Genomic DNA, 55192 nt, shown 5'->3' with positions numbered 1-55192 from the left:
CGTACACCGCGCGGCTGATCGACGCCTCGCTGGACGGGGCCCCGTACTGGCTGGCGACCGAGTACGTCGCCGGGCCCACCCTCGCGCACGCGGTGGGCGGCGGGGGCCCGTTGCCCGCGGACACCTGCCGGGCGCTGGGGGCGGCGCTGGCGGAGGGGCTGGCCGAGGTGCACGCGCAGGGGGTGACGCACCGGGACGTGAAGCCGCAGAACGTGATCCTGGGGGCGCAGGGACCGCAGCTGATCGACTTCGGGATAGCGCGCGGGGTCGGGGTGACCGCGCTGACCCAGGAGGGGCAGGCGCCGGGGACGCCGGGGTTCACGGCGCCCGAGGTGCTGCTGGGAGCGCCGGGCGAGGCGGCGGCCGACGTCTTCGCGCTGGGCGCGACGCTGGCGTACGCGGCGACGGGGCGGCCGCCGTTCGGGTCCGGGGAGGCGGCGGGCGTCTGGTACCGGACGGTGCACGAGCCGGTGGACGCGGCCGGGGTGGAGCCGCGGCTCGCGGCGCTGATCGAGGCGTGCGTGGCCAAGGACCCGGCGGCGCGGCCGACCCCGGCGGAGGTGATCCGGCGGTGCGGGGTGGCGCGGGCGGTGGTGGACGACCCGGTGTACGCGCGGCTGTCGGCCCTGCGCGACGAGATCCCGGGCGCGGTACGGGACGACGTCCCGGGCGGGGGACGGGACGCGGTACCGGCCGCGGAGCGCGAGGAGGTGCCGGGCGCGGGAACGGGCCCGCTCCCGGGCCCGGCCCCCGCGGCGCCCGACGCCGTCCCGGGCGCGGTGGAGCCCGTACGGACCCGGGTGCTGCCGGAGAAGGACACCGCGGAGTACGTCGCTCCCGCGTCCTCCCGGCGCGGCGGGCGGGCCGGGGTCCGGGTGGGCGTCGCGCTCGCGCTGGTGGTGGCGGGGTCGGTGGCCTCCTGGCAGTTCTCCCCGGACGGCGGGGGCGGGTCCGGCGGGTCCGGCGCGGCGGGGGCGGCGGGCGGCGGGGGCACGACCGGCAGTGCGCCGCCGTCCGGGAGCCGGACGGGCGCCGCGGCTCCGGGCAAGGGTGGTCCGCCGGCCGGTCACATCGAGCAGAGCCGGACCTCGCGGGAGCGCTGGTCGCTCGACAAGGACCCGGCGATGGCGCAGTACGGCAGCGGGATGTGCAACGAGCTCGTGGGCGAGGAGTCGGCTCCGGGCAGCGGAATGGAGAGTTCCACGGTCTCCACGAACACCGACGGCGTGCCCGGCACGACCATGACGGTGAAGATGCGGGCCAAGGGCGCGGGCGACCCGGACCGGGGCCCCCGCCCGGCTCCCTACTACGTGTCGGTGGCCGTCAAACCGCCCGGGCAGGTGGCGGCCGGCGGGCTCGGGGCCACGAGCGTGCCCGTGGACCTCTACGGCACCTGGGACTCCGGCGAGTACCTGGACCTGAGCTATCCGGCGCAGTTCCGCACCTACCGGGACGGCAAGGGAACCGGGGCCCCGGCGCTGGGGTCGGACCGGGGGGACTGGACGGTGGTCTTCTACCACGTCAAGGATGACCCGAAGAAGTACGCGCGTATCGCCTGTTCGGGCTTCCGGGTGGGATAACGGCCCGCGACACGGGGGAAACAGACGGAAACCGCCCCTGGAGGGGACCTGCATGGGGGAGGGTTGACGGGTGCGCAGATTCTGGATGGTGGGCGGGATCGGGGTCGGGGTGTGCCTGACCTTCGTCATGCTGCTCGTCGTGGGGACGTACTCCGCGGCCGCGGGACTGGGCGGGCTCGGGGGCGCGGGCGGCCGGGGGGTCGGGCTCGCGCCGGGCGCCGTGCCGGCGAAGTACCAGGAGCTGGTGCAGAAGTGGGGGAACCTGTGCGCGGCGATCAGTCCGCCGCTGCTGGCCGCCCAGCTGTACTCCGAGAGCGGCTGGAACCCGCAGGCGGTCAGTCCGGCGGACGCGCGGGGGATCGCGCAGTTCATCCCGGGGACCTGGGCGGGGCACGGGGTCGACGGGGACGGCGACGGGGACCGGGACATCTGGGACCCCAACGACGCCATTCCGTCGGCCGCTTCGTACGACTGCGAGCTGGCGAAGGACGTGGCGGGGGTGCCGGGCGACCCGGCGTCGAACATGCTGGCCGCCTACAACGCGGGGGCGTACGCGGTCATCAAGTACCAGGGCGTGCCGCCGTACAAGGAGACGCAGGGGTACGTGAAGACGATCACGACCCTGGCGCTGAGCTTCGCGAAGCCGGTGGGGCGGGTGGCGCCCTCGCAACAGGCCGCCGGGGCCATCTACTTCGCGCAGAAGCAGCTGGGCACGCCGTACCTGTGGGGCGGCAACGGCACGCCGGACCAGGACGGGCGGTTCGACTGCTCGGGGCTGACGGTGGCGGCGTACAAGACGGTGGGGATCGATCTGCCGCGCGTGGCGAACGACCAGTACAACGCGGGTCCGCACCCCTCGCGCGCGGAACTGCTCCCCGGTGACCTGGTCTTCTTCTCCAACGACCTGACGAACTCGCGGGAGATCCACCACGTCGGGCTGTACGTCGGCGGCGGGTACATGATCAACGCGCCGTACACCGGGGCCGTGATCCGCTTCGACAAGATCGACAGTCCGGACTACTTCGGCGCGACCCGCGTCACCAGGGACGGAGCGGCGGCGCTGCCGGTGCGGGACGCGGGCGCGAAGACCTCGTGAGGCGGGGCCCGGTGTGGGGCTCGACAAGTGGGAGTGGTGGGGCCCGGTCGCCGCTCTGTTGACGCTGCGTTAGGCCAAGGCCCTGAGCTGCGACGACGAGTCACTCTTGGGTAACGTTGGAGTGATCATTCGGTGGAGAGTGGAACGTAGCCGCCAGAACGGGCGTTCCATGGACACGGGGGGTTGACCGCGGGGGGTCGCGGGGCGCGCGCAGGGGTGCGTCCGGCGTTCTCAGGGAAACCGACGCAAGGGGCCGCATCGCCATGGCTGGACTCACGACCGGTGGGCCGAATGTGGATGTCAGCCTGCTCTACGACATCAACGGCCTGGCCCGGCGGGCCCCCGAGCCGGTCGACCGGCTCGTCGGTCTCGTCGGCGAGTACGGGCTGCCGATCGCCATGGTGCTGCTCGTGCTGTGGTGCTGGCGCGGGGCCCGCAGGCAGGACGGGCCGGGCGCGGCCGAGGCGTTCACCGCGCTGGTGTGGGCGCCGCTCGCGGCCGGGATCGCGCTGCTCGTGAACGTGCCGCTGCGTGAATTCGTCGGCCGGCCGCGGCCGTTCCGCCAGCACGAGGGGCTGGAGGTGCTCGTCTCCGGCAAGGGCGACTTCTCCTTCGTCAGCGATCACGCCACCCTGACGATGGCGCTCGCCGTCGGGGTCTTCATCGCCCACCGCCGGCTCGGGCTGGCCGGCATCGGGCTCGCCCTGGCCGAGGGCTTCTGCCGCGTGTACATGGGCGTCCACTACCCCACCGACGTCATCGGCGGCTTCGCGCTCGGCACGGCGGTGGTCCTGCTGCTCGCGCCGTTGGCGATGGCGCTGCTCGGGCCCGTGGTGCGGGCGGTGGCCGGGTCGGCGCGCGTCGGCTGGATCGTCCGGGCGAAGGGGTACGGCGTGCCGCGGCCGCTGGACCTGCCGCACGCGCAGACGCCGCCGGGTGGGCCGCGCGAGAGTGATCTGGCGGCCTGAGTACGGGCTGTCCGGGGTACGGGCCTGTGGGCCGGTGTGTGTGCGTGCTCGGCGGGGTGGGTGGGGTCAGCCCGGGGCGTACGAGTCCCAGAGCGTGAGCAGGACCGCCGAGAGCAGGCACAGGGCCGCCCCGGCGAAGCAGAGGCGGACCGCGGCGGGGCGTGAGCGGGGGCGGGGTCGGGGGCGTGAGCGGGTCACGGGGTGCCGCCGTCTCGGATCCGGGGGGCCGGGTCTGTCGTGTCCTCGGTGGCCCCGGGGGCTTCGGCTTCCGCGTTTCTGCGGCGGTGGCGTGAGCGGAGCCACAGGGCGGTGGCCGCGGCCGCCGTGGAGGTCGTTCCGATGGCCAGGGCCACGTCGCCGGGGCCGTCCGCCGTGCCGGTGGGCTTCGCGTGGGCCTGGGTGGGGGCCGAGGCGAGCAGGAGGGCCGCCGCCCAGGTTAGGGCCAGGGCGCGGGGGATCGTACGGCCGCGGGGTCGTCTGACCGGGGGGCTTCCGCGCACGGGGGCTCCGCTCTGGAGGGGGTTTCCCTCCAGGGCATCCGGTTGCGGGCCGGTCGGCCAGTGGGGGCGTCCGAACGGGGGACGCGGTGGGGGTTGCGGGTGGGGTGGGGGTGCCCTTGGGCTCCGCCCCGGGCCCCGGGCCCCGCGCCTCAAACGCCGGCGGGGCTGGACTTGGCCCCGGGCGGGCTGGATTTGGCGCCGTGTCGGGGTGGGTGCGGGTTCGTGATTCGGGGCTCCGCCCCGGGCCCCGCGCCTCAAGCGCCGGCGGGGCTTTGGTTGGCTCGGCGGGGCTGGATTTGGCTCGGCGCAGCTGGGTTGGCTCGGCGGGGCTGGGTTTGGTCCCGCGTGGGATGGGTTCGGCTTGGGGCGGGGGCTATGTCTTCAGGTGGGCGGTGGCGTCCTTGCGGGCCAGGTCGCGGGAGCGGCGGGCGGGGCCGCGCCAGCCGCAGGTGCATGCGGCCAGGCAGAACGAGCCGCGTTCGGATGTGGTGATGGTGTGCTCCGCGGGGGTGCGCGGGGCCGGGGGCGCCAAGGGGTGCGGGTCCACGGGACCACGGTACCCGGGCCGGGTGCCGGTGCGGGAGGGGCCGGGGCCGTGACGGGGGGCCCGGGATCTCGTTAAGCGGAGCGGGTGGGGGCCTCGGGCAAGCAGCGGTCATGCGTTGGGGGTTGGCAGGCGATGGTGGTGCACCAGCACAGGCGGCGCGGGGCGGCGGCCGCGGCCGTGGTGGCCGTGGTGACGCTCGCCGGGTGCGGCGGCCCGGAAGGGGCCTCCGCCGCGGCCGACGCGCGACCACCCGGCGATCCGGCGGCGGCCGTGCGCGGCGCCGCCGACGTACTGGCCCGCAGCGGCAGCGCCCAGGCCCGGACGGCGATGGAGATGGCCACCGGCGGCACCCGGGTCACGATCCGGGGCGAGGGCGGGGTCGATTTCGCGCAGCGGATGGGCCAGCTGCTGGTGATGCTCCCGGTCGACGTCACCGGCAAACCCGGCCACCGCCCGATCACCGAGCTGCTCACCCCCGGCGCGCTGTACATGAAGAACCGGGGCGCGGGCGTGCCCGTCGACAAGTGGGTCCGGGTCGATACGACGACCCTCGCGGACGGGAACCTCGTCACCGGCGGGGCCACCGATCCGATCGTCGCCGCCGAGCTGCTGCGCGGGGCGCAGGGGGTCACGTACGTCGGCGAGACGGACCTGTCGGGGACGAAGGTGCGGCACTACCGGGGCACCACCGACATCGGGCGGGCCGCGCGGAGCGCGTCGCCGGACGTGCGCAAGGCGCTGGAGGCGGCGGCGAAAGGGTTCAGCAACGACGCCGTTCCGTTCGACGCGTACCTGGACCACGAGGGGCGGCTGCGCAAGGTCCGGCACCGCTTCAGCTACGTCAACAATGGCGTGATCGATGTCTCCTCGACCACGCTGTTCTACGGCTTCGGGACGCCGGTGACGGTCGTTCTCCCCGCAAGCGGGGACATTTTCGCCGGGAAGATCGCCGACTAGCCGGTGCGGGGGAGACGCACCGCGCGATCGGGTCATGGGCGGGTATCCGGAAATGGTCCATCCGTGTCATGCGCGCAGCGAGTCGCGCTCCCTACGCTGAGAGCGGAGCAGTCCGATGCCCGGTGACGGCAGACAGAGGTGACGCGCGTGACTCCCGCAGGCGGTACGACGGTGCAGGACCTCGTGGCGCTCGCCGAGATCGAGCTGTGCGGTGAGCTGATCATCGCGGCGTCCGCCGCCGCCGAGGAGCGGCTCAGCCAGGACCGGATCGACGAGGTGCTCGGCGCGATCTGCTGCCCGTAGGTCCGGGCGGCGGTGTCAGGTCCGCAGCAGGCGGGCGATGGCCTTAGTCGCTTCCTCCACTTTGGCGTCGATCTCGGTGCCGCCCTTGACGGCCGCGTCGGCGACGCAGTGGCGCAGGTGCTCTTCGAGCAGCTGGAGCGCGAAGGACTGGAGGGCCTTCGTGCTGGCCGAGACCTGGGTGAGTATGTCGATGCAGTAGACGTCCTCGTCGACGAGCCGTTGCAGGCCGCGGATCTGGCCCTCGATCCGGCGCAGGCGCTTGAGGTGCTCGTCCTTCTGGTGGTGGTAGCCGTGCACGGGGCCGGCGTCGGGGGCGTCGCCCCGCGCGGGGCCGGCCGCCGCTGCCTCGGTGGTCGTCATGCGTCCTCCCGTGGTCCGTGGTGGGGCTGCCGGTGTCTGCGCACCTGTCTGCATACCCCTCATGGGTATAGGATACCGGCCGCCGCGCGCGGTGGCAGGGGTCCGTCGCGCCTCACTCTGCCTGATGGAGCACACTGGGGAACCGCCGGTTAGCCGTGGCTGGAGGATGCGCCTAGCATCAGCCTGACCGAATCCAATGCACCCCGAGGACCTCACGTGCGATTTCGTCTGACCCCCAGGGAGACGAGCTTCTACGACATGTTCGCCGCCTCCGCGGACAACATCGTCACGGGCTCGAAGCTCCTGATGGAACTGCTCGGGGCGGATTCGTCCGCGCGGGCCGAGATCGCGGAGCGGATGCGGGCGGCCGAACACGCGGGGGACGATGCCACCCACGCGATCTTCCACCAGCTGAACTCCTCCTTCATCACGCCGTTCGACCGCGAGGACATCTACAACCTCGCGTCCTGCCTCGACGACATCATGGACTTCATGGAAGAGGCGGTCGACCTGGTCGTCCTCTACCAGGTCGAGGAGCTTCCCAAGGGCGTCGAGCAGCAGATCGAGGTCCTGGCGCGGGCGGCCGAGCTGACCGCCGAGGCCATGCCCCACCTGCGGACGATGGAGAACCTCACCGAGTACTGGATCGAGGTCAACCGGCTGGAGAACCAGGCCGACCAGATCCACCGCAAGCTGCTCGCCCACCTCTTCAACGGCAAGTACGACGCCATGGAGGTGCTCAAGCTCAAGCAGATCGTCGACGTGCTCGAAGAGGCCGCCGACGCGTTCGAGCACGTCGCGAACACGGTGGAGACCATCGCGGTCAAGGAGTCCTGAACCTCGTGGACACCTTTGCGCTGATCGTGACCATCGGTGTCGCGCTCGGCTTCACGTATACGAACGGTTTCCACGACTCCGCGAACGCGATCGCGACCTCGGTCTCGACCCGGGCGCTGACGCCGCGCGCCGCGCTCGCGATGGCCGCGGTGATGAACCTCGCCGGTGCGTTCCTCGGCAGCGGGGTCGCCAAGACGGTCAGCAAGGGGCTCATCGAGACCCCGCACGGCGACAAGGGGATGTGGATCCTCTTCTCCGCGCTGGTCGGTGCGATCGTCTGGAACCTGGTCACCTGGTACTTCGGCCTGCCCTCGTCCTCCTCGCACGCGCTGTTCGGCGGCATGGTGGGCGCGGCGCTGGCGGGCGGGATCGGCGTCATCTGGCACGGGGTGCTGGAGAAGGTCGTCATCCCGATGTTCCTCTCGCCGGTCGTCGGCCTGGTCGTGGGCTACCTGGTGATGGTCGCGATCATGTGGATGTTCCGCAGGTCCAACCCGCACAAGGCCAAGCGCGGTTTCCGGATCGCCCAGACCGTCTCGGCGGCCGCCATGGCCCTCGGCCACGGTCTGCAGGACGCGCAGAAGACGATGGGCATCGTGGTGATGGCCCTGGTGATCGCCGATGTCCAGAGCGACGGTGACCCGATCCCGGTCTGGGTCAAGATCGCCTGTGCGGTGATGCTCTCGCTCGGTACGTACGCCGGCGGCTGGCGCATCATGCGCACCCTGGGCCGCAAGATCATCGAGCTCGACCCGCCGCAGGGCTTCGCGGCGGAGACGACGGGCGCGTCGATCATGTACACCGCGTCGTACCTGTACCAGGCGCCGATCTCCACCACCCACGTGATCACCTCGGCGATCATGGGCGTGGGCGCGACCAAGCGGGTCAACGCGGTCCGCTGGGGCGTCGCCAAGAACATCATCCTGGGCTGGTTCATCACCATGCCGGCCGCGGCCCTGGTCGCCGCGGTCAGCTTCTTCCTCGTGAACCTGGCCGTCGGCTAGCACGCGCGCGTACGAAAACGGGCCGGCTCCCCCCACCCAGGGGGAGCCGGCCCTTTCGCCGTGCGGTGGCACCGCCATGCAGCACCGCAGGACGCAGTGACATCCAGGGGGCTGCGGCTCAGCCGAAGCGGCCCGAGATGTAGTCCTCGGTGGCCTGGACGGACGGGTTGGAGAAGATCCGGTCCGTGTCGTCGATCTCGACGAGCTTGCCGGGCTGGCCGACCGCCGAGAGGTTGAAGAACGCGGTGCGGTCCGAGACGCGGGCCGCCTGCTGCATGTTGTGCGTCACGATGACGATCGTGAAGCGCTCCTTCAGCTCGCCGACCAGGTCCTCGATGGCGAGGGTGGAGATCGGGTCGAGGGCCGAGCAGGGCTCGTCCATCAGCAGGACCTCGGGCTCGACCGCGATGGCGCGGGCGATGCACAGGCGCTGCTGCTGGCCGCCGGAGAGGCCGGAGCCGGGCTTGTTCAGGCGGTCCTTGACCTCGTTCCAGAGGTTGGCGCCCTGGAGGGACTTCTCGACGATCTCGTTCAGCTCGGACTTCTTGAAGCTGCCGTTGAGCCGCAGGCCCGCCGCCACGTTGTCGAAGATCGACATGGTGGGGAAGGGGTTCGGGCGCTGGAAGACCATGCCGACCGTGCGGCGGACCGCGACCGGGTCGACGCCGGGGCCGTACAGGTTCTCGTCGTCCAGCAGCACCTTGCCCTCGACGCGGCCGCCGGGGGTGACCTCGTGCATGCGGTTCAGGGTCCGCAGGAAGGTGGACTTGCCGCAGCCGGAGGGGCCGATGAAGGCCGTCACGGAGCGGGGCTCGACGGTCATGGAGATGTCGTCGATGGCCTTGTGACCGCCGTAGAAGGCGGAGAGGCCGCTGACATCGATGCGCTTGGCCATGAGGGGTCACTTCGCTTTCATGAGTCGCGTCAGCGACCGGTCTTCGGGGCCTTCCAGCGGGCGATGCCGCGGGCCACCAGATTGAGGATCATGACGAAGGCGATCAGGACGAGGGCAGCGGCCCAGGCCCGGTCGTAGGAGGCTTCACTGCCGACCTTGTACTGCTCCCAGATGTAGAGGGGGAGCGAGGACTGCGCGCCTTCGAAGGGGTTGCCGTTGATCAGCTGCGAACCGAAGACCAGCAGCATGATCGGGGCGGTCTCGCCGGCGATGCGGGCCACGGCCAGCATGACACCGGTGGAGATGCCGCCGATGGCGGTGGGGAGGACCACCTTGAGGATCATGCGCCACTTCGGCACGCCGAGGGCCAGGGCGGCTTCGCGCAGCTCGTTCGGGACGAGCTTGAGCATCTCCTCGGTGGAGCGGACCACGACCGGCATCATCAGGATCGACAGGGCCATCGAACCGGCGAAGCCGGAGGGGCCGAAGCCGAGCATCAGGTTCCAGGTCGTCAGGATGAACAGGCCCGCGACGATGGAGGGGATGCCGGTCATGACGTCGACGAAGAAGGTCACGATCTTGGCGAGCGGGCCGCGGCCGTACTCGACCAGGTAGACCGCGGTCAGCAGGCCGACGGGGGCCGAGATCGCGGTGGCCAGGCCGACCTGCTCCATGGTGCCGAGCAGCGCGTGGTAGACGCCGCCGCCCTGCTCGAAGCTGGTCACGCCGTTCATCGAGTGGTTCAGGAAGTCCGCGTCGAGGGCCTTCATGCCGCGGGCGATCGTCGTCCACAGCAGGGAGACCAGCGGGACGACGGCGAGGACGAAGCAGACCCAGACGACGGAGGTCGCGATGCGGTCCTTGGCCTGGCGGCGGTTCTCGACGATCGCGCTGGCGGTGTACGTGATCACCACGAACAGCAGGGCCGCGAGCAGGCCCCACTGGGTCTTGCTGGTGAGGCCGAAGACGGCGCCGGCGGCGCAGCCGAGGACGACCGAGAGGAGCGCGATGCCGGCCGGGGCCCAGCGGGGCAGACCACCGCGGGTGAGGCCGGCGGGGGCGGCGGACTTGGCGGCCCGGGCGGGGCGCTGGTCCTGGAGTACGTGGCTCATCAGGCGTTCGCCCCCGAGAAGTCCTTGCGGCGGGCGATGATCAGCCGGGCCGCGCCGTTGACCAGCAGGGTCAGGAGGAAGAGCACGAGTCCAGAGGCGATCAGCGCGTCCCGGCCGAACTCGTTGGCCTCGCCGAACTTCGCGGCGATGTTCTGTGCGAACGTTCCGCCGCCGGGGTTCAGCAGGTGCCCGGAGATGAGGAAGCTCGGGGACAGTACGGTCGCCACGGCCATGGTCTCGCCGAGCGCGCGGCCGAGGCCCAGCATCGAGGCGGAGATGATGCCGGAGCGGCCGAAGGGCAGCACGGACATCCGGATGACCTCCCAGCGGGTCGCGCCGAGGGCCAGGGCGGCCTCCTCGTTCATGCGCGGGACCTGGAGGAAGACCTCGCGGCTGACGCTGGTCACGATCGGCAGGATCATGATCGCGAGCAGGATGCCGACGGTGAAGATCGAGCGGGCGACGCCGACCTGGGTCTTCTCGAAGACGTAGGTCCAGCCGAAGTACTCGTCGAGCCAGAGGTTCAGTCCGCCGAGGTAGGGGACCAGGACGAGGGCGCCCCAGATGCCGTAGATGATCGACGGCACGGCGGCCAGCAGGTCGACCACGTAGGCGAGCGGCCCGGCCAGCTTGCGCGGCGCGTAGTGCGAGATGAAGAGGGCGATGCCGACGGCGATCGGGACCGCGATGGCCATCGCGATGACCGAGCTGACGACGGTGCCGAAGAGCAGGACGGCGATGCCGAAGACGGGGGGCGTGGCCGAGGGGTCCCAGTCGAAGGTGGTGAGGAAGTTGCCCTCGTTGTCCGACAGGGCGATCGACGCGCGGTAGGTGAGGAAGGCGGCTATCGACGCCATGATCACCAGGAGCAGGATGCCGGAGCCCTGGGAGAGCCCCGCGAAGATCTTGTCACCGGCGCGGCCGGTGGACCTCGCGCTCCTCGTGACCGGCGGAGCCGGTTCGTGCTGGACGGGTGTGGTGGAAGCCATGGTCTTTCCGGTCTGTGTGGGGGGCGGGCCCCCTGGCGGCGGTGCACCGGATTCCCCTGGGTGGAGGGGAGGGGCCCCGCGGCGCCGGCCGCCCCGGACGGGGGGAGGCCGGCGCCGCGGGGCGCGGCATCAGGCGAGCGACTTGATGACTTCGCGGACCTTGGTGTTGATCTCGGCCGGGATCGGGGCGTAGCCGTTGTCCGTGAGCAGCTTCTGGCCCGCGTCGGAGGCGGTGTAGTTCAGGAAGGACTGCACGGTCTTCAGCGTCGCGGGCTTGTTGCCCTTGTCGCAGACGATCTCGTAGGTGACCAGGACGATCGGGTAGGCACCCTCGGCCTTGGTCGCGTAGTCGAGCTTCAGCGACAGGTCGGCGCCGGTGCCGACGACCTTGGCGGCGGCGATGGCCTTGGAGGCGTTCTCGCCGGTGGCCTTGACCGGGGCCGCGGCGCCCGTGTTCACGTCGACGGTCTTGATGCTCTGCGAGCTGGCGTAGGAGAGCTCGAAGTAGCCGATCGCGCCGTCGGCGGCCTTCACCTGGGCGGCGACGTCGGAGGAGCTGCCCGCGGCCTGGCCGCCGGGGGCGGCCCACTTCTTGGCGGGCTCGTAGCTCCAGGCGTCGGGCGCGGCGGTCTTCAGGTACTTGGTGAAGTTCTCGGTGGTGCCCGAGTCGTCGGAGCGGTGGAAGGCCTGGATGGCGGTGGAGGGAAGCGTGACGCCCGGGTTCAGCTTCTTGATCGCCTCGTCGTCCCACTTCTTGATCTTGTCGTTGAAGATCGCGGCGATGGTGGGGGCGTCCAGGGTGAGCTTGTCGACGCCGGCGACGTTGAAGCCGATGGCGATCGGGCCGCCGACCATGGGCAGGTTGATGCCCTGGCCGCCGGTGCAGACCTTCTTGGAGTCCTCGACCTGGGCGGGCTTCAGCGGCGAGTCCGAGCCGGCGAAACCGACGGTGCCCTGGTTGAAGGCGACGATGCCCTCACCGGAGGAGATCGACTTGTAGTTGACCTCGACGCCGGAGCAGGCGGCCATGTAGTTCTTCACCCACAGGTCGACCGCGTTCTTCTGGGCGGAGGAGCCGGAAGCGAGGAGCTGGCCCTTGGCGTCGTCGCACTTGACGTCGCCAAGGGCGGCGGCGGAGGGCTTCGCCGCACCGGAGCCGTTGTCCTTGGTGGTGTTGTCGTCCGAGCCGCACGCCGTGAGGACCAGGGCACCGGACACGACGAGCGCACCGAGCACGGAGGCACGGAGCCGGTTGTTGCGCTGAAGCTTCACTTTCGGGTGTTCCTTCCAGAAGCCGCCGGCCGCTTTCTGTGTCGGGGCGGCGTGCGAAGAGGACTGCGGGGTGGTGCGGGGCGCTGGGCTGCTGGGCCTGGGGTTGTCCCCGGGTCCTTCGGGCCGCGGTCCGCACCGTGTGGTTCCGAAATTAGGCAGATCAGGTGAAGCGGCCGACGGGGGTGGGTGAACGGACGGTGAACCGTGGCGGACGGCATGGGGTGGGTGGTGGTGTCGGGGGCGGGGGGTATCGGGCCGTTACCTTGCCGTTATTGTGCCGTGACGGTTTCGGGGGCGGGGGTGCGGGGCCCGTGGCCGGGGGGTGGCCGGAAACCGCTGCTCACTCCAGCCTCGCCGGGCGCGGCCCGTCCCGGTTCTCCGCTGGGTCGCGGCATGTCCAGCCTCGCCGGCGTTTGAGGCGCCCCCGGAGGGCGGGAGGGCTGCACCCGGACTCGGAGGGCCGTCCCCGTGGTGCGTGCCGCCGGGTGGGGCGCTGGCGCTTGTGGGCCCACCGGGGGCGCCTCAAACGCCGGCGGGGCTGAGATGGGCTGGGGTCCGGCTCGGCTGGGACTGGCTCCGGGGGCGCCTCAAACGCCGGCGGGGCCGGGGTTAGACCGGGGCTGGGAGCCAGAGGTGGTGGAAGGTGAAGCGGGCGGCTTCCACCTCGTGGCGCTGGTCGGCGTGGAGGACGCCCAGGGCGTAGGCCGTGGCGGGGGCGATGCGGGGGGTGCGGGCCGCGGCGGAGGAGGCGGCGGCGGCCTCGGCGGCATCGCGGTGGCGGTCCAGGGCCCCGCAGGCCGCCGCGAGGCGGGTGACGTCCTCGCCCAGGGCCTCCCGCGCGTAGCGGTGCGCGCGCAGCAGGCGGCGCACCTCGTGCCAGGGCGCGTCCTGGCGGGTGTCGTCGATGAGCGCGTCGGCGTTGTACGGCCGGGCGGCCCGGGTCAGCGGCAGGGCGGTGACGGCCGCGGCGAGCCGGGACTCGGCCAGGGCCGCCAGCGGGACGAGGACCTCCTCGGCCCGGCCCCGCGCCGCCACCGGGCTCAGCGGCACCTCGGAGGCCAGTAAGGCCACCGCGTCGGCCAGCGCGTGGAAGCGCGAGGAGCCCAGCGCCTGGAGGGTGGCCGAGTGGGCGCGCGTACGGGCCAGGGTCAGCTGCCGTTCCAGCAGGGCGGCCGCGCGGGCCGCGCCCACGGTCAGCGCGCCGGAGCCGGCCGCACCGCGCGGCGCGGGGACGTCCGGGGCCCCCGAGAGCCGGTGCAGCGCGTCGAGCAGCCGGGTGAGCCGGGCCCCGTGGGCGTGTTCGTCGGCCAGGGTGGAGGACAGCCAGACCAGTTCGGTGCGCAGGCCGTCGGCCCAGGCGGATTCGGTGACCGGCCGGAAGGTGGCCAGGGTCCCCCCGAGCCGGCGCGCGGCCCCCCGCAGGCCGCGCGCCGCCTCGTTCCCGCCGTCCGCGGCGTCCCCGCCCGCCTCGTGCGGGCGCAGCCCGCGCAGGAAGGCGGTGGCCTGGGAGCGCAGGTAGGCGCCGAGCACGTCGCCCGCCGTCGCCGTACCCGCTGTCAGGTCATGGTTTTGCAGAGCCACGCCGGCGCCTCCGGGCGTCTATGAGCATCTCCTGTACGTGCCGCAGCGGCTGCCCCTCGGCATCCGTGCAGTGCCGGGTCCAGTCCCCGTCCGGGCCCAGGTGCCAGGAGGAGGTGGCATCGGACATGCCGGTCTCCAGCAGCCGGTCCAGGGCCGCGCGGTGGGCCGGGTCGGTGACCCGGACCAGGGCCTCGATGCGGCGGTCGAGGTTGCGGTGCATCATGTCGGCGCTGCCGATGAACACCTCGGGCTCGCCGCCGTTGGCGAAGGCGAAGACCCGGGAGTGTTCGAGGAAGCGGCCGAGGACGGAGCGGACCCGGATGTTCTCCGAGAGCCCGGTGACGCCGGGGCGCACGGCGCAGATGCCGCGCACCCAGATGTCGACCGGCACGCCCGCCTGCGAGGCCCGGTAGAGCGCGTCGATCAGTGCTTCGTCGACGATCGAGTTGAGCTTGAGCCGCACGTACGCAGGGCGGCCCGCCTTCTGGTGGGCGGTCTCCTTGTCGATCCGGGAGACGAGGCCGTCGCGCAGCGATTTGGGTGCGGTCAGCAGCCGGCGGTAGGTCTCGCGGCGCGAGTAGCCGGAGAGCCGGTTGAAGAGGTCGGAGAGGTCCGCGCCGACCTGCGGGTCCGCGGTGAGCAGGCCGAGGTCCTCGTAGAGCCGGGCGGTCTTGGGGTGGTAGTTGCCGGTGCCGACGTGCGCGTAGCGGCGCAGCGTCTCGCCTTCCTGGCGGACCACGAGGGAGAGCTTGCAGTGCGTCTTGAGGCCGACCAGGCCGTAGACGACGTGGCAGCCGGACTCCTCCAGCTTGCGCGCCCACTTGATGTTGGCCTGCTCGTCGAAGCGGGCCTTGATCTCGACGAGCACGAGGACCTGCTTGCCGGATTCGGCGGCGTCTATGAGGGCGTCGACGATGGGGGAGTCGCCCGAGGTCCGGTAGAGCGTCTGCTTGATCGCGAGGACGTCCGGGTCGGCTGCGGCCTGTTCCAGGAAGGCCTGGACCGAGGTGGAGAACGAGTCGTACGGGTGGTGCAGGAGCACGTCGCGTTCGCGCAGCGCCGCGAAGATGTCCGGGGCGGAGGCCGATTCGACCTCGGCGAGGTCGCGGTGGGTCCCGGCGATGAACTTGGGGTACTTCAGCTCGGGCCGGTCCAGGGAGGCCACGCCGAAGAGCCCGGTCAGGTCGAGCGGGCCGGGTAGCGGGTAGACCTCGGCCGCGGAGATCTTCAGCTCCTGGACGAGCAGGTCCAGGACGCCGGCGTCGATGGACTCCTCGACCTCCAGGCGCACGGGCGGCCCGAAGCGGCGCCGCATGAGCTCCTTCTCCAGGGCCTGCAGGAGGTTCTCGGCGTCGTCCTCCTCCACTTCGAGGTCCTCGTTGCGGGTCACCCGGAACTTGTGCTGCGCCAGCACCTCCATGCCGGGGAACAGCTCCTCCAGGTGCGCGGCGATGACGTCCTCCAGCGGGACGTAGCGCTGCGGGGAGGCCTCCAGGAAGCGGGAGAGCAGCGGCGGGATCTTGACGCGCGCGAAGTGGCGGTGGCCGCTGACGGGGTTGCGGACGACGACGGCGAGGTTGAGCGAGAGCCCGGAGATGTACGGGAAGGGGTGCGCGGGGTCCACGGCCAGCGGGGTGAGCACCGGGAAGATCTGGTTGCGGAACAGGGTGAAGAGGCGCGCCTGCTCCTTCTCGGTGAGGTCGTGCCAGCGGATGAGGTGGATGCCCTCTTCGGCGAGCTGGGGGGCCACGTCCTGCTGGTAGCAGGCGGCGTGGCGGGCCATGAGCTCGCGCGAGCGGGTCCAGATCAGGTCGAGGACCTCGCGGGGCTGCAGGCCCGAGGCCGAACGGGTGGCGACGCCGGTGGCGATGCGCCGTTTGAGGCCGGCCACCCGGACCATGAAGAACTCGTCGAGGTTGCTCGCGAAGATCGCGAGGAAGTTGGCGCGCTCCAGGAGCGGGGTCGCCGGGTCCTCGGCGAGTTCCAGCACCCGTTCGTTGAAGGCGAGCCAGCTGCGCTCGCGGTCGAGGAAGCGGTTGGCGGGCAGCTCGCCGTCGTCCTTGAACTCGTACGCGTCGAGATCCGCGTCGAGGTCGGGTTCGAGGTCCACGTGCGGGCGGTGCGCGGCTATGGACCCCAGCCGGGCGTGCCGCTCGGCCTGGGAGTGCTGGACGGGAACCTCGGTGGGGCTGACGCCGGGCTTGTGGCTCATGACTCCATTCTTCCGCGCACGCGGAAGGACAGGCGCGTCGGAAGCGTCCGCGGGGGGTGGAAGTCCAGGCTGCATGTCCGGAGAGTCGCAAGCGCGTCTGAATGGCCGGTGAATGGCGTGTGGCATCCAGGGTGCGGCTGGTGCGGCTGGTGCGGCAGGGGGTGCGGGGGGTGCCGGGGCGCGCGCGGGCGCGCCCCGGACGTCCTCGCGGGCCGCTCAGCTCTCGGTGCGGTACATCAGGTCGACCTCGTGGGTGACGAAGCCGAGGCCCTCGTAGACGGCGAGGGCGGCCGGGTTGTCGGCGTCCACGTAGAGCATCGCGGTGGGGAGGCCGGATGCGGCCAGATGGCGCAGTCCGACGGCGGTCAGCGCCTTGCCGAGGCCGCCGCCCTGGGCGCCGGGCAGGACGCCGACGACGTAGACCTCGCCGAGCCCCTGCTCGGCGTGGACCTTGGTCCAGTGGAAGCCGACGAGCTTGCCGTCGCGTTCGGCGAGGAAGAAGCCCGCGGGGTCGAACCAGGGCTGCGCGATCCGGTCGTCGAGGTCCCGCTGGTCCAGCGAGCCCTGTTCGGGGTGGTGCGCGAAGGCCGCCGCGTTCGCCGCGAGCCAGGCCGCGTCGTCGGCGCCGGGCACGAAGGTGCGTACGGTCACGCCCTCGGGCAGGACCGGCTCGGGGAGCGGGGCGGCGTCCGGGCCGAGCGGGCGGCGCAGCTGGCGCAGCTCGCGGAAGAGGGTCAGGCCGAGGACCTGCGCGAGGTGGCGGGCGGCGGAGCGGCCGCCGTGCGCCCACATCCGGATCCGCTTGCCGGAGGCGGCGAGCAGGGCCTGGCCCAGCGCCCGGCCGTGGCCGCGGCCGCGCAGCGCGGGGTGCACGACGAGTTCGGCGGCGGGTGCCTCCACCGGGTCGGTGTCCTCCAGTTGCGCGTATCCGGCGAGCCGGCCGTCGGCGGTCAGCAGCAGGTGCCGGACCCCGGCGCGGCGGCCGCCGCGCAGCTGGAGCCGTCCCTGCTCCGAGACGGCGGTGGTGCCGTCGGTACGGGCCGCTTCCCCGATCAGCTCCAGTACCGCGTCGGCCTGTTGCTCCGTCAGTTGGTCGAGGGTCTCGATCTGCCGTCCCGGTTCACGGGCCGCTGCTGCGTCAGTCATGTGACGAGCCTACGACCGCGGCCCCGCCCGCAGGTGCCCCGCGGGCCCTCGCCGCGGTGGTCCGGGTGAGCGAAACCACACCGGATACGCCCGCGCGTAACCGGCTCGCAACCCGTTACCCCCTGTCGTGCTACGCGCGTTGACCATAGGCTGCGGCTCACCTCCCAGTCCGTACCGCTGTCCAAAAGGGGACTACATGTCAGCGACGCCGCAACGGCACCGCCGAGCCCGCCGGTTGACCCTCGCCGCCCTCGCCCTCACCGCGGGAGCCGGGGCCATGGTCGCCGCCGCCCTCCCGGCCGGGGCCGCCAGTGGCGGCGGTGCCGGCCCGGGCCGCACCGTCGACGTGCAGATGCTGTCCTTCAACGATTTCCACGGCACGCTGGAGGCGCCGCAGGGCTCCTCCGGCAGCGTGAGCGAGCGTCAGGCCGACGGCACCACCAAGTCCATACCGGCGGGCGGTGTCGAGTACCTCGCCACCAGCCTGCGCGAGGCCCGCAAGGGGCACGAGTACTCCGTCACCGCCGCCGCCGGTGACATGATCGGCGCCAGCCCGCTGCTGTCGGGGCTCTTCCACGACGAGCCGACCATCGAGGCGATGAACAAGCTCGGCCTCGACGTCACGAGCGTCGGCAACCACGAGTTCGACGAGGGGAAGACCGAGCTGCGCCGCATGGCGTACGGCGGCTGCCACCCGGTCGACGGCTGCTACGAGTACGGCAAGACCTTCACCGGGGCGCGGTTCCCGTACCTCGCGGCGAACGTGACGGACGAGAAGACGAAGCGTCCGCTGATGTCGCCCACCTTCATCTGGAAGAAGGGGGACGTGAAGATCGGTTTCATCGGCGTCACCCTGGAGGGCACCCCGGACGTCGTGACCGCCGAGGGCGTCAAGGGCCTGAAGTTCGGTGACGAGGTCGAGACGATCAACAAGTACGCCGAGGAGCTGAACCGGCAGGGCGTCAAGTCCATCGTCGCGCTGGTCCACGAGGGCGGCCTGCCCGCCAGTGGCGCGTACAACTACGACTGCGACGCGCCGGGCGCGGGCGCCGGGATCTCCGGCGCGATCGTGGACATCGCCAAGAACGTGGACCCGAAGGTCGACGCCCTGGTGACCGGCCACACGCACCAGGCCTACGCCTGCACCATCCCCGACCCGGCGGGCAACCCGCGCATGGTCACCTCCGCCGCGTCCTACGGCCGGGTGTTCACGGACACCACGCTGACCTACGACCGGCAGACCAAGGACATCGTCCGTACGCCGCTCAGTGCGCCGAAGCCGCTCAACAAGGTCGTCACCCGCGACCAGGCCAAGGCCGCGGACATGAGCGAGCTGATCGAGCGCTGGAACACCCTCGCGGCGCCCATCGCGAGCCGTCCGCAGGGGTTCATCGCGGCGGACATCGCGGGCCGCGGCTCCGCCGCCTTCGAGAAGCCGCTCGGTGACGTGATCGCCGACGCGCAGCTGGAGGCGCTGGCCCCGGCGGACAAGGGCGGCGCGCAGCTGGCCGTCATGAACCCGGGCGGCATCCGCGCGGACCTGGCCTACAAGGCCGCGGGCGCCGAGGGCGACGGGGTCGTGACCTACGGCGAGTCGTACACGGTGCAGCCCTTCACCAACATGATGAACGTCGTGGACCTGACCGGTGCGCAGCTCATCACCGCGCTCCAGCAGCAGGTCAGCGGCCCGGTGAACGGCGCGAACCCGAAGATCCTCCAGGTGTCGAAGGGCTTCACCTACACCCTGGACACGACGAAGACGGGCGCGGACCGGATCGTCGTGGACTCGGTGAAGCTGAACGGCGCGGCCCTCGACCCGGCGAAGACCTACCGGGTCGCGATGAACGAGTTCCTCGCGGGCGGCGGTGACGGCTTCACCGTCCTGAAGGAGCACAAGAACAAGCTGGTGGGCGCGTCCGACCTGGACTGCTTCAACGCCTACCTGGCGCAGCACGCGACCCAGGAGGCGCCGCTGGCGCCGCCGGCGGCCGACCGGATCACGGTCGTCCAGTAGGTCGCGCGGGCAACTCGCGCGGGGCGGCGGGCCGTTGGGCTCGCCGCCCCTTCGCGTTTCCGTGCTTACCCGTGGGTAGCAATGCCGGGCTCCGCACGCCATAATCCGGGCCACCACTGGGTCGGCGAAGGGGCGGGCATGGGCATGGGCGAGGCAGCGGGAACGGACCGGCGGAGGTTCCTGGCCGGGGCGGCGGCGGTGGCGGCGGGCATGACGCTCACCGGGCTCCTCGGACCGGCGGCCACCGCCTCGGCGGCGGCCCTCGCAACGCAGGACTGGATGGCCGGGGTGCCCGACGCCACCCCGCTCCAGCGGATGACGGTCCCCGGCACGCACGACTCCGGCGCCCGGCAGGGCGGCCTGTACGTCGCCTGCCAGAACACCTCCATAGCCGAGCAGCTCGACTCCGGGATCCGCTTCCTCGACGTGCGCTGCCGGGTCACCGGGGGCTCCTTCGCCATCCACCACGGCGCGTTCTTCCAGAACCTGATGTTCGGCGACGTGCTGGTGGCCTGCTGGAACTTCCTGGCCGCGCGCCCCACCGAGACGGTGCTGATGCGGGTCAAGCAGGAGTACTCCGAGGAGAGCGACGCGACCTTCCGCGCCGTCTTCGACGACTACCTCGACCACCGTGGCTGGCGGCCCCTGTTCCGGATCGCCGACGCGCTGCCCACCTCGCTCGGACAGGCCCGCGGCAAGGTGGTGCTGCTCGCCGACAACGGCGGGCTGCCGGGCCTGCGCTACGGCGACGGCGCGGTCTTCGACATCCAGGACGACTACCAGGCCGAGCCGTTCGCCAAGCGCACCCGGATCGAGACGCAGTTCCGCAGGTCGGTGCAGCAGCCCGGCAAGCTCTTCATGAACTACACCAGCACCGCCGCGGGCCTGCCGCCGCGCTGGAACTCCGACCGGCTGAATCCCCAGGTGCAGTCCTTCGTGGACGGCGGGGAACTGGCCGGGCGGACCGGGCTGGGGATCGTGCCCATGGACTTCCCGAACACCCGCTCCGGGCTGGTCGCCTCACTGATCCGGCACAACCCCGCCTGAGCCGTCCGCGTCCCCGTCGGCGCCCGCCTCCGCGTCCCCGGCCGCCGGGAAGCGCGGCGGCGGGGCCGGGGCGCCCGGGAAGCGCAGGACCGCCTCCGTGCCCGGGCCGCCGCCCGGCGCCGCCCGCAGCTCGGCGGTGCCGCCGGTGCGCTGCACCGTGCGGGCCACGATGGACAGGCCCAGCCCGCTGCCGGGCAGGGCGCGGGCCGAGGGGGAGCGCCAGAACCGGTCGAAGACGTGCGGGAGGTCCTCGTCGGGGATGCCGGGCCCGTGGTCCCGTACGGTCAGCTCGCCCGCCCGCAGCGTGAGCGCGACGGCGCCGCCGGGCGGGCTGAACTTGACCGCGTTGTCCAGGATGTTGACCAGCGCCCGCTCCAAGGCGGGGGCCTCGCCGCGGACGTACCAGGGCTCCAGGTCGGCGGTGAAGGTCAGCTCGGGGCCGCGCAGACGCGCCCGCGACAGGGCGTTGCCCGCGATGTCGTGCAGGGCGACGACCTGGAGCGGGCCGGGGGACGCGGCGTCGGGGCGGGAGAGCTCCTGGAGGTCGCCGATGAGCGAGGCCAGTTCGGTCATCTGCGCCTTCACCGAGGCGAGCAGCTCCTTGCGGTCCTGCGGCGGGATGGCCCGGCCGGTGTCCTCGCTGCGCACGAGCAGCTCGATGTTGGTGCGCAGCGAGGTGAGCGGGGTGCGCAATTCGTGGCCCGCGTCGGCGATCAGCTGGGCCTGCCGGTCCCGGGAGGAGGCCAGGGCGCTGGTCATCGAGTTGAAGGAGCGCGAGAGCCGGGCGATCTCGTCGTCGCCGGTGTCGGGGATGCGGACGGTGAGGTCCTCGGTGCGGGCGATGTGCTCGACGGCGCCGGTCAGTTCGTCGACGGGCCGCAGGCCGGTACGGGCCACCCACAGCCCGGCCGCGCCCGCGCCGACCACGCCGACGCCGGCGACGAGCAGCAGCACCCAGGCCAGGGTGGACAGCGGCTTGTCGATGTCGGCGAGCGGTTTGGCGACGGAGACGGCGAAGGAGGGTCCGCCGGGGTTGCTCTGCATCGTGTAGACGCGCATGCCCACGCCGTCCGGGGTGGTCACGTCGTGCAGGATGGGCCGGGCCCCCACGTCGCCCGCGACCGCGCGGTCGGCCTTGGTGACCGGGAGGTTGGCCAGCCCGCCGATCCAGCACCGGGTGCCGTCGGCGAGGACGATCTGTACGGTCGCGTTCAGGTTCCCCGCGATCTGCTGCGCGGGCTCCGGCGGCCGCAGCACGCAGCCTTCGCGCAGCGACCGGACCACCTGTCCGCTGACGTTGGTGGACATCAGGGAGCGGTCGAGCTGGTCGCTGAGCTGGGTGCGGACCATCACCCAGGACACGCCCGCGACCGCCGCCACGGCGAGGGCCACGGCGACGGCGACGAGCAGGGCCAGGCGCGAGCGCAGCGGCAGCCCGCGGAATCTGGCGGCCGGACTCATTCGGGCCCGCCGCTGTCGCCGGAGACGGTGGCGCGCAGTACGTAGCCGACCCCGCGGACGGTGTGCACCAGGCGCGGCTCGCCGCCCGCCTCGGTCTTGCGGCGCAGGTACATCACGTACACGTCCAGGGAGTTGGAGCTGGGTTCGAAGTCGAAGCCCCAGACGGCCTTCAGGATCTGCTCGCGGGTGAGGACCTGGCGCGGGTGCGCCAGGAACATCTCCAGCAGGGTGAACTCGGTGCGGGTCAGCTCGACGGCGCGCCCGGCCCGGGTCACCTCGCGGGTGGCCAGGTCCATGCGCAGGTCGCCGAAGGTCAGGACGTCCTCGGCGGCGGCCGGGGAGTCGGCGGCCGCGGCGTAGGAGCTGCGGCGCAGCAGCGCGCGGACCCGGGCGAAGAGCTCGTCCAGCTCGAAGGGCTTGACCAGGTAGTCGTCGGCGCCCGCGTCCAGGCCGGTGACCCGGTCGCCGACGGTGTCGCGGGCGGTCAGCATGAGGATCGGGGTGACCGAGCCGGCGGCGCGCAGCCGCCGGGCCGCCGTCAGGCCGTCCATGCGGGGCATCTGGATGTCCAGGACGATCAGGTCCGGGGCGTACGCGGCGGCCTTCTCCAGGGCGTCGAGCCCGTCGACGGCGGTCTCGGTGCCGTACCCCTCGAAGGCGAGGCTGCGGCGCAGGGCCTCGCGGACGGCCGGTTCGTCGTCCACGACGAGTACGCGCGCTTCGCCTTCGGCGGGATTCATCGTGGGGCTCCCCAAGTCGTCGTTCGGTGGTGCGGCGGCCGGCTCCAGCCTGCCACGGCGGCCGGCGCGGGCGGGGCCGGTGCGCGGGGCGCGGTCAGTAGGAGGTGCCGAAGCCGTCGGCCGCGCCGTCGGTGGCGGTCCCGTTGCCGCCGTCGGCGCTTCCGGCGCCGCCGGGGCCGCCCTTGCGCAGGGAGTCCAGGTCGGCCTTGACGGTGTTGCCGGGGATGGCGAAGCCGAGGCCGACGCTGCCCGCGCCGGAGCTGTCACTGGACGGCGAGTAGATCGCGGAGGGCATCCCGACGATCTCGCCGTTCATGTTGACGAGCGCGCCGCCGGAGTTGCCGGGGTTGAGCGAGGCGTCGGTCTGGATGGCCTTGTACGAGGTGGTGTTCTGGCCGGTGGTGCCGTTGAACTGGCGGCCGCCGTAGGAGAACGGCCAGCTGCCGCCGCCGCCCTGCCCGCGCTGGCCCTGCGGGGCCTGCTGCTCCGACTTGGGCACGTTGACCTCGCGGTTCAGCGCCGAGACGATGCCGCTGGTGACGGTGCCGGTGAGCCGGTCGGGGGAGCCGATCGCGACGACCTGGTCGCCGACCCGGACGGTGTCGGAGTTGGCGAACCGGGCGGGCTTGAGGCCGCTCGCGCCGTTCAGCTTGATCAGCGCGAGGTCCTTGTCGGGGTCGGTGCCGAGGACCTTCGCCCGGTACTTCTTGCCGTCGCTCATCGTCACCTGGACCTCGGCGGCGCCGCTGACGACGTGGTTGTTGGTGACGATCTCGCCGTCTGCGGTGACGACGACGCCTGAGCCGGTGCCCTGGCCCGCCGCGGTCGTCGTGTCGATCCGCACGACCGAGGGGCTGACCTGCTCGGCGACGCCCGCGACGGTGCCGATGGTGGACTGCGAGACGGGGGAGCCGTTGACGGCGCTCTGCGCGCCGTCGCGGTGGCTCAGGTACTGCTGGATCCCGGCGGAGGTGCCGCCGCCGACGAGCGCCGCCACCAGGGCGACCGCGGTGAGCAGGGCGAAGGGGCGGCGGGGGCGGGCGTGGCCGGCGGCCGCGGGGCCCGCGGCGTGCGCATGCCCGGGGAACGGGGGCTGCGGCTCGTGCGCCTCGAACCAGCCGGGCGCGGAAGCCGCGTACGGGGCTCCGGGGGCGGTCGGGGGGTGGACGGGCGGCGGCGGGTACGCGCCGGCGTCCCGGGCGCCGTGCGCCGGTCGGTCGTGACCCTGCTGCCGGGACTCGCCGAAGGGCGCGTCCTGGTGGGGGCCGTTCTCCTGCGGGTCGCCTTCGCGGCGGAAGCTGTCGGTCATGGAGACGACTCTGCGCCGGGATCATGAGAGCTTCCTGAGTCTCCGCTGAGAAGCCCGACAGAACCGTGTATGCCCGATATAAGGCCGACGGCCGTACGGCGCCGGGAGGGGTGCGCCGGGGTCAGCGGCAGCCGCAGGAGCGGCGGATGACCAGAGCTGAGGGGAACTGCTTCAGCCGCTCCCGCCGGGACCCCGCGACGCGCAAGGCGTCGTCCAGGACCAGGTCCACCGCGGCCCGGGCCATCGCCGGGCGGTCCGAGGCGACGGTGGTCAGCGGCGGGTCCGTCAGCCCGGCTTCCTTCACGTCGTCGAAGCCGGCCACGGCCAGCTCCCCGGGCACGTCGATCCGCAGCTCGCGCGCGGCCCGCAGCACCCCGATGGCCTGGTCGTCGGTGGCGCAGAAGATCGCCGGAGGGCGCTGCGGCCCGGCCAGGATCTCCAGCGCGACCCGGTAGGCGTCGTAGCGGTTGTACGGGGCCTGGAACAGCCGGCCCTCGGTCGGGCGCCCGGATTCCCGCATGGCCCGCCGCCAGCCCTCGACGTGGTCCGCGACCGGGTCGCCGACCTCGGGGGTGTTCTCGACGCCGCCGAGGCAGGCGACGTACGCGTGGCCGTGCTCCAGCAGGTGCCGCGTGGCGAGCTGGGCGCCGCCGATGTCGTCGGTGACGACGGCGACGTCGTCGATCGCCTCGGGGCGCTCGTGCAGCAGCACCACCCGCGCGTCCCAGGCCTCGATCTCGGCGGCGGCGCGCTCGCTGGGGCCCTGGCTGACCAGGATCAGCCCGGAGACCCGCATGCCGAGGAACGCGCGCAGGTAGTGCACCTCGCGCTCGTCCCGGTAGTCGGAGTTGCCGACCAGGACCATCTTTCCGCGCTCGGCCGCGGCCTGTTCGACCGCGTGCGCCATCTCCGCGAAGAACGGCTGCCGGGCATCGGGGACGATCATGCCTATGAGGTCGGTCCGCCGGGACGCCATGGCCTGTGCGACCCGGTCCGGGCGGTAGCCCAGCTCCTTGATGGCGGCGAGGACACGCTCGCGCGTGGCCGGGGCGACCGGCCGGGGTCCGTTGTTGATGACGTAGCTCACGACCGCGGTAGACGTTCCCGCAAGTCGTGCCACATCGTCCCGCGTCACCTTGGCCACGCGGGGGAGTCTACGCGGGGTGACCTAGCCGTGGGCAGGGCGGCCGGGGGTCCGGGTGTGCGGACCGGTGTCGGCCATCCGGGGGACCTCCCGCTCGGTCGCGGCGGCCACGGCGGCGGCCGCCTGGGCGAGGGCCTTCTGCCGGGCCTCCTCGGCGGCCCGCTCGTTGGCCCGCTCGACCTTCTCCGGGGTCACGAAGCGGTAGCCGACGTTGCGGACGGTGCCGATCAGCGACTCGTGCTCGGGGCCGAGCTTGGCCCGCAGGCGCCGTACGTGGACGTCGACCGTCCGGGTGCCGCCGAAGTAGTCGTAGCCCCAGACCTCCTGGAGCAGCTGGGCGCGGGTGAAGACCCGGCCGGGATGCTGCGCGAGGTACTTGAGCAGCTCGAACTCCTTGAAGGTGAGGTCCAGCACCCGGCCCTTGAGCTTGGCGGAGTACGTCGCCTCGTCGACCGACAGGTCGCCGTTGCGGATCTCCATCGGCGAGTCGTCCGAGCCGAGCTGCTGGCGGCCCGTGGCGAGGCGCAGCCGCGCCTCGACCTCGGCCGGACCGGCGGTGTCGAGGAGGACGTCGTCGATGCCCCAGTCGGCGGTGACGGCCGCGAGGCCGCCCTCGGTGACGACGAGGATCAGCGGACAGCCCGGGCCGGTGGAGCGCAGGAGCTGGCAGAGCGAGCGGACCTGGGGCAGGTCGCGGCGCCCGTCGACGAGGATGACGTCGGCGCCCGGGGTGTCCACGAGGGCGGGGCCCTCCGCGGGCGCCACCCGGACGCTGTGCAGCAGCAGGCCGAGGGCGGGCAGCACCTCGGTGGACGGCTGGAGGGCGTTGGTCAGCAGCAGCAGTGAACTCATCGCCGCCACCCCCCTGCCGGGGTCTGGCGGTGTCGCCGGTGGTGCACGGTTCGCTGGGCCATCACGTCGGTTCCTCCTCGGTCCCGTCGAGGACATGCGGCACTGCTTCGTACGTCGTACTGCCGGCGGCCCGGTCCCCGCGCCCTGAGGACCGCGTGCCGCCACTGTTCCCGCTGTGTTCTCGTGCTGTGTTCGCGCGCTGTTCAACGTGCTGAAAGCACAAAAGGACCCGGGGGCTACGTTGCCCGGATCCTCTGCGATGCCACCATAGCCCACCCGTCCGTCCGGGGCAGCGGCTTCGGCATGCCCGGATCCTGTGGTCCCCGCCACCCTCCGCCGCTGGTTGCGCCGGGTTTCACCGGATCGGTGGACCCCCGCGGGGCCGCCCGGGCGCATCCGGGGCGCGCGGGGGCACGCCGGGGTTACGGGCGGGAGGGGCCATCATGGAGCCCGACGGTACGGAGCCGACGATAGGAGCTGCAGTGGCAACCGGAACCATCCGCTACTGGGCCGCGGCCAAGTCCGCGGCCAAGACGGCGGAGGAGGCGTACTCGGCGCGGACCCTGGCCGAGGCGCTCGACGCCGTGCGGGAACGCCACCCCGGGGAGCTGGCCCGGGTGCTGCAGCGCTGCTCCTTCCTGGTGGACGAGCGGCCCGTGGGCCTGCGCCCGCACGAGTCCGTCGAGCTGACCGAAGGCGGCACCGTAGAGGTGCTGCCGCCGTTCGCGGGCGGGTGATCCGATGACCACGCCCACGCCCGAGGAGCAGCGGCCCGAGCAGCCGCAGGATCCCTTCGCGGATCCGTACGGAACCCAGACCTGGCAGTCCGAGACCTGGGACACGAGTTACATGCCGGTGCAGCCGAACGCCGCCGCGCCGCGGCCGCCCGAGCAGCCGGAATGGGCGCAGCCGCCCGCGCAGCAGCAGCAGCAGCAGGCCTACCCGCAGCCCGCCGCGGAGCCGGTGGCTCCGGAGGGCTGGTTCCGGGACGAGGCCCCGCAGCCGCAGCACCAGCCTCCGCAGCAGTCCTACCAGCCGCAGCAGCCTCCGCAGCCGCAGCGCCGGGGCCAGCACCGGGCGCCCGACCCCGCGCCCGCGCCCTCCCCGGACTGGTCGGGGGGCGCCGCCCAGGGCGGTGTGCCGTGGCCGGACGGTTCCGGGGCGGGCGCCGTCGCCGAGACGGCGTATCTGCCGCCGTACCGCGAGGAGCCCGTGGCATCCGCTGCGGAGACCGCGTACCTGCCGCCCTACCGCGAGGAGCCGGTGGCGTCCGCCGCGGAGACCGCGTACCTCCCGCCGTATCGGGAAGAGGACCACCCGGTCCAGCAGCCGCAGCGGCAGAGCCACCGGGCCCCGGGGCCGGCCCAGTCGGCCGACCAGGCGGCCCACCCCGCGCAGCAGCCCCCGCACCAGGTCCGGCCCCAGGGTCAGCACCGCGCGCCCGACCCGGCCCCCGACTGGTCGCAGGGCGCGCAGGGCGCGCAGGGCCACCAGGAGCCCGGCGCGGGCGCCTCCTGGCCCGGCGTGGCCGGGCCGGCCGCCGCCGAGGGCGCGGCGGAGCGGACCGCCTACCTCCCGCCCTTCCCCGGGGACGCGGTCGCCGGGGCGGCCGCCACGGGCGCGCAGACCCCTGCGCCGACCGGGTCCGCCGCGTACTCCCCGCCCACCCTCGGCGGCAGCACCCGCGTCGTGGACCCGGCCCAGGCCCGCGCCGAGGGGCGCTCGCCGATCATCGATCCGGGTCCGCAGGCGGCCGTGCTGACCGCCGCGCTCGGGCTGCTGCTGGCCGGGGCCGCCGCCGTCGGCCGCTTCGGGCTGGTGGTCCCGCTCGTCGCGCTCCAGGCGCTCACCGCTGCGGGCTGGTTCCGGCTGAACGGCATGTGGCCCGCCCGCCAGGGCATCGCCCTGGCCTTCGCCGGAGCGCTGGCCGCGGACGCCGCCGTCCTCGCGCTGGGGCGCCCGGACGGGCCGGGCGCGATCATCGGGACGCTGGGCGCGTGGGTGCTGCTGACCCTCGTGCTCCAGCTGCGCAGCCACGCCGACCCGGACGAGCGGATGTACGGGCTGATGGCCTCGGTGGCCTCGGCCGCCCTCGCGATCGTCTGCGCCGGGTACCTGGCCGCCGATCCGGCGGCCGTCAGCGTGGGCGCGGCCGCGGTCGCGGTGGCCGTCTTCGCGCGGGCCCTGCCGCTGCCCGCCACGCCCTCCGTGGTGGTCTCGCTGGTTGCCGCGGCCGGCGCCGGCATCGCGGTCGGCGGGCTGACCGCGATCGGCGCCGGAGGCGCCCTGCTGGGCCTGGCGGCCGGCGCGTGCGCGCTGGTCGGGCTGCGGGTGGCGGCGTACGACTACCCGTCGAAGTTCGTCCACATGACGGCCGGTGTCGCGCTGCCGCTGGCCGCCGCGGCGCCCGCGGTCTACCTGATCGGGCGGGTGGTCGGCTGAGCCCGGCCGGACCCGGTCGTGGTCAACTAGAACGCACGTACCGATTAGTAGGGGGAGTGGGAGCGTGCGTTTCCTGCGGACGATTGTGATCATCGCGGTGGTGCTGGGCGGGCTCCTCGCGGGCGCCGACCGGCTGGCGGTCGGCTACGCCGAGGACGAGCTGGCCGCCAAGGTGCAGGCGGGCCGCGGCCTGGCCGGGGAGACGGACGTGGACATCCACGGCTTCCCGTTCCTGACCCAGGCGCTGGACTACCGCCTGGAGCAGGTGGACGTGAAGCTGCGCGGGGTCTCGGCCCCGGGCCCCGACGGCCGCAAGGTCCGGATATCCGAACTGGCCGCGCGCTTCCACGACGTGAAGCTGAACAGCGGTTACACCGGCGGCAAGGCGGCGCGGGCCGACGGCTCCGCGCTGATCACCTACGCGGACCTGACCGAGGCCTCGCAGAACGGGGTCACCGTCGCCTACGGCGGGGCCCCGGGCAAGGTGAAGGTGACCGCCTCCGTCGAGGTGCTGGGCCGGACCCTCACGCGCAGCGTGGTCTCCACGATCAGCCTGGTGGACGGCACGACGGTGCGGGTGCACGCCGACGAGGTGCCCGGTGAGGGCATCCCCGGCGTGGAGTCCCTGGTCCGCAAGCGGACCGACTTCGACCGCCGGCTGGACAGCGGTCTGCCGGCCGGGCTGAAGCTCTCCGCGCTGACCTCCGACGCGAGCGGCGTGCACCTCACGGTGGACGGCTCGGACGTGGTGCTGGCCGGATCGTGAGACGGGAAGGTCCGGTCCGCGGCGGATCGGGCCTTCCGCCCTGCTCCGAAGGGGTCCCGGGGCCCTCCCGGAGGGGGTGCGCAGGATCCGTATCCCACTATGCGGACGATCCTGTCTCGACATATGACACGCCGGTGACAGGGCGGCCGATTCGTCCCTACGATCCATGGCTATGAAGCATCAGCAGGCGGACCTCACGAAGCGACGGGCAGTTGACCTGTGTCGCGTCGCCGCCATGCTCTGTCGCCCTTTCTGAGCGACCCGCTCCCCTCCGGCCGGACGACGGCCCTCCCGGCGTGACCGCACCTGCCTCCCGTTCCCCCGCCTCCCCGCGCGGGACGTCCGAGCGCACCCGGACCCGCGCCGAAGCGCCACCGCACCGGCCGACGCAGCGCCACCGCACCCCGCAGCACCCGCACCGCCCCGCCGCACACTGCCCGGAGGAGAACACCATGAGCCGCAGCGACGTCCTCGTAGACGCCGACTGGGTCGAGGCCCACCTGAACGACGCGAACGTCGTCGTCGTCGAGGTGGACGAGGACACGTCCGCCTACGACAAGAACCACATCACGAACGCCGTCCGCATCGACTGGCAGCGCGACCTCCAGGACCCGGTGCGCCGCGACTTCGTGGACCAGGAGGGCTTCGAGAAGCTCCTCTCGGCCAAGGGCATCGCCAACGGCGACACGGTCGTCCTCTACGGCGGCAACAACAACTGGTTCGCGTCCTACGCCTACTGGTACTTCAAGCTCTACGGCCACGAGGACGTCCGCCTGCTCGACGGCGGCCGCAAGAAGTGGGAGCTCGACTCCCGCGACCTGGTCGACGGCTCCGAGGTCCCGCAGCGCCCGGCCACCCAGTACAAGGCCAAGCCGCAGGACTCCTCGATCCGCGCCTTCCGCGACGACGTCGTGGCGGCGATCGGTTCGAAGAACCTGGTCGACGTGCGCTCGCCCGACGAGTTCAGCGGCAAGCTGCTCGCCCCGGCGCACCTCCCGCAGGAGCAGTCGCAGCGCCCCGGCCACGTGCCGAGCGCCCGCAACATCCCGTGGTCGAAGAACGCCAACGACGACGGCACCTTCAAGTCGGACGAGGAGCTGACGGCCCTCTACCAGGCCGAGCAGGTCGACCTGGCGAAGGACACCATCGCGTACTGCCGCATCGGTGAGCGCTCCGCGCTCACCTGGTTCGTGCTGCACGAGCTGCTGGGCCAGGAGAACGTCAAGAACTACGACGGCTCGTGGACCGAGTACGGCTCGCTGGTCGGCGTGCCGATCGAGCTGGGCGCCAACAAGTAATCCCGTACGGCCGCAGCACGTACGCGCGTACGACCTCTCTAGGACAGGACAGAGAACATGTGTGGAGCACAGATCGGCGGGCCCTCCCTCGACACGCTCAAGCCGGGCGAGACGGCCATCCAGGGTCAGATCACCCAGGGCGGCGAGCCGGTGTCCGGCTACGTCCGCCTGCTGGACTCGACCGGTGAGTTCACCGCCGAGGTGCCGACCTCGGCGACCGGCCAGTTCCGCTTCTACGCCGCCGAAGGCACCTGGACCCTGCGGGCGCTGGTCCCGGGGGCCAAGGCGGACCGCACGGTCGTCGTCGCCGAGACCGGTGGCGTGACGGACGTGGCCATCGCGGTCTGAGCACCGCGTACCGCATGACCGGCCGGAGGGCCGCACCCCAGGGGGTTGGACGCCACTGGAACGGGGTGCGGCCCTCCGTGCCGTCCGGAGCACTGGGCGGCCCCCGGATCCGGTCCTATCCTTGGGGCATGTACGCCCGGCGCCGGCGCGGCTACTTCCTCCTCATGGGCGGATGCCTGTTCCTGTTCGTGTCCGCCTGGTCGTGGGTGCGCCTGTTCTCGGTGCCCGCGGCCGTGGCGCTGTGCGTGGTGGCCATGCTGATCCCGCCGGTCGCGGCGATGACGGCGAACCGGCGCGGCCCGGACGACCGCTGGTGGGACGACCCCTCGGGCGACCCGAAGTCCGACGAGTGGTGGGACGAGCTGGACGGCAAGCGGCGGCCCCGCGACGAGCCCTGAGGGGCCGGGCCGCCGGGGCGGTGGTGAGGGGTTCCCCGCTACCGAACCGTAATAACGGTGCGTACAACTCCACCCCTGAGATACAAGTCCTCCCTGTGCACAGGTAACGCAACCTGTGGCGAAGTCCTGTGGGGGGACCCTCTTTTGAAAGACGAACAGACCATCCCCGAGCTGAGGAAAGAGGGCGAGAACGCCCCGGATTCGGACAGCTCGGAATTTCCGGCCGCAAACGCCCCGGCCGCTACGCTCGGTGATGCGCGTCCGCGCCGCCGCCGCGGCCGCACGGCGCTCCTGATCGCGGTCGCCGCGGTGCTCGGGTCGGGGGCCGGCCTGGCCGCGGGGTACGGCGTCCAGTACCAGCGCCCGGCCACGCCGCTGGCCCCGCTGGCGCAGCAGAAGCTGGTCACGCCCAAGCCGATCGCGGCGGACGGGTCGACCACCTTCCGCTCGGTCAACGCGAACCGCTGGGACAAGAGCGACGACGACCTGACCAAGATGCTGCTGGAGGCGCCTAAGGGCGCGGAGCAGGTGTCCCGGAGCTACGAGTCCGTCGGCGACTGGTCGGCAGAGTGGTTCGACAACCCCGCGCGCGGTTTCCGCTCGGTCGCCTCGACCGACGTCCGGCGGATCGCGGTGTCCCACTGGTACGCGGGGGACCGGGTCACGGTGGTGATCACCCTGCTGCAGTTCCGCGACCGCCTCGGCGCGGAGAAGTACACGAGGGAGCAGTCCGGCTACATGCCGGGCGACAAGGGTGCCGGGAACCAGGGCGTGCCGCTGCCGGACGGGCCCAGGGGCTTCGGCCACGCGTGGGTGTACTCCAAGCCGCACCAGAAGCCCGGGTACATGCCGGTCCACGAGGCCCGGGCGATCGCCCGCGTCGGCAACATCGCCATGTACATGGAGTACCTCGACAACACCGGGACGGTGTCCGAGAAGGACATCGTGGACCTGGCCGAGCGACAGGTGGAGCAGCTGTGACCGAGCCGCGGACCCCGGCCCCGGGCACGGCCCTCTCCGGGATCACCCTGGACGAGCCGACGGGCGCGACGGGGCCGGACGCCCCGTCCGAGCTCCTCGCCACCGCCCGTCCGCCGCGCGCGGTCAACCGCAAGGCGGCGGCCGCCGTCGGCGCCGCGCTGGCCCTCGCGGCCGTCGCCGGCTTCGGCGTGTGGGCGAACGGCTGGATCGCCGACGCCGACCGCACCGCCCCCACCGTGTACTGGCAGACGAAGGACCCGGCTCCGGCCGCGGCCTCGCCCACCCCGCCCGCCGTCTCGCTCGGCGAGCTCGGCGACCGGCTGATCCCGGTGCCGGAGCACTACCGGCCGGGCCCGGACCAGGGCGAGCACGGCAACTACTTCACCGTGCCGGGCGCCAAGGCCGCCGGGCAGATGAAGGAGAACAACCGCAGCCTGCCCGCCGACCGGCGCGCGGAGAGCGACAGGATGGTCGACCAGCTCAAGCTCAAGGGGCTGGCGGGCCGCACCTTCCGCGACGACAGTGGCGACGAGATCGTCGAGATCGCGATCACGCAGGCGGACCCGCAGGCGGTCAAGACCTTCGGCGAGTTCACCAAGAAGCTGATGGAGATCATCGGCGACGGCCGGCAGGCGCCCAAGGTCGACGGGTACCCCGAGGCCAAGTGCGCACTGCGGTCCGTGGGCGAAGGGGGGACCGACGAGGACGGCGAGAAGAAGGAACCCCTGGAGTCGGTGCTGTGCGCGGCCTCCCAGGGCGACTTCCTGATCACCTTCCACGCCTACGGCACCAAGCCGTTCGACATCGACGCGCAGGTCAAGCTGTTCCGCACGCAGCTCGACCGCGTGAAGTCCCCGGGGGAGTCCGCGTGACCGACCAGAGCGCCACCGCCACCGAGCCCGGGACCGCCACCGAGCCCGGGACCGCACCCGCACCCGCCAACCCGTTCGCCGCGCCGGACCTCACCGGGATCCCGGTCCCCCCGGCCGCCCCGAAGGACCACCGCGCGCTCTTCGCCGCCCTGCGCTGGACGGCGGCCGCGCTGGTCTTCGCCATCGCCGCCGCGGGGACGGCGTACGCGGTGATCACGCCCGAGCGGACCCGGATCCCGGGCCTGGCCACCGAGAACGACGGCCGCTGGACGTACCCCGTGATCGCCAAGCCGGTACTGCCGGTGGGCGCCCCGCTGCCCTTCGCCCCGGACAACGAGGAGGGCATCCACTACGCGGCACTGAGCCAGCTGCTGCTGCCCGCCCCGCAGGGCTCCCGGCCCGACGAGAGCCTGAAGGCGGACAAGGACGGCATGGTCACCCGGGACCGCTTCCTCCAGGAGTACTCCGAGAAGTTCCGGGACCGCCTGCGCCGGGGCATGGACGAGGACGCCGGGCTGCGCCAGATCGCGGGCCGCGGCTGGAGCACCCCCGACGGCACCGCCACCCGCGTCTACCTGCTGCGCTTCCACTCGTCCGGCTTCGCGGGCGAGTTCGAGGGCTGCAAGTCCGGGATGGCGCTGAGCGGCGCGGACTCCTTCGACCTCGACTCCGCGTGGGACAAGGCGCAGACCGGCCAGGCCACGGCGGGCCGGATGGCGCACACCGCCGTCACCACCTATGCCGAGGAGAAGCCGTACGGCCCCGAGCAGACCAAGGTCGGCTGCATCCAGGCCGGTGACCTGGTGGGCATGGTCGTCCAGACGCACCGGGCCGCCGTCGCCGACGTCCCCCTGCACCAGACGGTGATCCTCCAGGACCAGCTCCTGGAGTAGCGGGCGGGGCCGGGCCGCGGCCCTACGGCCTACCTCACACGGTGCGCCGGGGTCCGGGCCAGTAGGCTTGGGCCCCGGCCCGTATCGCCCACCGAAACCCCATCGAACCTTCCGAGGAGCACCCCGTGCTTGAGGCAGTCTTCACCTCCCTGCTGATCCTGGTCTGCGTCGGCGTTCTCGCCTTCAGCGGCCTGGCCGTGAAGAAGCTGTACCAGGGCCAGCGCTGATCTCCTGATCGGCCTGTCCTCCGGAACCCCTCCTCCCACAGATCGCCTGAGCAGCCATTCATGATCCAGATCCCGTCCGACCTGAACCCGGACCTCCTGCCCCTCGCCTTCCTCCTCGGCACCTGGGAGGGCGCGGGCGTCTTCGACTACCCCGGTGAAGAGAAGTGCAACTTCGGCCAGGAGGTCGTCTTCGGCCACGACGGCCGGGACTTCCTGGAGTACTCCTCGCACACGTGGGTCCTCGACGCCGACGGCAAGAAGGTCCGCCCGCTGGAGTCCGAGAAGGGCTACTGGCGCATCGACAAGCAGCGCAAGGTCGAGGTCGTCATGGTCCGCGACCAGGGCGTCGTGGAGATCTGGTACGGCGACCTGGCCGACCAGAAGCCCCAGATCGACCTGATCACCGACGCGGTCGCGCGCACCGCGGGCTCCCGCCCGCACAGCGGCGGCAAGCGGCTCTACGGCTACGTCAAGGGCGACCTGATGTGGGTCGGGGAGAAGACGACCCCCGAGGTCACGCTCCGCCCGTACATGTCGGCCCAGCTCAAGAAGGTCGTCACGCCCGAGGAGGTCGCCGAGATGGCGCGCAACCTCCCGGACATGCCGGACGACGGCATCGCCTTCTTCCGCTGAGCCGCGGCGGGCCACGACGGCTCCGGCGGCCACGCACGGTGAAAGGGGATCGCGGACCCTCCGCGATCCCCTTCCGCACGCCTACACTGGGCCCGTGGTGAGCACCGACTGGAAGAGTGACCTGCGGCAGCGCGGATACCGCCTGACCCCGCAGCGCCAGCTCGTGCTGGAAGCGGTGGACGTCCTCGAACACGCCACCCCCGACGAGCTGCTCGTACACGTCCGCAAGACCGCCTCCGGGGTCAACATCTCCACCGTCTACCGGACCCTGGAGCTGCTGGAGGAGCTGGGCCTGGTCTCGCACGCCCACCTCGGGCACGGCGCGCCGACGTACCACCTCGCCGACCGGCACCACCACATCCACCTGGTGTGCCGGGACTGCACCGAGGTCATCGAGGCGGACGTGGACGTGGCGGCCGACTTCACGGCCAAGCTGCGCGCCGACTTCGGTTTCGACACCGACATGAAGCACTTCGCGATCTTCGGGCGCTGCCGCGACTGCACCGCCAAGGCGGCGTCCGCACAGCCGTAGGCGCAGTCGTAGGCTGGGGTCCATGACCAGCCCTTTGCTCAATCTTCCCGGTGCGGTGGCGGCAGAAGGCCGTGACGAAGGCGTAGCAGCCCACTACGGAGAGCTGTACGGCGAACAGCGCGCCCTCGCCGACGGCCGCGGCTTCGTGGACCTCTCGCACCGCGGTGTCCTCACCGTCACCGGTCCCGAACGGCTGTCCTGGCTGCACCTGCTGCTCACCCAGCACCTGACCGAACTGCCGCCCGGCCGGGCCACCGAGGCGCTGATCCTCTCCGCGAACGGGCACATCGAGCACGCCCTCTACCTGGTCGACGACGGCGAGACGGTCTGGGCGCACGTCGAACCCGGCACCCGGGAGGCGCTGCTCGGCTACCTGGAGTCGATGAAGTTCTTCTACCGCGTCGACATCGCCGACCGCACCGGCGACATCGCCGTGGTCCACCTCCCGGCCGGCTCGACCGCCGAGCTGCCGAAGGAGTACGCCGTACGGGAGACCGCCCACGGCCGGGACGTCTTCCTGCCGCGCGAGGCCCTGGAGGCCTTCGCCGCGGAGCACGGCCCGGCCGCCGGCCTGGACGCCTACGAGGCGCTGCGCGTCGAGGCCCACCGGCCGCGGCTCGGCGCCGAGACCGACCACCGCACCATCCCGCACGAGCTGGGCTGGATCGGCTCCGCCGTGCACCTGCAGAAGGGCTGCTACCGCGGCCAGGAGACGGTCGCCCGCGTCCACAACCTGGGGAAGCCGCCGCGCCGCCTGGTCTTCCTGCACCTGGACGGCTCGGACGTGCTGCTGCCGCCGCACGGGACGCCCGTACGGCTGGCCGCCGACGGCGCGGAGGGCCGCCAGCTCGGCTTCGTCACCACCGCGGTCCGCCACCACGAGCTGGGGCCCATCGCCCTCGCCCTGGTGAAGCGGAACGTTCCGGTGGACGCGCAGCTGCTGGCGGGCACGATCGCGGCCGCGCAGGAGGTCGTCGTCGCGCCGTGACCGGCGGCCCTGCGGGGCCCGGTCGGCTCGCCCGCCGGGTCCCGGTCCACCGGCCCGCCGGGCTCAGATGTCGATGACGACGGTGAACGGGCCGTGGTTGGTGAGCGAGACGCGCATGTCCGCCCCGAACCGGCCCGTCGCCACCGTCGCGCCCAGCGCCCGCAGCTGCGCGACGACCTCGTCCACCAGCGGCTCGGCGACCGGCCCGGGAGCGGCCGCGTTCCAGGTGGGGCGGCGCCCCTTGCGCGCGTCGCCGTAGAGCGTGAACTGGGAGACCACCAGCAGCGGCGCGTTCACGTCGCTGCACGACTTCTCCGCTTCCAGGATCCGCACGGACCACAGCTTGCGCGCCAGCAGCGCGGCCTTCTCCGGAGTGTCGTCGTGGGTCACCCCCACCAGCACGCACAGTCCCTCGCCGACGATCTCGCCGACCGTCTCGCCCGCCACGACGACGCTCGCGCCGTCCACCCTCTGCACCACTGCTCGCATACGACCTGTGTACCAGGCGTGCACCCGTCCGGGGCCGATCGGGTGGAGGAGGACTGCATCCGCACCACGGAGAGTGGCACGATGCTCGCAGGCGGTGCTGCCATGCACCGGTCGAGGGGACGGACATGAACGCATGAACACTTCTGGCACCGGCACCGGCACCACCGGCTTGGGCACCGAGGTCCCGGCGACGTCCACGGCCGCAGCGGCGCGGCCGCCCGCACAGCGCACGGGCACCGCCGACACCGAGCCGTCCACCGGCTCGCTCGGCCTGCCCGAACTGCGCGCCCTGCGCCGCGACGCGCAGCGCGACGAGGCCGACCTGAGCTACGTCCGCAGGATCCTGCAGGGCCGCATCGACATCCTGCGCGCCGAACTGGCCCGCCGCACCGACCCCGAGTCGCCCGTCGTCGACCGGCTCTCCGAGATCCTCGCCGACGCCCCGTCCCGCCGCAGCGCCTCCGCGCGCCACGTCACGCTCGGCACCCCGCACGGCGAGGAGTACCGGCTGCTGGCGGCGGAGATGCTGGCCGATGTGGAACTCTCGGACCTGGGGGCCCGTACGGACGCCGAACTGCACGAGGGCATGGCCAAGTTGATCGGCTACGAGCAGCAGGTCTCGCGCCGCCGGCAGCAGTTGCAGCGCACCGCGGACGACTGCACCGCCGAGATCACCCGGCGCTACCGCGAGGGCGAGGCGCAAGTGGACGACCTGCTCGTCTGAAGCGCCGGGCCGGGAACGCCGGCCCGCGGAAAATCAGGCGACCCGGTGGCGGGGGCGCGGTTAGCGTGGCCGGTCATGAGTACTGACGTCCGGACCATTGCCGAATCCGAACTGCCCGAGTGGCTCAACGCCGTGGCGACCGGCTTCCTGACCGCTTCGGCGGCCACCGAGTCGGACATCGTCCAGCGCGCCAAGTACACCGATCTCGCCCGCACCCAGGGCGCCTTCGACGCGGACACCGGCCGCTGCGTCGGCACCTTCCGCTCGTTCGCCCAGGAACTGACCGTGCCGGGCGGCGCGCAACTGCCCGTCAGCGCGGTCTCCAACGTCACCGTCTCGCCCACGCACCGCCGCCGCGGTCTCCTCAGCCGGATGATGCGCGCCGAACTGAGCGCCGCCAAGGAGCGCGGGGACGTCCTGTCGACGCTGATCGCCGCCGAGTACCCGATCTACGGCCGGTACGGCTACGGGCCCGCCGCGGCCGTCTCGGAATGGGAGATCGACGTCCCGCGCACCGGACTGGACCCCCGCTGGTCGGCGCCCGCCGACGGCGGCCGGATCGACCTGGTGGACGGCGCCGAGGTGCGCCGGGTGGGCCCCGCCCTGCACGAGCGGCTGCGGGCCGCCACGCACGGCGCGGTCGACCGCACGGAACGCTGGTGGAACCTGGCCACCGGCCTGGAGGAGATTTCGGTCAACCCCTACACGCCCCGCTTCTTCGCCGTGTACCGCTCGGCGGCCGGAGAGGTGGAGGGCCTGGTCTCCTACCGCGCCGACGACCACTGGACGGACGCGAAGGTCCCGCTCAACACCGTCTCGGTCAAGGACCTCGTCGCGGTCACCGTGGCGGCGCAGCGGGCGCTGTGGCACTACCTGTGCTCCATCGACTGGGTGATGAAGGTCCGTACGGGCCTGCGCGCCCCCGACGACCTCGCCCCGCTGCTGCTCCCGGACCCGCGCGCCGCCCGGACGCTGACCAGCGCCGACTACCTGTGGGTGCGGCTCCTGGACGTGGCGGCCGCGCTCGGCGCGCGGACGTACGCGGTGCCCGCGACCCTCGTCCTGGAGGTGACCGACCCGGACGGGCTCGCAGGGGGCCGCTTCCGGCTGGACACGGCGGCCGGGGCGGGCCCGGCGCGGTGCGCGCCGACCGGGGAGCCCGCGGACCTGCGCCTGGACGTGGCGCGGCTCGGCTCCCTCTACCTCGGCGACGAGTCCGCGGTGCGGCTCGCCGCCCTGGGCGGGATCGAGGAACTGCGGCCGGGCGCGCTGGCGCTGGCGGACGCGGTCCTGCGCACCGCGCGGCGCCCGTGGTGCCCGGACGTCTTCTGAACCGGTGGGCCCGCCGGTCACACCGGCGGCCGCGCGTGCGTCAGGGTGGGGACGAAGGGAGCACGGCATGAACGGGGACGACGGCGTGAACGGGGACGACGGCGTGAGCGGGGACGGGAACGACGGCGCGGGCGGGGGCGACGGCGGGAGCGCGCGCGGGAGCGAGGGCCTCGCGGCGCGGTTCGAGGAGCAGCGGCCGCACCTGCGGGCCGTCGCCTACCGGATGCTGGGCTCGCTCGCCGAGGCCGAGGACGCGGTGCAGGAGGCCTGGATCCGGCTCGACCGCTCCGACACGAGCGGGGTCGCGAACCTGGGCGGCTGGCTCACCACGGTCGTCGCCCGCGTCTGCCTGGACCAGCTGCGGTCCCGCAAGACCCGCCGCGAGGAGTCCCTGGAGGACCGGATCCACGTACCGGACCCCATCCTGAGCCGCCCCGAGGGGCTCGACCCGGAGCAGGAGGTGCTGCTCGCGGACTCGGTCGGGCTGGCGCTGCTCGTCGTACTGGAGCAGCTCGCGCCCGCCGAGCGGCTGTCGTTCGTCCTGCACGACATGTTCGGGGTCCCCTTCGACGCGATCGCCCCGCTGGTGGACCGCACCCCGGCCGCCGCCCGGCAGCTCGCCAGCCGGGCCCGGCGCCGGGTCCAGGGCGGTGCGCCCGCCCCCGATCCGGACCTGGGGCGCCAGCGGGAGGTCGTCGGGGCCTTCCTCGCGGCCTCGCGCGGCGGCAGCTTCGAGGACCTGATCGCGGTCCTGGACCCGGAGGTCGTGCTCCGCGTGGACCTCGGGGCGGTGGCGGGCGGGCTGGTGCGCGGCGCGGAGGCGGTCGCCCGGCAGGCGCTCATGTTCCGGCGGATGTCGCCCTTCGCCCGGCCCGCGCTGGTCAACGGCGTGCCCGGCGTGGTCTCGATGCCCGACGGCAAGCCGGCCTCGGTCATGGCGTTCACGGTCCGCGGCGGCCGCATCGTCGCGATCGACGTCATGGCGGACCCGGACCGCCTCGCACACCTCGATGTCACCGTCCTGGAGGACTGAGCCCTTGTCTGCGACGCCCCGGTCCACGCCCGCGCCCGCCCCCGCTCCGGCGGCGGTGGACGCCCTCGTCGCCACCCTGCGCGCGGCGGGCTGCGTCTTCGCCGAGGAGGAGGCGGAGCTGCTGCTGGCCGCCGCCGCGGAGGGCGCCGGTGGCGGCCTAGCCGCGATGGTGGAGCGCCGGGTCGCCGGTCATCCGCTGGAACACGTGGTGGGGTGGGCCGAGTTCTGCGGGCTGCGGATGGCGGTGGGGGCGGGGGTCTTCGTCCCGCGCCGCCGCAGCGAGTTCCTGGTGCGCGAGGCCGCGGCCGGGGCGCGGGCGGGCGCGGTGGTGCTGGACCTGTGCTGCGGGGTGGGCGCGGTCGGCGCGGCCGTGGCCGCGGAGCTGGGCGCGCGCGGGGGCGGCGGCGCTCCGGTGGAGCTGCACGCCGCCGACATCGATCCGGTGGCCGTCTCGTACGCCGCGCGCAACGTGGCGCCGTACGGCGGCCGGGTCCACCTGGGCGACCTGTACGGCCCGCTGCCCGCCCGGCTGCTGGGCCGGGTCGACGTCCTGGTCGCGAACGCGCCGTACGTTCCCACCGGCGAGATCGCGCTGCTGCCGCCGGAGGCCCGCGAGCACGAGCCGCTGACCACCCTGGACGGCGGCGCGGACGGCGTCGCCGTGCAGCGCCGGGTCGCGGCGGGGGCCCTGCCGTGGCTCGCGCCGGGGGGGCGCCTGCTGATCGAGACGAGCGGGCGCCAGGCGCAGTGGACCGCCGGGGCACTGACGACGGCCGGGTTCGGGGAGGTCGCCGTGGTGTCCTCGGAGGAGCTCGACGCGACCGTGGTCACCGGTACGGCCGCGTCGTAGGCGCCGGGGCGGATCCCGCCGGTCAGGGGGCGGGGCGGCGGCTCCCCCGGGCGAGGGCGGCGGCGAGGGCGAGGGCCACGGCGACCAGGGCCGCGGCGACACCGAAGGTGACCCGCGTGCCGGTGGCCACGGCGCCCGGCGCCGCGGTGGTGAGATCGGGGGCGGCCACGGCGAGCGCGAACACCGCGCCCAGGACGGAGGCGCCCGTGATCAGACCGAGGTTGCGCGACAGGGTGAGCAGGCCCGATACGACTCCCCGCCGGTCCGGTGGCAGGGCGGCCATGACGGCGGTGTTGTTGGCCGTCTGGAAGAGCGCGTAGCCGGTGGTGAGGACGACGAGCGGGACGGCGTAGCCGGCGGCGCCGAACGCCCTCGGCGCCGCCGCCAGGGCGCAGCAGCCCGCCGCCATCGCGGCCAGGCCCGCCACGGTCGCCCGCGGTGCGCCGAACCGGTCCACGATCCGCCCGGCCGGTACGCCGGTCAGCGCGGCCACCAGCGGACCGGCCGCCAGGACCAGCCCGGCCGCGGCGGCCGGCAGCCCGAGGGCCCGGGACAGGTGGAACGGGCCGACCACCAGCGTCGCCATCATCACCGTCGCGACCAGCGCGCTCATGGCCAGGCTCGCGCCCAGCGCCCGGTCGCGGAAGAGCGCGAGCCGGACCAGCGGCGCGGGCGCCCGGGCCTCGGCGCGGACGAAGAGGGCGGCGCCGAGGGCGGCGAGCGCGAGCAGCCCCAGGTTCAGCGGGCCGAACCGGCCGCGCCCGAGGGTCATCGCGAGCGCGTACGCCGCCAGGGTCAGGGCGAGCAGCAGCGTGCCCGCGTGGTCGAAGCGGGGGCGGGCGGCGGCCGTCCGGCGTGGGTCGGCGGGCAGGTGGCGGCGGGCCAGGAGGAAGGCCGCGATGCCCAGCGGCAGGTTGACCAGGAAGAGCGCCCGCCAGCCCGGTCCGGCAATCAGCACACCGCCGAGCGGGGGCCCGAGCGCGGTGCCCACGGCGGACATGGTGCCGAGCAGCCCCATGGCGCTGCCGGTGCGCTCCTTCGGCACCGCCGCGCCGACGAACGCCATGGTCAGCGCCATCATGACGGCCGCGCCGAGGCCCTGCGCCGCGCGGGCCGCGATCAGCACCCGGAGGGCGGGCGCGAGGCCGCACAGCACCGATGCCCCGGTGAAGAGAAGGATCCCGGCGAGCAGCAGCCGCCGGCGGCCCACGAGGTCGCCGAGCCGTCCGGCGCCGACGACCAGGGTCGTGATGGCGAGGAGGTAGGCGAGGACGATCCACTGGACCTGCTGGAACGGGGCGTCGAACGCCCGGGCCAGGGTCGGCAGGCCGACGTTGGCGATGCTGGTGCCGAGCGAGGACAGCAGCATGGACAGGGACAGTCCGGCGAGCAGCCACCGGACCGGGGGCGTGCGGGTCGTACCTGGTGGGGCGGCCGGGGCGGGCCCCGTCCGGGACGTCTTCACCATGAACTCCGTTCTGCGCTGCGGTGCCGCCTCCGGCGAGGGGGCGGGTGTGCCCGGAGCGTGCGCCCGGGGACGCGCGGCGCCAACCTTTGTTGCCGGTTCCGGGACGAGGAGGTGGAATGCGCGCATGAGCAACCCGCATGACGCGCAGTCGGACCCCGAGGACGCCGGGCCGGGAGGGCACGACCGGGGGCGCGGCGCCGCGCCCTCGCGGCACCGGGCGGTCCTTGACGGGGTCGGCCCGCGGCTGAGGCGGCTGCGCGCCAGCCGCGGCCTGACCCTGGCGGCGCTCTCCGGGACCACCGGCATCTCCAAGAGCACGCTGTCCCGGCTGGAGTCCGGGCAGCGCCGCCCCAGCCTGGAACTGCTGCTGCCGCTCGCGGAGGCGTACCGGGTGCCGCTGGACGACCTGGTCGGCGCCCCGGAGGTGGGGGACCCGCGGGTCCGGCTGACCCCGCGCAGCCTGCCGCACGGCGGCACGTCGGTCGCGCTGTCCCGCGGCCCCGGCCCCCTCCAGGCGTTCAAGATGGTCATCGCCGACCGGGGCGCCGAACCGGACCCGCGCACGCACGAGGGCTACGAGTGGCTGTACGTCCTGGAGGGCCGGCTGCGCCTGGTCCTCGCCGACCACGACCTGGTCCTCGGGCCGGGCGAGGTGGCCGAGTTCGACACGCGCCTGCCCCACTGGTTCACCAGCGCCGACGGCCGCCCGGTCGAACTCCTCAGCCTCTTCGGGCGGCAGGGGGAGCGCATGCACGTCCGCGCGAAGCCCCGCCAGGATCCGGGGCCGCCCGCCGGCGCCGCCGGGGGTTAGCCCCACCACGAGTCGGCGGGTAGCCGGGTCGTCCGGGCAGCGGGGCCCGGACATGCTGGGGTCTTCGGCCCATGTCACTGGATGGCCCCACTTTTCCCGGGAGTTGGCACGTGCGCACGCAGGCTTGGCAGAAGTTCCGTTCCTCCGGACGGCGAACGGCGGGAGCGGCGCTCGCCGTCGGCGTCATGGCGGTGTCCGCGCTGACGGCGCCCGCGGCGTTCGCCGCCCCGGACCCCGGCCCGGCGGCGCGGCCGGACGCGGCGCACCCGGCGCCCGCCCGCCCGGACACGCTCCAGCAGGGCCTGGACGCGCTGGTGCGGGACGACGGCATGCCCGCGGCGCTGGCGAGCGTCCGGGACCGCGACGGCCGCACCCGCACCTACACGGCGGGCGTCGGCGACGTGGCCACCGGTGCGGCGGTGCCGCGGGACGGCCAGGTGCGGATCGGCAGCAACACGAAGGCGTTCACGGCGGCGGTCGTGCTGCAACTGGTCGGGGAGGGGCGCGTCGGCCTCGACACCCCGGTCGACGCGTACCTGCCGGGCCTCGTCCGCGGGGAGCGGATCGACGGGAGCCGCATCACGGTCCGCCACCTCCTGGGGCAGACCAGCGGCCTGCCCAACTACACCGAGTACGACCTCCAGCCCAAGCCCTACACCCCGCGCGACCTCGTCGACATCGCCCTCGCGCACCCGGGCCACTTCGCACCCGGCGAGAAGTGGGAGTACAGCAACACGAACTACGTCCTCGCCGGCATGATCGTCGAACGGGTCACGCACCGCTCCGTCGCCGAGGAGATCACCCGCCGCGTCATCACGCCCCTCGGGCTGCGCCACACCTACTTCCCGGCCCCCGGCGACCCGACGATCCGCGAACCGCACCCGCACGGCTACGACCGCGCCTCCGCGACCGCGCCGCTGGTCGACATCACCGAGATGGACCCCTCCTGGGCCTCGTCGGCGGGTCAGATGATCTCCACCAACTCCGACCTCAACCGCTTCTACACCGCCCTCCTGACCGGCGGCGTCCTGAGGCCCGCCCAGCTCGCGCAGATGAAGCAGACCGTCAGCGCGGAGTTCTTCGGCAAGGGCGCCCGCTACGGCCTGGGGCTGGCGAGCTTCCCGCTGTCGTGCGGCGGCGTCTACTGGGGCCACGGCGGCAGCTTCCCGGGGTACGAGACCCGCGGCGGCGTCCGCGTCACCGGTGGCGCCGTCCGCGCCGCCAACATCGCGGTGACCATCCAGCCGACCGACAAGGCCGTCCTGGACCGCATGGCGACCCTGGTCGACGCGTCCCTGTGCCGCTGAGGGGCGCGCGGCGGTGACGGGGGCGGCCCGCGCGGCCGTGACGGGGGCGGCCGAGGCGGGAGTTATTGCAAGCAAGCGCTTGCAATAGTTAGCAAGGTGCGGCAGGATCGGGGCATGGCATCGCTCAGCGTCGGCAATCTCGGCGAGTACCTCCGCGAGCAGCGGAGGCAGGCCCAGCTCTCGCTGCGGCAGCTGGCCGAGGCGGCGGGGGTCTCCAACCCCTACCTCAGCCAGATCGAGCGCGGGCTGCGCAAGCCGTCCGCGGACATCCTCCAGCAGCTGGCCAAGGCGCTGCGGATCTCCGCGGAGACGCTGTACGTGCAGGCCGGGATCCTGGACGAGCGGGACCGCGACGAGGTGGAGACGCGCGCCGTCATCCTCGCCGATCCGTCGATCAGCGAGCGGCAGAAGCAGGTGCTGCTCCAGATCTACGAGTCGTTCCGCAAGGAGAACGCGCTCGACGCCGAGACCGCGGGCGATGCCGCCGCCCACGCCGCCGCCGATGCCGACGACACGACGCCCCAGACGAACTGACTCTGATCCGGGAGGACCAGCACATGGCCATCGCCGATGACCTGAAGAAGACCCTCACCGACCCGACGCCGCTCTACTTCGCCGCCGGCACCGCCGACCTCGCCGTGCAGCAGGCCAAGAAGGTGCCCGGACTGATCGAGCAGCTGCGGGCCGAGGCCCCGGCGCGGATCGAGGCCGTCAAGAACACCGACCCGAAGGTCGTGCAGGACAAGGCGCGCGAGGCCCAGGAAGCGGTGACCGCCAAGGTCGCCGAGGTCCTCGGAGCCTTCGACCCGAAGAAGATCGGGGAGAGCGCGCAGGACCTGGCGCTGCGCGGAGTCGGCGTCGCGGCGGAGTACGCGGTGCGCGCCAAGGAAACCTACGACAAGGTCGCCGAGCACGGCGAGCAGGCCGTGCGCGCCTGGCGCGGCGAGGTCGTCGACGAGATCGTCGACATCGCGGAGATCGTCGAGCCCGACCCCCAGCCCGCCGCGGTGGTCGTGGCCCAGGCCGAGCCGGCCGACGAGGCGCCCGCCGCCGCGGACAAGCCCGCCGCGAAGCGGACCGCGCGCAAGAGCACGGCCAAGAAGGCCGGCGCCGCGCCGGAGGACGCGAGCTGAGCGGTCCCCACCGGGCCCGCTGAGCAGCGCGAATGACACGGACCGGACCGGGCACCTTTACGGGTACCCGGTCCGTTGTCCTTCCACGGGATCGCCCAGCCGGTAGCGTGGTGACGGGGGCGTTCTGACGCAATCACGCGCGAGAAGGCGGTCGAGTCGATGTTGATGCAGGGTTTCGACAATGGGGTTCTGCCGCTGCTGGGTTACGCCATGCTGCTGCTCGCCGTCGCGGCGTTCGTCCTCGCGCTGCTGGCCCGGGAGGACGCCTACCGGGCCGCGGGCAAGCAGAGCAAGACCTTCTGGCTGGTGCTGCTCGGCGTCGCCGTCCTGGTCGACTTCTTCCTGGGCTCGGCGATGCTGTTCCTGCAGATCGCCGGGCTGGTCGCCTCGATCGTCTTCTTCGTCGACGTACGTCCCGCCCTCAGGCAGGTCTCGGGCGGCGGCCCGCGCAAGGGCGGCAGCAGCAGCGACGGGCCGTACGGGCCCTACAACGGCGGCCGGTAGCCGACGGCGGTCGCCATCCGGTCACGGGTGCCGGGGCCCGGTCGGCGCCGTCAGCCGGACGCGCGGTCCAGGAGGACGACGGCCACGTCGTCGGTGAGTTCGCCGCCGTTGAGGCGGCGGGCCTCGCTGACCGCCGCTTCCAGCAGGCCTTCGCCGCGCAGGCCCCGGTCCAGGTGCCGGTTGATCATCTCGACCATGCCGTCCTGGCCCAGGCGTTCGCGCCCGGCGCCGATCCGGCCCTCGATCAGGCCGTCCGTGTAGAGCATCAGGCTCCACGTGCCGCCGAGCTCGACCTGGCGGCGGGGCCAGCGGGCCCGGGGCAGCAGTCCCAGCGCCGGGCCGCTGTCCTCGTAGGGGAGGAGCCGTGCGGGGCGGCCCGGCCAGGATATGAGCGGTGCCGGATGGCCCGCCAGGCACAGGCCCGCGCGGCGGCCGTCCGGGGAGATGTCCACGGTGCACAGCGTCGCGAAGATCTCCTCGTTCGGACGTTCCACCTCCAGGACCTCCTGGAGGGTCGCCAGCAGATCGTCCCCGCACAGGCCCGCCAGCGTCAGCGCGCGCCAGGCGATGCGCAGCTCCACGCCGAGGGCGGCCTCGTCCGGGCCGTGGCCGCAGACGTCGCCGATCATCGCGTGGACGGTGCCGTCGGGGGTGCGGACGGTGTCGTAGAAGTCGCCGCCGAGCAGGGCCCGGCTGCGGCCCGCGTGGTAGCGGGCGGCGAAGCGCAGGTCCGAGCCCTCCAGGAGGGGGTGGGGGAGCAGGCCGCGTTCCAGCCGGGCGTTCTCCTGGGCGCGCAGCCGGGACTCGGCCAGCTTGTACTGGGCGATGTCGGCGCGTTTTCGTTCCACCGCGTAGCGGATGGCGCGGCTCAAGAGGCGGCCGTCCAGTTCGCTGCCGTAGAGGTAGTCCTGGGCGCCGACGCGGACGGCCTCGGCCGCTCGCTCGGCGTCGGCCTCGGCGGTCAGGACGAGGACGGCGTGGCGCGGGGCCATGCGCAGCACCTGGCGCAGGGTCGCCAGCTCGTCGACCGCGGGACCGGTGGCGGCGGGGCCGCCGTGCGACCCGCCTGAGGAACCGTTTCCGTTTCCGCTGCCGCTGCCGCTGCCGCTGCCGCTGCCGTTTCCGCTTCCGGGCAGGCACAGGTCGAGCAGGATGCAGTGCACGTCGGGGGTGAGCAGCCGTTGCGCCTCGGTGAGGTTGCGGGCGGTGCGGATCCGGATGCGGTGGCCCTCGGCGTCGACGATCTCGGGCACGGTGAGCCCGCCCGGGTCGTCCTGGATCACCAGCAGCGTCATGGCCTGCGGCCCGGCGCTGGGTGAGGTGGCCCCGAGCGGCACTCCGGAGGCGGGGGCTGCCGTGCCGAAGCCTGCCGGGGCGGGCATGGCCGTGCCGAAGCCTGCCGGGGCGGGCTGTGGCGTGCCGAAGGGGTCCGTGCCGAAGCCCGCCGGAGCGGGCTGTGGCGTGCCGAAGGGGTCCGTACCGAGCGAGTCGGCGTCGAGGGGGTTCGCGCCGACGGATGGTGCCGTGCCGAACGGCCCCGCGCCGGCGGGTGCCGGGGCGGGCGGTACCGCGCCCGAGGGGGCCGTGCCGAAGGCGGCCGGGGCCGTCGCGGACGGGGCCGTGCCGCCCGGCAGGGGCGGTGCGGCGGCGTAGGTGGCGGGCGGGCGGGCCTGCCCGCTCTCCGCGGGCGGGGTGTCCCTCTGCCGCGGTACGGATGCGGGCATCGTCTCCGGTTCCTTCCCTCCCCCCGAGGGTGCGCTCGTGCGCCCCGAACCCTAGCGGTCCGCGCCCGGCGCGTGAACGGCGTTCCCGGCGGCCGCCTCCGGCATATGCCGTTATTGCCGGGGATGGCCCGTTTCCAGATGACCAACGTCACCCCGCACGGGCCCCCGGACCCGGCCGCCGGAGCGCACTCCGGCCGCCCCGGCGAGCGCCGTACGCCCCTACGCGTCCGGCCGGACGACCGCCTTGATCGGCATCGAGCCCGCGCCCGCGATCGTGATGGTGCGCCCCGGCCGCGGGGCGTGGACCATCGCGCCGTCGCCGATGTACATCCCGACGTGGCTCGCGTCGTCGAAGTAGATGATCAGGTCACCCGGCCGCATGTCCTTGACCGCGACCTTCCGCAGCAGCCGCAGCTGCTCCTGCGAGGTCCGCGGGATCGGTTTGCCCGCCGCCAGCCACGCCTGCGAGGTGAGCCCCGAGCAGTCGAAGGTGTCCGGGCCCTCGTGGCCCCATTCGTACCGCTTGCCGATCTGGGCGGTGGCGAACCGGACCGCCTGGCGCCCCGCCTCCGACGCCGTGCCCTGGAGCTCCTTGAGCGCGCCCGAGGACAGCCAGGCGGTCTGCGCCTTGTACTGCGCCTCCTGCTCCAGCTGGATCAGGCGGGCCTTCTCCTCGGCCTGGAGCTTGCTCTCCAGCTCCTCCGCGGCCTTGATCTTCTTCTCGATCTCGTTCTTCGCGTTCTCCTGCTTGACCCGGTTGGCCTCCAGGGTCTGCCAGCGAGCGCTCGCGTCCGCCGCGTACTGCTGGAGGTCGGTCTGGGTCCGGGCCAGCTCCGCGAGGTTGTCCGCGGTGGCCTTCTCGCCCTGGCGCAGCCGGTCCGCGCCGTTCAGGAACATGCCGGGACTGTTGCTCAGCGCCAGCTGCGCGGCCGGCGGCAGGCCGCCCGAGCGGTACTGGGCGCGCGCCGCCGCGCCCGCGCGGGCCTTGAGCGTCGTGATCCGCTCCTGGCCGGCGACCACCTGCCTGGCGATCTCGACGATCTTGTCGGACTGGGCCTTCGCCTCACCCGCGGCGAGGTTGTACGCGTCCGTGGCGGTGCCCGCCTGGCGGTACAGCTCCTCTATCTCCTTGTGCACCTGCTCCAGCGACTTCGCCCCCGGCACGGGCGTGCCCGGAGCGGCCGGCGGCGCGGGGGCCGCCGGGGCGGCGTACGCCGTGCCCGCCAGGCCCGGGGCCGTCAGTACCGCCATCGCACAGAGCAGGGTGAGCGCGGATGCGCCACGGTGTCGCTTCATGGTCCCCCCAGGCACCCGCGCCAGATCCCGTATCAGATCTGACTATTCATCAGTAACTTCGCACTGCCATCGGGATGGTGCCACGACTCGGCGGATTCCAACACCCTCCACCGCACTCCCACACACGGGCCCCACCCCCGCGGCCGCCCCACCCCGGACGGCCGTCGAGGACTCAACGGACGGCCACCGAGCCCGGGTTCCCCATCCGTCCCCTCTCACCCCAACGGGCGCAGCGCGTCCCACCGCACCGTCAGCTCCCCCTGCCGCCACCGCCGCGGCCCGTCCGTCAGCGGCCAGTGGGCGGCCAGCGCCCGGGCCGTCCGGATCCACCGCTGCCGGGCGCCGTAGGAGGCGTACGGCGCCGCCGCGGCCCACGCCCGGTCGAAGTCCCGCAGGAACGCGTGCACCGGCTCGCCCGGCACGTTGCGGTGGATCAGCGCCTTCGGCAGCCGCTCCGCCAGGTCCGAGGGGCGCTCCAGGGAGCCCAGCCGGGTCGCGAAGGTCACCGTGCGCGGCCCCTCCGGGTCCAGCGCGACCCACACGTGCCGGCGCCCGATCTCGTCGCACGTCCCCTCCACCAGCAGCCCGCCCGGCGCGAGCCGCCCGCACAGCCGCTGCCACACCCGCCGGACCTGCTCCTCGTCGTACTGGCGCAGCACGTTCGCCGCACGGATCAGCGCAGGCCGCTCCCCGCCGTCCAGCGGGACCTCGAAGCCGCCGTGCCGGAAGCTCAGGCCCTCGCGCTCGTACGGCTTCGCGCCCGCGACCCGGGCCGGTTCGATCTCGATCCCGACCACCCGCACCCCGGGCGCCACCGTCCGCAGCCGCGTCAGCAGCTCGACCGCCGTCCACGGCGCGGCCCCGTACCCGAGGTCCACCGCCACGGGCGTCCCGGCGCGCAGGAGCGAGGCGCCGTGCGTGGCCGCGATCCAGCGGTCCATCCGGCGCAACCGGTTCGGATGGGTCGTGCCACGGGTCACCGCACCCACGGGTCGGCTGGGAGGAGGAGTGCGTGCGGCCATGGGCCGAGGGTATGCGCAGGTCCCGCGCTGCATAAAAATCCGGTAAACCGCCCGGATTCCCGGCGCCGCCCCGGAATGCGGGGGACGCCCGCGCGGGTTGCACTCCTTGCGGGGCGCGGGCCGCTCTCCGCGCCGACCGCGAAAACCGTACGAGCCCGAGTGAGAGGACCGCTCCTTGAGTCAGTACGTGTCCCGGCTCGGCGGCAGGCTCGCCGCCGCCCGCAGCACCCGCCACGACGCCCCCCGCCTGCGGCTGCCCGCCGTCGGGCACCACCGCAAACCGCGCCGGGTCGCAATGCTCAGCGTGCACACCTCCCCGCTGCACCAGCCCGGCACCGGTGACGCCGGCGGCATGAACGTGTACATCGTGGAGCTGGCCAAACGCCTCGCCGCGATCAACATAGAGGTCGAGATCTTCACCAGGGCCACCACCGGCGGCCTGCCGCCCGTCGTCGAGCTGACCCCCGGCGTCCTGGTGCGGCACATAGACGCCGGACCGTACGAGGGCCTGGCCAAGGAAGAGCTGCCCGCCCAGCTGTGCGCCTTCACCCACGGCGTCATGCGGGCCTGGGCCGGCCACCGCCCCGGCTACTACGACCTCGTCCACTCCCACTACTGGCTGTCCGGCCACGTCGGCTGGCTCGCCGCCGAGCGCTGGGGCGTCCCCCTCGTCCACGCCATGCACACCATGGCCAAGGTCAAGAACGCCGCACTGGCCGAGGGCGACACCCCCGAGCCCGCCGCGCGCGTCATAGGCGAGACCCAGATCGTGGCCGCCGCCGACCGGCTCATCGCCAACACCGCCGAGGAAGCCGACGAGCTGGTCCGCCACTACGACGCGGACCCCGGCAAGGTGGCCGTCGTCCACCCCGGCGTGAACCTCCAGCGCTTCACCGTCGGCGACGGCCGCGCCGCCGCCCGCGCCCGCCTCGGCCTCCCGCAGGACGCCGTCATCCCGCTCTTCGCGGGCCGCATCCAGCCGCTCAAGGCCCCCGACATCCTGCTGCGCGCCGTCGCCGAGCTGGTCGACCGCGACCCCACCATGCGGCGCAGGCTCCTCGTCCCCGTCGTCGGCGGCCCCTCCGGCAGCGGCCTCGCCAAGCCCGAGGGCCTCCAGAAGCTCGCGGCCCGGCTCGGCATCACCGACCTCGTCCGCTTCCACCCGCCGGTCGGCCAGGACCAGCTCGCGGACTGGTTCCGGGCGGCGTCCGTGCTGGTCATGCCCTCGTACAACGAATCCTTCGGCCTGGTCGCCATAGAGGCCCAGGCCGCCGGTACGCCGGTCCTCGCGGCCGCGGTCGGCGGGCTGCCGGTCGCCGTCAACGACGGCGTCACGGGCATCCTCGTACCCGGCCACGACCCGGTCGACTACGCGCGCGAGCTGCGCCGCTTCGTCGACGACCCCGCGCTCACCGACCGGATGGGACGCGAGGCGGCCCGCCACGCGCAGTTCTTCGGCTGGGACACCGCCGCGGCCGGCACGGCGGACGTGTACACCGCGGCGATGCACGATCACCGCCGTCACGTACGCTCCCACCATGGCTGAGACCGCCGCGACGGAGATCATCGAAAGCACGCTGGACGACGCCGGGCTGGAGTGGGAGAACCCCGAGCCCGGGTCGTACGTCGTCACGCTGCCGGGCACGCGCAAACTGTCGACCACCTGCTCCCTCAAGGTGGGCCGGCACTCGCTGTCGGTCAACGCGTTCGTCATCCGCCACCCGGACGAGAACGAAGGCGCCGTCCACCGGTGGCTGCTGGAGCGCAACCTCAAGCTGTACGGCATGTCCTACGCCGTCGACCGCCTCGGCGACGTCTACCTGACGGCGCGGCTCCCGCTGGCCGTGGTGAGCCCGGCCGAGCTGGACCGGGTCCTCGGCGCGGTGCTCGAAGGCGCGGACGGGGCCTTCAACACCCTCCTGGAACTCGGCTTCGCGAGCGCCATCCGCAAGGAGTACGAGTGGCGCGTCTCGCGCGGCGAGTCCACCCGCAACCTGGACGCCTTCAAGCACCTGACGGAGCGCCCGGCCTGAGCGCCGCGCCTCAGCCGGCGGGCGTGACGGGGGCGACGGGCGTGACGGGGGTGACCGGGGCGATGGGCACGACCGCCGCGGCGGCGGTCTCCTCGTCCCCGTCGGCCCCTGCGTCCCCCTCGGGCAGGTTCCGCATCAGCAGCCAGTAGCCGAGGCCCGCGACCGAGCCGAGGACCGCCGTCGCGCCCCACAGCCAGCCCGCGCCGAACCGGTCGATGACGAAGCCCGCCGTCAGCGGGGCGATGAGCGAGGCCCCGGCCCACGACAGCGTGTACATGCCCTGGTAGCGGCCCCGCGCGTGGGTCGGCGAGAGGCGCGCGACCAGGCCCATCTGCGTCGGCGAGTTGATGATCTCGGCCACCGTCCAGACGCAGACGGTCAGCGCGATCACCCCGAGCGAGCCGCCGAAGGCCGTCATCCCGAACCCGTACCCCGCCAGCAGCGCCGAGGCGACCAGCAGCTTCTGCGGATCGCGGTGCTCGATCAGCCGGGTGACCGGGATCTGGAGCAGCACGATCAGCACCCCGTTCAGGGCGATGACCATCCCGTACTCACCGGGAGTGAAGCCCGCGACGCCCATCGCCAGCGGCAGCCCGAACGACCCCTGCATGAAGATCAGCGAGATCAGGAACGACAGCCCGACCACCCCCATGAACCGCCCGTCGCGCAGGACGGTCCCCATGCCCGCCTCCGGCGCACCGCCCGCCGCCGCGTCCCGCGCGCCCTTCTCGGGGCGCGACTCGGGGAGCTTGACGTAGACGAGGACCGCGCAGAGGAGGGTCAGCGCCGCCTCGCCGAGGAACCCCGCGAGGTAGCTGTACTCGGCGATGAAACCGGCCGCGGTCGCGGACACCGCGAACCCCAGGTTGATCGCCCAGTAGTTGAGGGCGAACGCCCGAACCCGGTCCTCGGGGCGCACGATGTCCGCCATCATCGCCTGCACCGCCGGGCGGGAGGCGTTCGAGGTCATGCCGACGAGCAGCGCGACGGCGGCGATCGCCGCCGGGTGCTGCATGAAGCCGAGCAGCGCGACCGAGAAGGCCGTCGAGAGCTGCGCGGCCATCAGCGTCGGCCGACGCCCCAGCCGGTCCGTCATCACCCCCGCGACCAGGGACGACACCACCCCGCCGAGCCCGTGCAGCGCGACCACCAGACCCGCGAACGAAGCCGAGTAGCCCCGGTCCAGGGTGAGGTAGAGGGTCATGAAGGTGGCGACGAACGCCCCGAGCCGGTTCACCAGCGTGCTCGTCCACAACCACCAGAACTCCCGCGGCAGCCCCGACACGCTGGCGCGCGCGGCCCGCCTCATCCTGTCAACGGACATACGGGGTCCCCCTGAAGATGTAAGTGGCGCGGATACCCACGGCACGTTACGACCGGTGGCCCGCGGACACCACTGGATTGACGCGGAGCGTCAATCGGAGACGGGCCGGGCAACACCCCCGGGACGGCGCCCGGGACGGCCCACCGGCGGGCCCGGCCGGGTCGCGCGGGGGCATCCGGCGTCCATTAGGCTCGTACGCATGGCCGACGCACCGTACAAGCTGATCCTCCTCCGTCACGGCGAGAGCGAGTGGAACGCGAAGAACCTGTTCACCGGCTGGGTGGACGTCAATCTCAACGAGAAGGGCGAGAAGGAGGCGGTCCGCGGCGGTGAGCTGCTCAAGGACGCCGGCCTGCTCCCCGACGTCGTGCACACCTCGCTCCAGAAGCGCGCGATCCGCACCGCGCAGATGGCGCTGGAGGCAGCCGACCGCCACTGGATCCCGGTCCACCGCTCCTGGCGCCTGAACGAGCGCCACTACGGCGCCCTCCAGGGCAAGGACAAGGCCCAGACCCTCGCCGAGTTCGGCGAGGAGCAGTTCATGCTGTGGCGCCGCTCGTACGACACCCCGCCCCCGGCGCTGGAGGACGGCACCGAGTTCTCGCAGTCCGAGGACCCGCGCTACGCGACGATCCCGCCGGAGCTGCGCCCCAGGACGGAGTGCCTGAAGGACGTCGTCGTCCGCATGCTCCCGTACTGGTACGACGCCATCGTCCCGGACCTGCTGACCGGCCGCACAGTCCTGGTAGCCGCCCACGGCAACTCGCTCCGCGCCCTGGTCAAGCACCTCGACGGCATCTCGGACGAGGCGATCGCCGGCCTGAACATCCCGACCGGCATCCCCCTCGCCTACGAACTGGACGCCGACTTCAAGCCCCTGACCCCGGGCGGCACCTACCTCGACCCGACCGCCGCCGCGGCCGCCATCGAGGCCGTCAAGAACCAGGGCAAGAAGAAGTAGGAAGAGCGCTCACGCCCCTGACCTGCGTACCCCGTGCAGGTCAGGGGTTTTCTTCTGCTCCGGGCCCGCTGCGGGCCCCGCCGGCCCGCCGTCCGCTCAGTCGCCGAAGTCGAGGATGGGTCGGGTCCAGAGGGTGAGGTCGCTGCTGGTGGCGACCGCCAGGGTCAGGCCGGAGGGCGAGAACCCGGCCGCGCGCAGTTCCGAGTACTCGGAGTGGAAGACGTGCCACCACGTGCCGCCCGCCGGGCCGTTGTGCGACCCGCCGTCGGCGGAGAGGATGACGCGGTCGTGGGGCCACTCGGGGCTGACGACGTCCAGGGTCCACCCGTCCGGTGTGGTGCTGTGCAGGCCGCCGCCGAAGAGCCCGGCGATGCGTACCGCCGAGCCCGCGAGGGGGCCGAGGCCGGGACAGGTGAGCTCCGGCGACGCGTCCGGCGTACTGGTGTCGGGGTCCGGGTCCCGGTCGCGGGCGACCCTTTCGCCCGTGACCGCGTCGAAGACTCCGTGACCGGCGCCGGAGACGACCATGACGAGGTCGTGCCCGCTGCCGGGATGGACCGCGAAGCCGATGCCGAGCAGCCCCCCGATCGGGATCCTGTGCTCCGGCACCGGCTGCCACGGCTCCGGGGCCGGCATGACGGTGGCGGCGGCATACCGCTCGCGCAGCTTCCGCTGGTACTCCGTGATCAACTCGCCCTCCCGGGACTGTCCCGTTGCCAGGGGCCCCAGGAGTGGAAACGCGTCCAGTATTCACCGGGGGTCGTCCCCGCCCACTGGTTTCCAGATGGACGCCCTCGGCGCCACGCACCGCCTCATCGCCCCCGACTACCCCGGCTTCGGCCACACCGAGGCGCCGGCCGGATTCACGTACACCTTC

The 55192-nt window shown here is 73.2% G+C and carries 56 protein-coding genes (1 of these 56 cut by a window edge); 34 read left to right on the top strand and 22 right to left on the bottom strand.

All coding sequences use genetic code 11. The features are described from left to right. The 3 genes from ABZY31_RS23405 to ABZY31_RS23395 all read left to right on the top strand — a co-directional run. Window positions 1–1580, top strand: partial view of a serine/threonine-protein kinase gene (locus tag ABZY31_RS23405; protein WP_356413330.1) — the 3' portion only. 214 nt of this gene lie to the left of the window's left edge; only the last 1580 of its 1794 coding nucleotides appear in the window; its start codon lies off the left edge, out of view; it ends in the stop codon at window positions 1578–1580. Window positions 1581–1665: 85 nt separating this feature from the next. Further along, on the top strand, window positions 1666–2676 hold the full coding sequence (locus tag ABZY31_RS23400; protein WP_356413350.1) for a bifunctional lytic transglycosylase/C40 family peptidase: 1011 nt from the start codon (window positions 1666–1668) through the stop codon (window positions 2674–2676). Window positions 2677–2939: 263 nt separating this feature from the next. Next, window positions 2940–3644, top strand: coding sequence for a phosphatase PAP2 family protein (locus ABZY31_RS23395; RefSeq protein ID WP_356413329.1), 705 nt, complete (start codon window positions 2940–2942; stop codon window positions 3642–3644). Between the two features lie 194 nt (window positions 3645–3838). Here ABZY31_RS23395 and ABZY31_RS23390 read toward each other — a convergent pair whose 3' ends face one another. Beyond that, complete coding sequence (locus tag ABZY31_RS23390) at window positions 3839–4144, bottom strand: hypothetical protein (RefSeq protein ID WP_356413327.1); 306 nt, start codon at window positions 4142–4144, stop codon at window positions 3839–3841. A gap of 373 nt (window positions 4145–4517) precedes the next feature. Next, the gene (locus ABZY31_RS23385; protein ID WP_356413326.1) at window positions 4518–4691 is read right to left on the bottom strand and encodes a hypothetical protein; all 174 of its coding nucleotides are present in this window, start codon (window positions 4689–4691) and stop codon (window positions 4518–4520) included. A gap of 132 nt (window positions 4692–4823) precedes the next feature. Here ABZY31_RS23385 and ABZY31_RS23380 point away from each other — a divergent pair, with 132 nt between their 5' ends. Together ABZY31_RS23380 and ABZY31_RS23375 are read left to right on the top strand one after the other, a co-directional pair. Beyond that, window positions 4824–5648, top strand: a complete 825-nt coding sequence (locus ABZY31_RS23380; protein WP_356413324.1) for a hypothetical protein — start codon at window positions 4824–4826, stop codon at window positions 5646–5648. Window positions 5649–5795: 147 nt separating this feature from the next. Next, window positions 5796–5951, top strand: coding sequence for a hypothetical protein (locus tag ABZY31_RS23375; protein ID WP_356413354.1), 156 nt, complete (start codon window positions 5796–5798; stop codon window positions 5949–5951). Window positions 5952–5966: 15 nt separating this feature from the next. On the opposite strand, the gene ABZY31_RS23370 is transcribed toward ABZY31_RS23375, so the two are convergent. Beyond that, a complete protein-coding gene (locus tag ABZY31_RS23370; RefSeq protein WP_356413322.1) occupies window positions 5967–6311 on the bottom strand; it encodes a metal-sensitive transcriptional regulator in 345 nt (114 codons plus the stop codon). A 216-nt stretch (window positions 6312–6527) separates the two neighbouring features. On the opposite strand from ABZY31_RS23370, the gene ABZY31_RS23365 reads away from it, so the two are divergent. Further along, a complete protein-coding gene (locus ABZY31_RS23365; protein WP_330331691.1) occupies window positions 6528–7148 on the top strand; it encodes a DUF47 family protein in 621 nt (206 codons plus the stop codon). A gap of 5 nt (window positions 7149–7153) precedes the next feature. Further along, complete coding sequence (locus ABZY31_RS23360; protein WP_356413320.1) at window positions 7154–8152, top strand: inorganic phosphate transporter; 999 nt, start codon at window positions 7154–7156, stop codon at window positions 8150–8152. A 118-nt stretch (window positions 8153–8270) separates the two neighbouring features. Here ABZY31_RS23360 and pstB read toward each other — a convergent pair whose 3' ends face one another. From pstB to mshD, 7 genes are all read right to left on the bottom strand, one after another. Then, window positions 8271–9047: a phosphate ABC transporter ATP-binding protein PstB gene (gene pstB, locus ABZY31_RS23355; protein ID WP_356413318.1), complete on the bottom strand. Its 777-nt coding sequence runs from the start codon at window positions 9045–9047 to the stop codon at window positions 8271–8273. Window positions 9048–9076: 29 nt separating this feature from the next. Continuing rightward, a complete protein-coding gene (gene pstA / locus ABZY31_RS23350) occupies window positions 9077–10159 on the bottom strand; it encodes a phosphate ABC transporter permease PstA (protein ID WP_356413316.1) in 1083 nt (360 codons plus the stop codon). Continuing rightward, window positions 10159–11148, bottom strand: coding sequence for a phosphate ABC transporter permease subunit PstC (gene pstC / locus ABZY31_RS23345; RefSeq protein ID WP_356413314.1), 990 nt, complete (start codon window positions 11146–11148; stop codon window positions 10159–10161). The genes pstA and pstC overlap by 1 nt, the downstream gene beginning before the upstream one ends. A gap of 129 nt (window positions 11149–11277) precedes the next feature. After that, window positions 11278–12420 (bottom strand): phosphate ABC transporter substrate-binding protein PstS, encoded by a 1143-nt coding sequence (pstS, locus tag ABZY31_RS23340; RefSeq protein WP_356413313.1) that lies wholly within the window; start codon window positions 12418–12420, stop codon window positions 11278–11280. A gap of 609 nt (window positions 12421–13029) precedes the next feature. Further along, the gene (locus ABZY31_RS23335; RefSeq protein WP_356413311.1) at window positions 13030–14001 is read right to left on the bottom strand and encodes a CHAD domain-containing protein; all 972 of its coding nucleotides are present in this window, start codon (window positions 13999–14001) and stop codon (window positions 13030–13032) included. Continuing rightward, entirely contained in the window at window positions 13982–16213 is a 2232-nt protein-coding gene (locus tag ABZY31_RS23330) for an RNA degradosome polyphosphate kinase (protein ID WP_356413309.1), read from the bottom strand. The genes ABZY31_RS23335 and ABZY31_RS23330 overlap by 20 nt, the downstream gene beginning before the upstream one ends. A 216-nt stretch (window positions 16214–16429) precedes the next feature. Next, window positions 16430–17359, bottom strand: coding sequence for a mycothiol synthase (mshD, locus tag ABZY31_RS23325; RefSeq protein ID WP_356413307.1), 930 nt, complete (start codon window positions 17357–17359; stop codon window positions 16430–16432). Window positions 17360–17555: 196 nt separating this feature from the next. Between mshD and ABZY31_RS23320 the strand changes: the two genes are divergently transcribed. Further along, a complete protein-coding gene (locus tag ABZY31_RS23320) occupies window positions 17556–19373 on the top strand; it encodes a 5'-nucleotidase C-terminal domain-containing protein (RefSeq protein ID WP_356413305.1) in 1818 nt (605 codons plus the stop codon). A gap of 144 nt (window positions 19374–19517) precedes the next feature. Continuing rightward, window positions 19518–20420 (top strand): phosphatidylinositol-specific phospholipase C, encoded by a 903-nt coding sequence (locus ABZY31_RS23315; RefSeq protein ID WP_356413303.1) that lies wholly within the window; start codon window positions 19518–19520, stop codon window positions 20418–20420. On the opposite strand, the gene ABZY31_RS23310 is transcribed toward ABZY31_RS23315, so the two are convergent. The 5 genes from ABZY31_RS23310 to ABZY31_RS23290 form a co-directional block, all read right to left on the bottom strand. After that, a complete protein-coding gene (locus ABZY31_RS23310) occupies window positions 20394–21881 on the bottom strand; it encodes a HAMP domain-containing sensor histidine kinase (protein WP_356413301.1) in 1488 nt (495 codons plus the stop codon). The genes ABZY31_RS23315 and ABZY31_RS23310 overlap by 27 nt on opposite strands. After that, window positions 21878–22621, bottom strand: a complete 744-nt coding sequence (locus tag ABZY31_RS23305; RefSeq protein ID WP_356413299.1) for a response regulator transcription factor — start codon at window positions 22619–22621, stop codon at window positions 21878–21880. Before ABZY31_RS23305 ends, ABZY31_RS23310 begins: the two co-directional genes overlap by 4 nt. A gap of 94 nt (window positions 22622–22715) precedes the next feature. After that, the gene (locus ABZY31_RS23300; protein WP_356413297.1) at window positions 22716–23930 is read right to left on the bottom strand and encodes a trypsin-like peptidase domain-containing protein; all 1215 of its coding nucleotides are present in this window, start codon (window positions 23928–23930) and stop codon (window positions 22716–22718) included. Window positions 23931–24051: 121 nt separating this feature from the next. Further along, window positions 24052–25074 (bottom strand): LacI family DNA-binding transcriptional regulator, encoded by a 1023-nt coding sequence (locus tag ABZY31_RS23295; protein WP_356413296.1) that lies wholly within the window; start codon window positions 25072–25074, stop codon window positions 24052–24054. 24 nt (window positions 25075–25098) lie between these two features. After that, window positions 25099–25926, bottom strand: coding sequence for a response regulator transcription factor (locus ABZY31_RS23290; RefSeq protein WP_356413294.1), 828 nt, complete (start codon window positions 25924–25926; stop codon window positions 25099–25101). Window positions 25927–26408: 482 nt separating this feature from the next. Between ABZY31_RS23290 and ABZY31_RS23285 the strand changes: the two genes are divergently transcribed. The 13 genes from ABZY31_RS23285 to ABZY31_RS23225 all read left to right on the top strand — a co-directional run bounded on the left by ABZY31_RS23285 (window position 26409) and on the right by ABZY31_RS23225 (window position 36304). Continuing rightward, entirely contained in the window at window positions 26409–26663 is a 255-nt protein-coding gene (locus tag ABZY31_RS23285; protein WP_356413292.1) for a MoaD/ThiS family protein, read from the top strand. Window positions 26664–26667: 4 nt separating this feature from the next. Then, window positions 26668–28368: a hypothetical protein gene (locus ABZY31_RS23280; protein WP_356413290.1), complete on the top strand. Its 1701-nt coding sequence runs from the start codon at window positions 26668–26670 to the stop codon at window positions 28366–28368. A gap of 64 nt (window positions 28369–28432) precedes the next feature. Then, the gene (locus ABZY31_RS23275; RefSeq protein WP_356413288.1) at window positions 28433–29134 is read left to right on the top strand and encodes a DUF2993 domain-containing protein; all 702 of its coding nucleotides are present in this window, start codon (window positions 28433–28435) and stop codon (window positions 29132–29134) included. Between the two features lie 166 nt (window positions 29135–29300). After that, complete coding sequence (locus ABZY31_RS23270) at window positions 29301–29390, top strand: Ms5788A family Cys-rich leader peptide (RefSeq protein ID WP_356413286.1); 90 nt, start codon at window positions 29301–29303, stop codon at window positions 29388–29390. A 196-nt stretch (window positions 29391–29586) separates the two neighbouring features. After that, window positions 29587–30432 carry a sulfurtransferase gene (locus ABZY31_RS23265; protein ID WP_356413284.1) on the top strand — a complete coding sequence of 282 codons (846 nt, stop codon included), beginning with the start codon at window positions 29587–29589 and terminating at the stop codon, window positions 30430–30432. Between the two features lie 57 nt (window positions 30433–30489). After that, window positions 30490–30780 carry a DUF1416 domain-containing protein gene (locus tag ABZY31_RS23260; RefSeq protein ID WP_330331710.1) on the top strand — a complete coding sequence of 97 codons (291 nt, stop codon included), beginning with the start codon at window positions 30490–30492 and terminating at the stop codon, window positions 30778–30780. A gap of 128 nt (window positions 30781–30908) precedes the next feature. Further along, complete coding sequence (locus ABZY31_RS23255; RefSeq protein ID WP_356413282.1) at window positions 30909–31178, top strand: DUF3099 domain-containing protein; 270 nt, start codon at window positions 30909–30911, stop codon at window positions 31176–31178. 144 nt (window positions 31179–31322) lie between these two features. After that, entirely contained in the window at window positions 31323–32159 is an 837-nt protein-coding gene (locus tag ABZY31_RS23250) for a hypothetical protein (protein ID WP_356413280.1), read from the top strand. Then, window positions 32156–33031, top strand: a complete 876-nt coding sequence (locus tag ABZY31_RS23245; RefSeq protein WP_356413279.1) for a hypothetical protein — start codon at window positions 32156–32158, stop codon at window positions 33029–33031. Before ABZY31_RS23250 ends, ABZY31_RS23245 begins: the two co-directional genes overlap by 4 nt. Further along, window positions 33028–33924 (top strand): hypothetical protein, encoded by an 897-nt coding sequence (locus ABZY31_RS23240; RefSeq protein WP_356413277.1) that lies wholly within the window; start codon window positions 33028–33030, stop codon window positions 33922–33924. The genes ABZY31_RS23245 and ABZY31_RS23240 overlap by 4 nt, the downstream gene beginning before the upstream one ends. A gap of 287 nt (window positions 33925–34211) precedes the next feature. Next, a complete protein-coding gene (locus ABZY31_RS23235) occupies window positions 34212–34784 on the top strand; it encodes an FABP family protein (RefSeq protein ID WP_356413275.1) in 573 nt (190 codons plus the stop codon). A 94-nt stretch (window positions 34785–34878) separates the two neighbouring features. After that, complete coding sequence (locus tag ABZY31_RS23230) at window positions 34879–35316, top strand: transcriptional repressor (protein ID WP_356413274.1); 438 nt, start codon at window positions 34879–34881, stop codon at window positions 35314–35316. A 22-nt stretch (window positions 35317–35338) separates the two neighbouring features. After that, a complete protein-coding gene (locus ABZY31_RS23225) occupies window positions 35339–36304 on the top strand; it encodes a folate-binding protein (protein WP_356413272.1) in 966 nt (321 codons plus the stop codon). 63 nt (window positions 36305–36367) lie between these two features. Here ABZY31_RS23225 and dtd read toward each other — a convergent pair whose 3' ends face one another. Then, entirely contained in the window at window positions 36368–36793 is a 426-nt protein-coding gene (gene dtd / locus ABZY31_RS23220; RefSeq protein WP_356413270.1) for a D-aminoacyl-tRNA deacylase, read from the bottom strand. 133 nt (window positions 36794–36926) lie between these two features. Here dtd and ABZY31_RS23215 point away from each other — a divergent pair, with 133 nt between their 5' ends. The 4 genes from ABZY31_RS23215 (at window position 36927) to ABZY31_RS23200 (ending at window position 40732) form a co-directional block, all read left to right on the top strand. Beyond that, complete coding sequence (locus ABZY31_RS23215; protein WP_356413268.1) at window positions 36927–37517, top strand: hypothetical protein; 591 nt, start codon at window positions 36927–36929, stop codon at window positions 37515–37517. Window positions 37518–37592: 75 nt separating this feature from the next. After that, on the top strand, window positions 37593–38849 hold the full coding sequence (locus ABZY31_RS23210) for a GNAT family N-acetyltransferase (protein WP_356413266.1): 1257 nt from the start codon (window positions 37593–37595) through the stop codon (window positions 38847–38849). Window positions 38850–38916: 67 nt separating this feature from the next. Further along, window positions 38917–39882: a sigma-70 family RNA polymerase sigma factor gene (locus tag ABZY31_RS23205; protein ID WP_356413264.1), complete on the top strand. Its 966-nt coding sequence runs from the start codon at window positions 38917–38919 to the stop codon at window positions 39880–39882. After that, window positions 39860–40732: a putative protein N(5)-glutamine methyltransferase gene (locus ABZY31_RS23200; RefSeq protein WP_356413262.1), complete on the top strand. Its 873-nt coding sequence runs from the start codon at window positions 39860–39862 to the stop codon at window positions 40730–40732. Before ABZY31_RS23205 ends, ABZY31_RS23200 begins: the two co-directional genes overlap by 23 nt. Before the next feature lie 22 nt (window positions 40733–40754). Here the strand turns inward: ABZY31_RS23200 and ABZY31_RS23195 are convergent, their stop codons facing one another. Then, window positions 40755–42200: an MFS transporter gene (locus ABZY31_RS23195; RefSeq protein WP_356413261.1), complete on the bottom strand. Its 1446-nt coding sequence runs from the start codon at window positions 42198–42200 to the stop codon at window positions 40755–40757. Between the two features lie 124 nt (window positions 42201–42324). Between ABZY31_RS23195 and ABZY31_RS23190 the strand changes: the two genes are divergently transcribed. The 5 genes from ABZY31_RS23190 to ABZY31_RS23170 all read left to right on the top strand — a co-directional run bounded on the left by ABZY31_RS23190 (window position 42325) and on the right by ABZY31_RS23170 (window position 45955). Beyond that, a complete protein-coding gene (locus ABZY31_RS23190) occupies window positions 42325–43011 on the top strand; it encodes a helix-turn-helix domain-containing protein (protein ID WP_356413260.1) in 687 nt (228 codons plus the stop codon). Between the two features lie 110 nt (window positions 43012–43121). Further along, window positions 43122–44318, top strand: coding sequence for a serine hydrolase domain-containing protein (locus ABZY31_RS23185; RefSeq protein WP_356413258.1), 1197 nt, complete (start codon window positions 43122–43124; stop codon window positions 44316–44318). Between the two features lie 114 nt (window positions 44319–44432). Then, window positions 44433–44852, top strand: coding sequence for a helix-turn-helix transcriptional regulator (locus ABZY31_RS23180; protein WP_356413256.1), 420 nt, complete (start codon window positions 44433–44435; stop codon window positions 44850–44852). A gap of 23 nt (window positions 44853–44875) precedes the next feature. Beyond that, on the top strand, window positions 44876–45451 hold the full coding sequence (locus ABZY31_RS23175) for a hypothetical protein (RefSeq protein ID WP_356413254.1): 576 nt from the start codon (window positions 44876–44878) through the stop codon (window positions 45449–45451). Window positions 45452–45610: 159 nt separating this feature from the next. Beyond that, entirely contained in the window at window positions 45611–45955 is a 345-nt protein-coding gene (locus ABZY31_RS23170) for a DUF2516 family protein (RefSeq protein WP_356413252.1), read from the top strand. 50 nt (window positions 45956–46005) lie between these two features. Here the strand turns inward: ABZY31_RS23170 and ABZY31_RS23165 are convergent, their stop codons facing one another. From ABZY31_RS23165 to ABZY31_RS23155, 3 genes are all read right to left on the bottom strand, one after another. After that, a complete protein-coding gene (locus tag ABZY31_RS23165; RefSeq protein ID WP_356413250.1) occupies window positions 46006–47679 on the bottom strand; it encodes a SpoIIE family protein phosphatase in 1674 nt (557 codons plus the stop codon). 219 nt (window positions 47680–47898) lie between these two features. Further along, a complete protein-coding gene (locus ABZY31_RS23160; protein WP_356413248.1) occupies window positions 47899–48975 on the bottom strand; it encodes an NlpC/P60 family protein in 1077 nt (358 codons plus the stop codon). 215 nt (window positions 48976–49190) lie between these two features. After that, the gene (locus ABZY31_RS23155; RefSeq protein ID WP_356413246.1) at window positions 49191–49997 is read right to left on the bottom strand and encodes a class I SAM-dependent methyltransferase; all 807 of its coding nucleotides are present in this window, start codon (window positions 49995–49997) and stop codon (window positions 49191–49193) included. A gap of 175 nt (window positions 49998–50172) precedes the next feature. On the opposite strand from ABZY31_RS23155, the gene mshA reads away from it, so the two are divergent. Beyond that, window positions 50173–51543 (top strand): D-inositol-3-phosphate glycosyltransferase, encoded by a 1371-nt coding sequence (mshA, locus tag ABZY31_RS23150; RefSeq protein ID WP_356413244.1) that lies wholly within the window; start codon window positions 50173–50175, stop codon window positions 51541–51543. Next, a complete protein-coding gene (locus ABZY31_RS23145) occupies window positions 51536–52030 on the top strand; it encodes a YbjN domain-containing protein (RefSeq protein ID WP_356413242.1) in 495 nt (164 codons plus the stop codon). The genes mshA and ABZY31_RS23145 overlap by 8 nt, the downstream gene beginning before the upstream one ends. Window positions 52031–52040: 10 nt before the next feature. Here ABZY31_RS23145 and ABZY31_RS23140 read toward each other — a convergent pair whose 3' ends face one another. Then, window positions 52041–53354, bottom strand: a complete 1314-nt coding sequence (locus ABZY31_RS23140; protein WP_356413240.1) for an MFS transporter — start codon at window positions 53352–53354, stop codon at window positions 52041–52043. A gap of 199 nt (window positions 53355–53553) precedes the next feature. Here ABZY31_RS23140 and ABZY31_RS23135 point away from each other — a divergent pair, with 199 nt between their 5' ends. Beyond that, window positions 53554–54315 carry a phosphoglyceromutase gene (locus ABZY31_RS23135; protein WP_356413238.1) on the top strand — a complete coding sequence of 254 codons (762 nt, stop codon included), beginning with the start codon at window positions 53554–53556 and terminating at the stop codon, window positions 54313–54315. Between the two features lie 96 nt (window positions 54316–54411). On the opposite strand, the gene ABZY31_RS23130 is transcribed toward ABZY31_RS23135, so the two are convergent. After that, the gene (locus tag ABZY31_RS23130) at window positions 54412–55005 is read right to left on the bottom strand and encodes a hypothetical protein (protein WP_356413237.1); all 594 of its coding nucleotides are present in this window, start codon (window positions 55003–55005) and stop codon (window positions 54412–54414) included. Window positions 55006–55192: the final 187 nt, after the last annotated feature.

The organism is Streptomyces sp. NPDC006529, assembly GCF_040611795.1.
Taxonomy (GTDB): Bacteria; Actinomycetota; Actinomycetes; order Streptomycetales; family Streptomycetaceae; genus Streptomyces.
The sequence above is the reverse complement of the archived record's forward strand: the minus strand, read 5'-3'. Positions and strand labels throughout refer to the sequence as shown.

Bases quoted from the DNA above. Each gene is read 5' to 3' on its own strand.
- ABZY31_RS23400 (WP_356413350.1), top strand. From the start codon at position 1,666: ATGGTGGGCGGGATCGGGGTCGGGGTGTGCCTGACCTTCGTCATGCTG.
- ABZY31_RS23395 (WP_356413329.1), top strand. From the start codon at position 2,940: ATGGCTGGACTCACGACCGGTGGGCCGAATGTGGATGTCAGCCTGCTC.
- ABZY31_RS23380 (WP_356413324.1), top strand. From the start codon at position 4,824: ATGGTGGTGCACCAGCACAGGCGGCGCGGGGCGGCGGCCGCGGCCGTG.
- ABZY31_RS23370 (WP_356413322.1), bottom strand. From the start codon at position 6,311: ATGACGACCACCGAGGCAGCGGCGGCCGGCCCCGCGCGGGGCGACGCC.
- pstB (WP_356413318.1), bottom strand. From the start codon at position 9,047: ATGGCCAAGCGCATCGATGTCAGCGGCCTCTCCGCCTTCTACGGCGGT.
- pstA (WP_356413316.1), bottom strand. From the start codon at position 10,159: ATGAGCCACGTACTCCAGGACCAGCGCCCCGCCCGGGCCGCCAAGTCC.
- pstC (WP_356413314.1), bottom strand. From the start codon at position 11,148: ATGGCTTCCACCACACCCGTCCAGCACGAACCGGCTCCGCCGGTCACG.
- ABZY31_RS23330 (WP_356413309.1), bottom strand. From the start codon at position 16,213: ATGAGCCACAAGCCCGGCGTCAGCCCCACCGAGGTTCCCGTCCAGCAC.
- mshD (WP_356413307.1), bottom strand. From the start codon at position 17,359: ATGACTGACGCAGCAGCGGCCCGTGAACCGGGACGGCAGATCGAGACC.
- ABZY31_RS23320 (WP_356413305.1), top strand. From the start codon at position 17,556: ATGTCAGCGACGCCGCAACGGCACCGCCGAGCCCGCCGGTTGACCCTC.
- ABZY31_RS23315 (WP_356413303.1), top strand. From the start codon at position 19,518: ATGGGCGAGGCAGCGGGAACGGACCGGCGGAGGTTCCTGGCCGGGGCG.
- ABZY31_RS23310 (WP_356413301.1), bottom strand. From the start codon at position 21,881: ATGAGTCCGGCCGCCAGATTCCGCGGGCTGCCGCTGCGCTCGCGCCTG.
- ABZY31_RS23305 (WP_356413299.1), bottom strand. From the start codon at position 22,621: ATGAATCCCGCCGAAGGCGAAGCGCGCGTACTCGTCGTGGACGACGAA.
- ABZY31_RS23300 (WP_356413297.1), bottom strand. From the start codon at position 23,930: ATGACCGACAGCTTCCGCCGCGAAGGCGACCCGCAGGAGAACGGCCCC.
- ABZY31_RS23290 (WP_356413294.1), bottom strand. From the start codon at position 25,926: ATGAGTTCACTGCTGCTGCTGACCAACGCCCTCCAGCCGTCCACCGAG.
- ABZY31_RS23280 (WP_356413290.1), top strand. From the start codon at position 26,668: ATGACCACGCCCACGCCCGAGGAGCAGCGGCCCGAGCAGCCGCAGGAT.
- ABZY31_RS23270 (WP_356413286.1), top strand. From the start codon at position 29,301: ATGGCTATGAAGCATCAGCAGGCGGACCTCACGAAGCGACGGGCAGTT.
- ABZY31_RS23265 (WP_356413284.1), top strand. From the start codon at position 29,587: ATGAGCCGCAGCGACGTCCTCGTAGACGCCGACTGGGTCGAGGCCCAC.
- ABZY31_RS23260 (WP_330331710.1), top strand. From the start codon at position 30,490: ATGTGTGGAGCACAGATCGGCGGGCCCTCCCTCGACACGCTCAAGCCG.
- ABZY31_RS23255 (WP_356413282.1), top strand. From the start codon at position 30,909: ATGTACGCCCGGCGCCGGCGCGGCTACTTCCTCCTCATGGGCGGATGC.
- ABZY31_RS23235 (WP_356413275.1), top strand. From the start codon at position 34,212: ATGATCCAGATCCCGTCCGACCTGAACCCGGACCTCCTGCCCCTCGCC.
- ABZY31_RS23225 (WP_356413272.1), top strand. From the start codon at position 35,339: ATGACCAGCCCTTTGCTCAATCTTCCCGGTGCGGTGGCGGCAGAAGGC.
- dtd (WP_356413270.1), bottom strand. From the start codon at position 36,793: ATGCGAGCAGTGGTGCAGAGGGTGGACGGCGCGAGCGTCGTCGTGGCG.
- ABZY31_RS23215 (WP_356413268.1), top strand. From the start codon at position 36,927: ATGAACACTTCTGGCACCGGCACCGGCACCACCGGCTTGGGCACCGAG.
- ABZY31_RS23210 (WP_356413266.1), top strand. From the start codon at position 37,593: ATGAGTACTGACGTCCGGACCATTGCCGAATCCGAACTGCCCGAGTGG.
- ABZY31_RS23205 (WP_356413264.1), top strand. From the start codon at position 38,917: ATGAACGGGGACGACGGCGTGAACGGGGACGACGGCGTGAGCGGGGAC.
- ABZY31_RS23200 (WP_356413262.1), top strand. From the start codon at position 39,860: ATGTCACCGTCCTGGAGGACTGAGCCCTTGTCTGCGACGCCCCGGTCC.
- ABZY31_RS23195 (WP_356413261.1), bottom strand. From the start codon at position 42,200: ATGGTGAAGACGTCCCGGACGGGGCCCGCCCCGGCCGCCCCACCAGGT.
- ABZY31_RS23190 (WP_356413260.1), top strand. From the start codon at position 42,325: ATGAGCAACCCGCATGACGCGCAGTCGGACCCCGAGGACGCCGGGCCG.
- ABZY31_RS23180 (WP_356413256.1), top strand. From the start codon at position 44,433: ATGGCATCGCTCAGCGTCGGCAATCTCGGCGAGTACCTCCGCGAGCAG.
- ABZY31_RS23175 (WP_356413254.1), top strand. From the start codon at position 44,876: ATGGCCATCGCCGATGACCTGAAGAAGACCCTCACCGACCCGACGCCG.
- ABZY31_RS23170 (WP_356413252.1), top strand. From the start codon at position 45,611: ATGTTGATGCAGGGTTTCGACAATGGGGTTCTGCCGCTGCTGGGTTAC.
- ABZY31_RS23165 (WP_356413250.1), bottom strand. From the start codon at position 47,679: ATGCCCGCATCCGTACCGCGGCAGAGGGACACCCCGCCCGCGGAGAGC.
- ABZY31_RS23160 (WP_356413248.1), bottom strand. From the start codon at position 48,975: ATGAAGCGACACCGTGGCGCATCCGCGCTCACCCTGCTCTGTGCGATG.
- ABZY31_RS23155 (WP_356413246.1), bottom strand. From the start codon at position 49,997: ATGGCCGCACGCACTCCTCCTCCCAGCCGACCCGTGGGTGCGGTGACC.
- ABZY31_RS23145 (WP_356413242.1), top strand. From the start codon at position 51,536: ATGGCTGAGACCGCCGCGACGGAGATCATCGAAAGCACGCTGGACGAC.
- ABZY31_RS23140 (WP_356413240.1), bottom strand. From the start codon at position 53,354: ATGTCCGTTGACAGGATGAGGCGGGCCGCGCGCGCCAGCGTGTCGGGG.
- ABZY31_RS23135 (WP_356413238.1), top strand. From the start codon at position 53,554: ATGGCCGACGCACCGTACAAGCTGATCCTCCTCCGTCACGGCGAGAGC.